Source organism: Listeria floridensis FSL S10-1187, from assembly GCF_000525875.1.
Classification (GTDB): domain Bacteria; phylum Bacillota; class Bacilli; order Lactobacillales; family Listeriaceae; genus Listeria; species Listeria floridensis.
In genome coordinates, this window is record NZ_AODF01000014.1 from 1 (window position 1) to 57,671 (window position 57,671).

Here is a 57,671-nt window from a genome sequence, read left to right on the forward strand (position 1 = left end):
GCCGATTAAATTTCCCATTAATACCACGGGGTTTTTAAAGAGAACAAATGGCATAATTGGGTCTTTTGCACGTTTTTCAGCAAAGTAAAATAGAATGAACAACAAAATTGCAATTCCGAATAAGCCGAGTACGAGCGGTTCTGTCCAGTTGAGTGTTTCACCAGCACGCTGTAAACCGAATAGTAAGGCAAGTAAAGCAACGGTGAATAAGCTTGCACCTAAATAGTCAATCGGCAGTTTTTGTCTTGCAACGTCCTCTTTTAAATACATCCAAATTAAAATGATCGTTAGGATACCAACTGGGACGTTGATAAAGAAGATCCAATGCCAGCTCAGCTGGTCAACGAGGAAGCCGCCAAGAAGCGGTCCGAATACACCCGCGATTCCCCAAGCTGATCCCATGAATCCAAGTACGCGTGCGCGTTTTTCAAATGGGTAGATGTCAGCGATGATGGTCATCGTCGAAGGTAAAATCCCGCCGGCGCCAATGCCTTGTATGGCGCGGAAAAGAATCAGTTGTTCCATATTTTGAGCGAATCCTGAAAGTATGGAACCGAGAATGAAAATAAGCGTAGCCATTACAAAAATGATTTTTCGTCCGTAAACATCCGATAATTTACCGTAAATCGGCACGGTAACGGCAGAAGTAAGTAGATAAACTGAGAAAATCCAATTCATCAGTTCAATTCCGTTTAATTGACTCACGATCGTCGGAATGGCGGTGCTGACAATAGTTCCTTCAATCGCTGCCATAAAAGTCGCCACGAAAACGGCAAGGGTGACGGCTTTTACTTTTGTTTCTTCCAAAATGTTTACCTCCCTTTGTATCTCAAGAGATTATAGCATAAAATTGTGAACTTTTGCAGGCTAATTCAAATTTTGTGTCTTTTTTAATCTTTTTGTCTATAATAAAAGAATAAAGGAGGCTACACGATGACTTATGAACCGAATACTGCTAAAACAATGCAACTGATTAAAGAACTGACTGAAGTTCCAAGTCCAACTGGAAATACTGCGGTGATTATCGCTAAAATTGGTACTTTTCTTGATAAAATCGGTGTGAGCTACACTAAAAATCATAAAGGCGGCTTAATTGCGACTCTCCCTGGGAAAAAGCATGATAAGCAGCGCATGCTTACGGCGCACGTGGATACACTTGGGGCGATGGTAAAGGAAATTAAAGCGGATGGGAGATTACTTCTCTCTTTGATCGGCGGATTCCGTTTTAATGCGATTGAAGGGGAATACTGCACGATTGAAACAAGTTCCGGCAAGACTTTTTCCGGCACAATTTTGATGCACCAAACGTCGGTGCATGTATACAAGGATGCTGCTACGGCTGAGCGCAATGAGCGTAACATGGAAGTGCGTGTTGATGCGAAAGTGCGAACTGCGGAGGATGTGAAAAAGCTAGGGATTCGCGTTGGCGATTTTGTTTCGTTTGATCCGCGCACCGAAATTATAGCTGACGAATTTATCAAGTCGCGCCACTTGGATGATAAGGCAAGTGTTGGGATGCTACTTCGGCTTTTAGTGCATATCCAAAAGGAAAAGCTTGAACTGCCATATGTGACGCACTTTTTAATTTCTAATAATGAAGAAATCGGTTATGGTGGGAATTCAAATATTCCAAAAGAAACCGTGGAATACTTAGCGGTTGATATGGGGGCACTTGGCGATGGGCAGGAATCTGATGAATACACGGTTTCGATCTGTGCAAAAGACGGTTCTGGTCCGTATCATTATGGGCTAAGAAAACATTTGGTGCAGCTAGCTGAGCAAAACGGAATAGATTACAAGGTGGATATTTATCCGTATTACAGTTCGGATGCAAGTGCAGCAATTCGTGCGGGTAATGATATTATCCACGGTCTTCTTGGTGCAGGAATTGATTCCAGTCATGCTTACGAACGAACACATCGCGATTCGCTTTATCATACGGAAAAACTGCTTTATCATTATCTCTTCTCGGAAATGGTGGAATAAAATCTGGAGGTGAAGGAAATGAATGTACATGATTTTACGGAAACTGCAATGAATGGTGCCTTGATTCCGCTTAGCAGTTATCAAGGCAAGGTGGTTTTGATTGTCAATACGGCGAGTAAATGTGGCCTTACACCGCAACTAGAAGGACTTGAAAAGCTTTATGAAACATATCAGAAAGATGGATTTGAGATTCTTGGTTTTCCTTGCAATCAATTTTTAAGGCAGGACCCAGGTAGCAATGAGGAAATCATGGAATTTTGTCAGCTTAACTACGGGGTTACTTTCCAAATGTTCGAAAAGATTAAGGTGAAGGGGAAAGATGCTGATCCACTTTATAAGTATTTGGTGGATGAAACGGGCGGAAAGAAAATCGAATGGAATTTCGCCAAGTTTTTAATTGGACCGGACGGCGAAATTATTGAACGTTTTTCTTCGAAGACAAAACCGGAAGCGATTGAAGAAAATATCAAGGCTGCGCTTGGGGTTTAACGGAAATACGGCTGATTTACTTAGCCGTATTTTTTTGCGGGTAGGTATGATATACTAATGAAATGTGAAGAAACCCGAGGAGGAATTGGAAAGATGAGTCAGGATTTGCAAAAAGAAGTGGCGACGCGAAAGACGTTTGCAATCATTTCCCACCCGGATGCTGGGAAAACGACAATGACGGAGCAGCTTCTGCTTTTTGGCGGAGCAATTCGTCAAGCAGGGACCGTAAAGGGAAAGAAAACTGGAAAGTACGCCACGAGTGACTGGATGGAAATTGAGAAACAGCGCGGGATTTCAGTGACGAGTTCGGTGATGCAATTTGATTATGACGGTTTTCGGATTAATATTTTGGATACACCGGGGCACTCGGATTTCAGTGAAGATACGTATAGGACGCTTATGGCAGTGGATGCTGCTGTGATGGTCATTGATTCGGCGAAGGGGATTGAAGCGCAAACGATTAAACTGTTTAAAGTTTGTCGGATGCGTGGTATTCCGATTTTTACGTTTATGAATAAAATGGATCGTGAGGGTAAGATGCCACTTGAACTGCTTTCAGAACTGGAAGAAGTGCTTGGGATCGAATCGTATCCGATGAACTGGCCGATCGGGATGGGAAAAGAGCTTGCGGGTCTTTATGACCGTTATCATCACGTTGTTGAGCGTCACCGAGTAACAGATGGAGAAGATGTTTTCCTACCGCTTGGCGAAGACGGCGACTTGAAGGAGGCACATCCGATTCAAAATTCGAGCTACTATACGCAAGCCCTTGAAGAAATCATGCTACTTGATGAAGCGGGCAATGAATTTAGCCGTGAACGGGTTGCTTCGGGCGATTTAACACCTGTCTTTTTTGGAAGTGCACTAACCAATTTTGGCGTTGAAACTTTCCTGAAAACGTTTGTCGAATTTGCACCGGCTCCTTCAGCTCATGAAACGAGCGACGGCGAACTGCTACCAGAAAATCCTAATTTCAGCGGCTTTATCTTCAAGATTCAAGCCAATATGAATCCAGCTCATCGTGACCGAATTGCGTTTGTTCGGATTTGTTCTGGCGAATTTGAACGTGGTATCGGTGTGACGCTGACGCGAACGGGTAAGCAAATGAAACTGGCAAACTCCACGCAGTTTATGGCAGACGATCGTGAAAATGTGACACGTGCGGTTGCAGGAGATATTATCGGGCTGTATGATACAGGGAATTATCAAATTGGTGACACGATTTCGAGCGGCAGCAAGACGTTGGCGTTTCCGAAACTACCTCAATTTACACCCGAGCTTTTTATGAAAGTATCCGCGAAGAATGTTATGAAGCAAAAGCATTTCCATAAAGGTGTGGAGCAGCTTGTGCAAGAAGGCGCGATTCAGCTCTTTAAAACATGGCGGATGGAAGATTATATTATCGGTGCGGTTGGACAGTTGCAATTTGAAGTGTTTGAGCATCGGATGCGAAATGAATATAATTCGGAAATTATCATGGAGCCAATTGGCAAGAAAATTGCACGGTGGATTCGCGAGGAAGATGTAGACGAAAAACTATCGACAGCACGAAGCATGCTCGTGAAGGATCGTTTCGATCAACCGCTGTTCTTGTTTGAAAATGAATTTGCGATTAACTGGTTCCGTGATAAAAATCCAGATATTGGACTTACAGCTTTATTATAAATGTAAAACCGCGCTTTGAACGGAAGCGCGGTTTTTTTATGCTATACTTGAAGAAGTAAATATGAAACGACAAGGAGTGTAGCCGTTTATGATCAAGGATGCAACCTATTGGGTAGAACAGTTTAAAAATAAAACCGTAAGTTTACCGGAATATTATATGGAATTAGACCGACACGTACAGAAATTGAATCCAGAACTGAATGCACTTGTAGAATGGGATTTTGACGCAGCATTAAAAGCAGCTGAACAACATACAATTCTTGATTCAGAACCGTTTTCGGGTCTGCCAATTCCGCTCAAAATGCTCGGTCAGGAAAAGGCGGGCTGGAAGAAAACATTTGGCTCAAGGCTTTTTAGAGAGTTGCGGGCATCACGGACATCAAACTTTACGGCAAAACTTGAACGTGCGGGCTTTATTCCGGTTGGTCAAACGAATGCACCGGAATTTGGGTTTAAAAATATCACCGATCCAGTGTTGTACGGGCCGGCAAGAAATCCTTGGAATTTAGCGCATACTCCCGGCGGCTCAAGCGGAGGAGCGGCAGCAGCTGTCGCGAGCGGTTTGTTTCCAATTGCTGGAGCAAGCGACGGCGGCGGTTCGATTCGTATCCCAGCAGCTTTCAGCGGATTAATTGGGTTGAAGCCGACGCGGGGTGCGATGCCAACCGGACCAAACGGCTATCGCGGCTGGCAAGGGGCGGCAATTGATTTTGCGCTTACGATTTCAATGCGCGATACAGAAAAATTATTTTATGCAATACGCGGCAACGATTTAGCATCCCCGTATCATCCGCCTCGCGCTGAATGGGAAAGTCATGATGTGAAACGTTCGTTGCGGATTGCTTATTTGACGGATTCACCGATTCAATCTATTGTCTCGAAGGAAGCGAAGCAAGCAGTGATGAATGCTGTTACGGAACTTGAGCAGATGGGACATAATGTTCATTTAGTTAGCTATCCTTTTAATGGTCTTGAACTGATTAAGAGCTATTATTTGATGAATGGAGCAGAAACAGCAGCAATGTTTGAAGGCATAAAGCAAGAGTTGAAACGGGATTTGACGCACGAGGATATGGAACCGATGACATGGGGGCTTTATCAATATGGAGAACAAATTTCTGTAAAAAAAATATATTTCTGCGCTTAATTATTGGGACAATGTAGCTGCACAAATGGAAAAGCTGTTTGAAGAATATGATTTATTTTTAACACCAACAGTAGCTCATCCAGCACCGCGGGTTGATCAGAAGCTGCAAAGTGATCTAATTTATACGCGACTACGAGTTGCTGCGGAGCTTTCTGAGTTGGAACTAGCAGACTTGATTTACGAAATGTTTGAGAAGAGCTTTGTAATGACTCCCTATACTCAGCTCGCGAATTTAACGGGACAGCCAGCTATTCTGCTTCCAACTTATGTGACAACTGAAGGTCTCCCGCTTGGCATTCAGTTTATGGCTTCGAAAGGACGAGAAGACTTACTGTTCGAAATTGGAAAGCAGTTTGAAAAAAAAGAGCTATTTCAATTACCAACGCCGTTTAGATGAGTAAATTTTAAAGAGCCTATTCTGATATTTTTTTTACTTTTTTAAGCAAAACAGGGGGAAATAGTTAGACAAGTGTGTTAAGCTTAAATAGTAAGCGCTATCTTAGATTGAGGAGGAAATGATATGACAAAAGATTTTGAAGGGAAAACAATTTTAATTACTGGGGCAGGTTCTGGTCTTGGTCAAGCAACCGCAATTGAACTTGGGAAGCAAGGGGCTTCGCTTAGTTTAGTTGATTTAAACGAGGCTGCTCTTTTAGAAACTGCTGAACAAATTCGCAAGGAGAATCCTGAAGCGGATATACTTACTCTTGCAGCAGATGTTTCAAAAGCAGAACAAGTCGAAAATTATGTAACGAAAACAGTAGAAAAATTCAACCAAATTGATGGTTTCTTTAATAATGCAGGAATGGAAGGCAAACAAGATTTGACACAAGATTACGGTATCGACGAATTTAAGAAAGTAATCGATGTCAATCTTGACGGTGTATTCTATGGTCTTAAATATGTGCTTAAAGTCATGCGTGAACAAGGCTTTGGGCAAGTTGTAAATACGGCTTCTGTTGGTGGAACGCGAGGCGTCGGCAATCAGTCCGGCTATGCAGCAAGTAAGCACGGTGTAATCGGCCTAACGCGTAATTCCGGTGTAGAATATGGTCAGTTCGGTATCAGTATCAACGCAATCGCACCTGGTGCGATTATGACACCGATGGTTGAAAATTCACTTCGTCAAATGGGGGGCGAAAACTGGGAAGCTGCTGGAAAAGAATTTGTCAGTGTGAATCCGATGAAACGTTTCGGTCGTCCGCAAGAAGTGGCTTATCTTGTATCGTTCTTATTATCAGATAAGGCAACCTTTATCAATGGGGCAGTTGTTCCAATTGACGGTGGACAATCTTTCAAATATTAAAGATTGACTTCGTTAAAGTAGCATGCTATGATTATTTTTATAAAAATGAATATCTTTTTGACAGATGTCAAAGGGGAGTAGCACTGGCTTAATTGCCGGGATAAAATCGTCATTACATGGAGCTTTGAATCCATCGGTTTTATTAACATGTCACAATGTCAGCGAGACCTTTGCCCGATACCGGGTAAGGTCTCGCTTTTTTTATTCTTACTCGCACTGCTCAAAAGGTAAAATTGAAGGAGGAATTTTTATTGGATACGGCAATGCTTTTAGAATATGGCTGGGTGCTACTCGTTCTTATTGGTCTCGAGGGAATACTTGCCGCTGATAACGCTGTTGTTATGGCGGTGATGGTAAAACATTTACCGGAAAAGCAGCAAAAGAAAGCTTTGTTTTACGGACTGCTTGGGGCATTTGTGTTCCGTTTCGCAGCGCTCTTTTTAATCTCGTTTCTGGCAAATGTTTGGCAAGTTCAAGCTCTTGGAGCGCTTTACCTGCTTTATATTGCTATCAGTCACATTGTTAAACATGCTAAAGGATCAGATAAGACGGATGAAGAAAAGAAAAAAAGCGGTGCTGGTTTTTGGATGACCGTTTTAAAAGTAGAAATCGCGGACATCGCTTTTGCGATTGATTCGATGCTTGCGGCCGTTGCTCTCGCTATTACGTTGCCAAAAACGGGGTGGGGTCATATTGGTGGAATTGATACCGGTCAGTTCATCGTGATGTTCCTTGGAGGCTTAGTCGGACTAATCATTATTCGCTTTGCAGCCACACAATTTGTCAAGTTGCTGAAAAATTATCCATCACTTGAAACTGCGGCATTCTTAATTGTCGGTTGGGTCGGAGTAAAACTTGTCGTCTACACCCTTTCGCATCCAAGCCTGGCTATTATCCCGCATGCTTTCCCAGAGTCCAAAGTTTGGAAATTGACATTCTGGGGAGTGATGATCTTAATTATCCTGTGGGGATGGATTGTTTCGGTACGTCAAAAGAAAAAAGTAGAACAAACTTCATAAAAAAGCTTAACAAGTTGAGTCAAAGGGTATAAAATGAGAAGGTATGTACGAAATTGTACTGCCTTCTTAAATTTACATAGAAATGTTGGTGAAGTCAGTTGGACATCTCAATTTTAGCGGAATATGCATGGGTATTTGTCGTACTCGTTGCCCTTGAAGGTGTTCTTTCAGCCGACAATGCGGTTGTTATGGCTGTTATCGTAAAAGGCCTGCCGCATGATAAGCAGCGTAAAGCATTATTTTATGGTTTGCTTGGTGCCTTTGTTTTTCGTTTTATCGCGTTATTTTTGATTTCATTTTTAGTGAAAATCTGGGAAATCCAAGCAATCGGAGCACTTTATTTACTATATTTATCCATTAAACATATTGTGGATTTAAAACGTGGTAAAAAAGAAAATGAGCAAGATATAGAAAGTAAGACTGGAAAACCGGCTTCTTTTTGGGGAACTGTTTTTCGAGTTGAACTGACGGATATTGCATTTGCACTGGATTCGATGCTTGCTGCCGCCGCACTTGCGATGACACTTCCGGATTTTGGCAATTTTAACATCGGTGGAATGAACGGCGGACAGTTTATTGTGATGTTCCTCGGGGGACTTGCAGGTTTGATTGTCATCCGTTTTGCCGCAACACAAGTTGTTAAACTTTTAGAACGCTATCCTACTCTTGAAACAGCAGCCTTTTTTAATTGTCGGCTGGGTTGGTGTGAAACTTGCTGTCTATACATTAGCGCATCCTGCTGTCGGCATTTTAGAGGAGCATTTTCCTGAAACTATGGGATGGAAAGTTGTTTTTTGGTCGGTTATGATAATAATTGGTTTAGGTGGTTATGTCATTGCAAGAAGAAAAGAAAAGACTCAGAAGAAAGAGGCTTTATCTCGAAAACAAAACGATTCGAAATAAGATCCGTATCATTTTATCGCGAATGACGCCGGTTCAGATTATCATCGCCTATTATTTTTTTGCGGTGACTATTTCGACAATTTTATTAAGTTTACCGTTTACTCAAAAACCAGGCGTTCATGTGTCTTTCATTGATACGCTGTTTTTAGCTGCGAGTTCTGTCAGCGTAACGGGACTGGCCACTGTTGATGTGGGTCAAGCATATAGTACAGCAGGTATCTGGATTTTGATGGGCATTTTTCAACTTGGTGGTTTAGGCGTAATGATGCTCAGTACATTTTTCTATTTAATTCTGCGTCGTAAAATTGGTTTGAAACAGCGTCAGCTAATCATGACGGATACGAATCAATATTCTATGAGTGGAATGGTGCGAATGCTTCGTGAAATTTTGTTTTTAATTTTCGGAATTGAAGCTGTTGGGGCACTTGTTCTCGGGCTTTATTTTATACCGTTTTATCCAACGTTCGGCGAAGCGATGTTCCAAGGGATTTACAATTCTGTTTCACTCGTCACCAATGCCGGCGTCGATATTACCGGGAACTCGCTTATGCCATTTGCAAATGATTATTTTGTTCAGTTTATTGCGATTTTACTGATCGTTGCAGGTGGAATTGGCTTTCCTGTTTTACTGGAAACGCGCCGTTTTTTATTTGAAAAGAATTCGTTGTATCCGTTTCGTTTTTCACTGTTCGTGAAAGTGACAACCGTGACATATATTGTCTTGCTGATTGCTGGCGGACTTATCATTTGGCTGATGGAGTTCAACCATTTCTTTAAAAATGCGTCGCTTGATCAAGGATTTTTCAACTCTATGTTCCTTTCAGCCACTTCAAGAAGTGCAGGACTTCAGACGATCGACAGCGGGGCACTTACCATTCCAACTTTGCTTGTAGTTTCATTTTTAATGTTTATCGGGGCTTCGCCAAGTTCTGTCGGCGGCGGTATTCGGACAACCACATTTGCCATAGTCATTTTGTTTTTAATTTCCGTCATTCGCGGACGTAATCACATTTATGTGTTTGGACGCGAACTTTACCAAGAAGACGTACGGAAATCGCTCGCTGTTACTTTGTTTGCTGGGATCCTTTGTTTTGCTTCCATTATTATTCTGGCACAAACTGAGCAAGCGACGTTAATAGAAATCATTTTCGAAGTTTTTTCTGCCTTTGGAACATGCGGACTTTCCTTAGGCCTAACACCAAATCTTAGTGTTACTGGCAAACTGATTATCATCACGCTGATGTTTATTGGCCGAGTGGGAATCATGTATTCAATGCTCAGCTTACGGAATAAAAATGAACCCAAGAACGCTATTCGCTTACCAAAAGAAAAAATTATTACAGGATGAGAGTAGGCTAAAAAAAGAGAGGCGCCATTTGGCACCTCTCTTTTTTAGTCTTGTTTTTTTGATTTAAATGTACTTATGGTTAGTGTATGACTCATTTTTTCATAAAATAACCGCTTATCTTTTCTAAAAAGATTAATCAGCAAATGAAGACCGAAAAGGAATAAGACTGCAAGTGAAGTGACAATCAAAATCAAATTGATTTGCGTAGTGGCGGTGGCTTGAACTTGTTGATTAAGCGGAACCATAATTAGCCCGCCTGTCACATAGTAGAGCAGGGCATAACGGCCAAACAACTGTCTGAAATTGATTCGTGTATGCGTTGTATTGATAATGCGGATACGTACAAGCCATTTTCCAAGTGTGAGTCCGTTTGTGAGCGTTTGAAGTACGATAAAGTATAAAAAGACAGCGATGAAATCGAATAAAATGCGCTCATAGGATTGACTAGTATAGCCGAGAATCGCTTTACTTGGGACAATATTTATCCACAAAAGAATTCGTCCGATAGTATCGATCAAGAACCAGTCGATCAAAAATGCAAGAAAGCGCCGCAAGTAGCCGACTCGTTCACTTTTTGCTGTACTGCTTGAATCCATCGTTTCGCGTGACGGTAAGAAAAATGTGAATAGCGGAGCCAAAGCAAATCCAAGCATTCCGCCAGCCGTATTAAGCATTAAGTCATCTACATCAAACAGGCGATAAGCATGCGGATAGATACCGTAAATTCCTGTCAGCTGCGTCAGTTCGAAAAAGAGCGAAGTGAAAAAGGCAATCAGCGCAGTTTTCCAGAAAGGAAACCGGAAGTAATAACGTAAATAAACGCCAAGCGGGAGTAATAAGAAAATATTAAAAACCGGTTGAATGACAACATCTTGTGTAAGTGCTGGCAAATATGTAGCAGGTTGGCTGATTACAAGCACAGTTTGATTTATAAATTCACGAATGAATGTAAAGGGAATTAACTGCGGAGATGGAGCTACTGTTTTTGCTACTTCGTTAATTTCTGGAAGCGGTAAAACAGTCATGAAGAAAGCGGCCATTAAGTAAAAAATAAATGTAAAAATAACGAAAACACGCATAAAAGTGATACTTCCAAATTTCCGGTAAGAATAGATTGCAAATGGAATAGTTAAAAGAATAGCTAGAAAAGGGAAGGTAAATAAGGCCGCTTTGATGGGAACTAAATAACTGGACATTTGTGCAAGCTCCTCCTTATGTAAGAATTTGCTGCCAAGTTTGGCAGCAAATTTCATTTTAACGTAGATTGTTTCATTTTTCCATTGTTAATAGCTTCCATGAGACAAACGTCTTTCTTTATTGCGTAAAAAAACTGTTTTTAATTTATTTACTTTGAGTTCGACAACTGGCTGAACAGCTGTGGTTACAAATTTGCTAGATAAAACAGCAGTTAAGCCAAATGAAATTGCCAGCAGGATCAAAAAGGTTTCTAATGTATAACGGGTATCTGCCATTCCTGATTCTCGCAGAGTCTTGATAAAAAAACCATGGAGTAAATAAACATAGAGAGTATTTTTGCCCCAGCTGGTAAAAAAGAAACGCCGCTTAGGAACGAGCGTGAAGAATGCAGCAACTGCAGCAAAGCTGATTAAATAAATCAGCATTCGGATAACAAGTCCAAGTGTTTTGATATCAACGAAATCGGCATAAGGCTTTGACCCTAAAAACCAATTTTCATTAAGATCGGGGCTGATGATAATGAATGTCAAAATTAAGAGAAAGATGGCTACACCGAGCCACTTTGCTATATGTTTTTGTGCAAGTTGAAAATGTTTTTTCTCAAGGAAAAAGCCTGCAAGGAAGAAAGGGAAAAAGACAAAAGTACGTGACAAACTTAAAAATCCGTCAATACCATCGAAATAGCCTGCAACCAGACCGAATAGAAACGCAATTCCGAGTGCAAATGCTGGTTTTAAACGAGCAAAGCCGAGAAGCATTAGATTCCAGAAAAATAAACTGAGTAAAAACCAAAGCGACCATTCTGGATCAAGAAAAGTGAGCGAATAACTGCTTTCGCTTAGTAAGAAGTAGTAGAAGATAGAGTAAATTAGTTGAAAGAGGAGATAAGGCAAAATTAATTTTTTAAGTGTTTTTTTGAGATAACCTGACTTTCGAAATCCCTTTGCAAAGTAGCCTGAAATTAAAATAAATGCAGGCATATGAAAAGTATAGATAAAAATGTATAAAATATGCACGCTGTCATAATCAGCAACAAATGGCTGCATCAAATGTCCAAACACAACAAGGAAAATTAGGATAAACTTGGCATTATCGAAATAATAATCACGCGCTTTCACAGTTTTCGTTTCCGCCATTTTTTTCACCACACATTTCTAGATTTATAAAGCCGGTGCTTACTTTTTATTTTCACATAAAAAAGTAACAATAAACCGACAATCCCGTGACGAAACAATGAACAACTTGTCAAGAACGTAAAAAAAAGCACGCGCGAATTTTTCGCGCGTGCTTTTAAAACTATTATTTAGCGACAGTTTCACAAACAGCAACTTGAATTTTGCCGTCTTCTGAAAGTGTTGCAGTTAAGTTTGCTGCTTCGTTTGTATCAATCAAAACATCTGCAATTTCATCTTCAAGATGTTCTTGGATAGTTCTTCTAAGTGGGCGGGCACCGAACTCAGCATCGTAACCGAGGTCAATCAGTTTTGCTTTCACTTCATCTGAAACTTCGATATGCATACCGTTTTCTTGCAACATTTTGTTCAAATCGCCAATCATTAAATCAACAATTTGAATCAAATCAGCTTTTTCAAGGCTGTTAAATTCAATTACGTTGTCAAGCCGATTTAAAAATTCTGGTTTGAAGTAATAACCAAGCCGGCTCAAGAGATCCGAACTTTTTTCAAGTTTTTCGATATCGCTTGAAGTATTGAAACCGACTGAAGCTTCGCGAGTGCCAGTTCCAGCGTTACTTGTCATAATAATGACCGTATCTTTAAAGCTGACTGTTCGTCCTTGCGAATCCGTCAAACGTCCGTCTTCGAGAATTTGTAAGAAAATATGCTGAACATCGGGATGCGCTTTTTCCATTTCATCAAGTAAGATGATGCTATAAGGGTTGCGACGCACTTTTTCAGTGAGCTGACCAGCTTCCTCGTGACCAACATAGCCTGGAGGCGAACCGATAAGTTTTGATACACTGTGTTTTTCCATGAACTCCGACATATCGAGACGAATCATCGCATCTTCAGAGCCAAACAACTCATTTGCAAGCGTTTTTCCAAGTTCCGTTTTACCAACCCCAGTTGGACCAACAAATAAGAAGGACCCGATTGGCCGATTTTTGACTTTCAAACCAACGCGGCTGCGCCGTATCGCTTTAGCTACTTTTTTGACAGCTTCTTTTTGACCAATCACTTTCTCATTTAAGTGAGCTTCTAAATCTTTCATTTTCGATTGTTCATCTTGTTCAAGACGACCAACAGGGATACCCGTTCTTTCTTCAATTAAGACTTGGATATCCGAAGCTTGGATGACAGGGCGTTCTGAGATACCAGTTTGTGTTTTGCCTTCGTTAAGACGGGTGATTTCATCCCGAACGGTTGCTGCTTTTTCATAGTCTTCATTTGATAGGGCAACATCTTTTTCTTGTTCTAGACGCTCAAGTCGTTCAGCTACCATTTTTTCATCCATACGTTCAATCTTAAGATTGTATTTTGAACCGACTTCATCCATCAAGTCGATAGCTTTATCCGGCAAATTCCGATCTTGAATGTAACGTGAACTTAAATCAATCGCAGCTTTCAAGCTTTCTTCTGAATATACGACTTCATGGAAATCTTGATAGCGGTCTTTAAGTCCCTCAAGGATGGTCATCGTTGCTTCTTTAGAAGGTTCAGCCACTGTTACAGGTTGGAAACGCCGTTCAAGAGCAGCATCCTTTTCAATTTTCCGATACTCATTTAAAGTTGTAGCTCCGATCATTTGCAGTTCGCCTCGAGCAAGAGCAGGTTTCAAAATGTTCCCAGCGTCCATCGAACCTTCGGCAGAACCGGCACCAACAATGCTGTGCACTTCATCGATAAACAGAATCGTATTTTCACGTTCAGAAAGTTCTTGGATTAATTGCTTCATTCGTTCTTCAAACTGACCGCGGATTCCTGTTCCAGATACAAGTGACGCAACATCAAGCAAAATAACTTCTTTGTTTAACAGTTTATTTGGAACTTTTCCATCTACAATCGCAGAGGCAAGTCCTTCGACAACTGCTGTTTTACCAACCCCTGGTTCACCGATTAAAACAGGATTGTTTTTGTTTCGGCGATTTAGAATTTCAATAGTTCGTTTGATTTCTTCTTCACGACCAATAACGGGGTCTAATTTGTTAGCTTTAGCGAGGTCGGTTAAGTTTGTGCCAAATTCGTCAAGCAAACCTCCACCTTTTCCAGGTGCTTGGGTTTCGACTTGGCTTCTTCTTTCACGACTTTGATTTGCGTTTGCACCGTAGTTTTGATTCATGCCACCGTTTAACTGACGGAAAAAATCGTCAAACGGCGAGGAACCAAATCCTCCGCCTTGCAAGTTCATTTGGTTGCGGTTTTTAAGTTCAGCATAGCAGTTTTCGCAAAGCGGCATTTCTACTCGCTGACCATTTACATTCATATATAATTGAATTCGAGCTTCATTTTGTTTACAGTTTTGACATAACATATATTTATTTCCTCCTTTAAGAGTCCATTAAGTGTCGAAAGATCAATTTGACTTTGACTATCTTTGACCTTATGTTTACATTATACACTGACCTTTTCTGACTTTCAAGTCTTTTACTCATATTTTTTATTATTTACTATAAAAAAGTTAGCGACAGGCGAAAAAGGGTGATTTGATGGGATTTGAATGCTATACTTTTCTTGAAAAAGAGAAGAGGATGTGATGAGATTGGACAAATTTGTGGAGCTTGATGAGAAATTAATGAATCTTTTGGTCAAACAAGAAGACTTCTTGACTGATGCTGTTCGTCGTAGCCAAGCAGCTGGACTTCCGGCGATTGAAGTTTCACCAGCGCAAGGGCAGTTTTTATATCTACTTGCGAAACTGAGCGGGGCGCGGCGAATCCTAGAAATTGGGACATTAGCTGGATACAGCACATTGTTTTTCGCAAAGAGTCTTCCTGATGAAGGAGGCACTGTTGTTACGCTTGAATCTGACCCGGATACTGCAAGTGTGGCGGAAGAAAATTTCATGGCGAGTCCTTATCGAAATAAAATTCAATTGCTCGTTGGGCAAGCAAAGAATACCATGCGGCTCTTATAGAAGAGGGGGTTCCGCCGTTTGATCTTATCTTTATTGATGCGGACAAGGCGAATAATCCGCTTTATCTTGATTATAGTTTGCAACTCGTGCGCCCTGGCAGTTTGATTATTGCCGATAACATTATTCGTGAGGGAGAAGTGCTGAATGAAGCTTCTTCCGATGAACGAGTTCTTGGCATTCAGCACTACTTACAGAAAATTGCTTCGAATCCTAAACTTGAATCCGTTGCTATTTCGACAATTGGCATTAAAGGCATTGACGGATTCAGCCTTTCAATTGTTTTAGGGTGAACAGAAAAAAAAGCTTTTCCCCCACGGGAAAAGCTTTTTTAGTAAATTGGTAGAGCGGCAAGTAAGATGAAGACAAATAAAAAGTGTGATAAATAGAGCATTAAAAGACTTGATCGCCAAACATACAGTAAGTTCCAAAACAGTGAAGCAACAAAGATACCAATAATAAGCGCAATATTTCCGCTAAAACACATCATTAGAGTAGGCAAAATAGTTGCTACTAAAACAGCGAACCATGTGGAATAGGAATCTAGTAGGCGTTTTAATACGAAACCGCGCCAGAAAATTTCTTCACCTGGAACAATCGCTATCGCCATAAGTATCCAAATTAGCCAATTATCCGTTGCAAATTTATTGAAAGCGGAATGAACAGAGCTGTTTAATCCAAAAGGCATGAATTTGAATACAAAAGCACCTACGTAAAATACAACATAGAGAATCACTGCTGAAAACACGGCAGGAATGAGTCCTTTAAAAAGGGAATATTCTTTGTTTAAATTGACGTTGAAAATTCCAAAACTAAGTAAGAAAAGCATGGCCGCGCCATACATGTACCAAAAACTTTTGGTAAAGTTGAATGCAATAAAAATTAATCCTGCGGCTAAGATAAGCCCGAAAATTAATTTAAAATCAATCCTGCTGCTTCTAAACACTTTAACACCTCTTCAATTATTTCTACTTCTATAACTTTAATCGAAATGAGAACTTTTGGCAACAAAATCCTATTTTGTACAGTTTTTTTGAGTGGAGTTTGCTATAATAAATGAGGGAAGTTTTGCTTGGTTCAAGCAAAGGAGTGTTGATGTGTTAGAGAAAAACTATAAATTTTTACTTTGGCTTTATATTTTTTGGTTTCTTGGAAGTGTCCTGTTAATTTCTTTAGGTGTCTTGCGGAGCGATATTGCCGGAGTGAATTCAATTTTCTTGATTTTCACAGGTATCTTCGCGACTGTTTTCTTTATCATGCAATACGGAAAAGGTCTCGGCTCTGCTATCACGATTTTAATCTTTGTGGTGACGACAAGCATCGAATGGATGCAGATCAGCTTCGCGGATGAAGCCTATAGTAGCACGGGTTATGGCTTCATGATTCAAGGTGTACCCGTAACATTCGGCTTCATTTGGATCGGATTGATCGCCGGAACACACGTTATTGCTCGCGAAATTACACTTAAAGTAAATATTGACTGGCTGCGCGGCGGGATGTATGCAGTGATTGCTGCCACAATGGTGATGATCTTTGAAGTACTTGTCGAGCCAATTTCTGTTCAAGCTAAACAAATGCCGTTTCTTGGGAACGGGCTCACCATCTTGCAATTTTCAGACGTCGCCAACTGGTGGCTACTAGGCTTAATACTCCATCTGATGATTTACTTTATTTTAAGTTTGACGGACAAATGGGAGAATTTGAAGTATCCAGATTTAAAATCAGAAATCGTGATTGTCTACTGGATTATTGTTGCTTTCTTTGTATTCCTGTCCTTTTATGCGGATCTGTGGGCCTCTATCACAGTGGGAATCATAGCGAATATTATTTTTACAATCTGCTATTTCTTTAGTTTAGATACAAAGAAAGACAAAACCAGCACATAAGCGAAAAGAACGGCCCGCGCGCGGGCCGTTCTTTTCTTTAAAACCGATTAGCAGGAGTATGATGATCTTTTTTAAATACTTTTTTCGTGGCAAAGCGAGCACTTTCAATAATGTAAGGAAGTGAAGTACCCGTATGCGCTGCAGTTCCGACAACGAGTAAGTTGCGGAATTTTTTTTGAAGTTTGCTGGCAGGATTCCCTGCGCCAGATTGTCTGAGCGACTGAATCATACCGAAAATTGCACCACGATAAATATTAAAATCTTCTTCCCATTCCTTCGGGGTAATAATTTTCTCTACAATAATATGTTCTTCCAAATCAGTTAAGCCCAACTTTGTTTTTACAGCTTCGAAAACTTTCCTTTTGAACGGTTCGCTCTCTTTGTCCCAATCGATTCCACTGTCATTATTTGGGACAGGAACCATAATTCGAATTGCTGAATGACCGATTGGCGCCATTGTTGTATCCGTTACAGAGGGATTTGTAATGTGAATTGAAAAATCTTTCGAAAGCACTTTTTGATTGACGGTTTCATCTGCATGAACTTTATAATTTTCTGGGAACAAAACAGTTTGGTGCTCCATTTCAAATTGTTTGCTCAGGCCTAGATAAATCATAAAAGCGCTAGCCGAGTATTTCTTGTTTTCTATCGTTTTCTTGCGAACCGGACTATCCGATCCGAGCAAGTTTTCCATCGCATAACTAAAATCCGCATTCAGAAAATAATAATCTGCCTCTATTAGCTCCCCGTTCTCAAGCCGCATCCCTGTAATTTCACGATCATTTGTTTCAATTTTATCTACTTTTGCGCCAAGATGAATATTACCTTTATCTTCACGAATTGCGGTTGCCATTGCTTGCAGAATTTGGTTTTGACCGCCAACTGGATGATAGGACCCGTAATAGTATTCGGAAAAGGGAATGATACTATATATGCCTGGAATTTCCCAAGGAGACATTCCCATATATTTCATTTGAAAAGTAAAGGCAAGGCGTAAATCCTTATCTGTGAAATACTTTGAAGTTTCGTCAATTAAATTTTTACCGATTGAAAGGCTTGGGATAGCACGCAACATGGTTGGTCGCAGAAAATCAATCCAATTATCAAAACTGTATTCTAGAAGTGGTGTCAGGTAGAGAATTTTTTTGGCATTGTGACTCATAAAGCGAAAAAAATTAGCCTCGTTCCCAGGAAAAGCACGATTCAGCTCTGCAATTGTTTTGGTTTGGTTCCCAGATGGTGCAAAGGTTTTTCCAGAAGCAAAGTAAAGTTTGTATAGCGGTTCAATCGGAAGAAGTGTTAAATAATCGTATAGTTTACGATTGCATTCCATAAATAGTGAGGTGAGCATATGTGGCATAGTGAGAGAAGAAGGTCCGATATCAAAGCGGTAATCACCTAAGGTTAATGTGCTGCTTCGACCGCCTAAAAATGTGTTCTTTTCATAAATATCAACATGATAGCCTTCTGCTATGAGTCGCATTGCCGAAGCAAGTCCACCCGGTCCGGCACCAATAATAGCTACTTTTTTTTTGAGACATCTTTGTTCACCTCGTTAGCTGTTTAATCCATTAAAAAAGCGCGAAGTTAACTTAAGAGGCTAATTTGCGCTTTTCTTTCTATTATATCAGTCATTTTGAGCAGAATGAATGATTTTGTAATTTTTGTGGTTTACCACAGTTTTTTCTTCTATTCCAAGTTCATTAAAATTCTCCATGAAGGTTAGATCAACAATTACAGAGTTTTCATTTATTTTTTCAACGATTCCTGTCAAACCATCTTTGAATTCAACAATATCGCCAACCTGCGCTTTTGCCATATTTATCACTCCCACCATAGTTGATGTATCACACAAAATTGATGCAGTACTAAATTAAGTCTGCACTAATTTCACAAGAATTGCAACTAATAAGGTTAAGGTGCGAATGGATTTGTTAACCCTTACATTCCTATCTAGAAGAATAATAGTGGGAATATGTGAAAATCGGGACAGAAAACAGCCCGAAAACAGCACGTTATTGCGTTTTCGAAACAATTCGGCTAAAATGGAGGGGTAACGATTTTTTAAGCCAAAAAACACGTTTTTTAGTTGTAACACGGGCAAAAACATGGTAGTCTTTTAAGTTGAGGGATAGCCTTTTTTGCTGATATCTCTTTTTGGTGAAAAAGGTCACAATAAATTTCTTTAATAAAGGAGAATGTAATTATGGAACAAGCAAGTTTTGTAGTCATTGATGAAACAGGAATTCACGCACGTCCAGCGACTTTACTCGTACAGGCGGCAAGCAAATACAGCTCTGATGTTCAAATCGAATACACAGGAAAAAAAGTAAACCTTAAATCAATCATGGGCGTTATGTCGCTTGGAATTGGTAAAGGTGCTGACATCACTATCCATGCTGAAGGCAGCGACGAAAAAGAAGTAATTGAAGGTTTGACTGAGGTACTTAAGAAAGAAGGCTTGGCTGAATAATGGTAAAAGAGTTGAAAGGGATCGCAGCATCTGATGGGATTGCCATTGCGAAAGCTTATCTGCTCGTAGAACCGGATTTGTCTTTTGAAAAATCGGTTGTAGCCGATGCAGAAAGCGAAGTTAAACGTTTTCAAGATGCGCTTGAAGTTTCGCAGTCAGAACTCGGGAAAATTCGCGAACAGGCTGCAAAAAGTTTGGGTGAAGATAAAGCTCAAATTTTTGATGCACATTTGCTGGTTTTAAATGACCCTGAACTAATCAATCCAATTAAAGAAAGTATTACAAGTTCGAAAGTGAATGCTGAGTCCGCTCTTCAAGAAACTACAGATACTTTTATCGGTATGTTTGAGGCGATGGATAATGAGTATATGCGTGAACGTGCGGCAGATATTCGTGATGTGCGTAAACGTGTTCTTTCTCATTTACTCGGTGTAACTATTCCAAACCCGGCACTAATTGATGAGGAAGTCGTGGTTGTTGCGAAGGATTTAACTCCATCTGATACAGCTCAACTTAATCGTCAATTTGTAAAAGGTTTCGTAACAGATATCGGAGGACGTACTTCTCACTCCGCTATCATGGCGCGTTCGCTTGAAATTCCAGCTGTTGTTGGAACAAAAGAAGTAACGGCTGACACGAAAAAAGATGAAATGGTGATCATCGACGGACTTGAAGGTAATGTGATCATTGCCCCAACTGATGAAGAGATTGCCCACTACAAAAAAATCCAATCTGATTTTGAACTTCAAAAAGCAGAATGGGAAAAACTTAAAAATGAAAAAACGATTTCTAAAGATGGTGTCCAAGTTGAACTTGCAGCAAACATTGGTACCCCTAATGATTTAGAAGGCGTTATTTCAAACGGCGGGGAAGCCGTTGGATTGTACCGTACAGAGTTCTTGTACATGGGACGCGATAATTTCCCGACGGAAGAAGAGCAATATGAAGCATATAAAGCTGTTCTAGAAGGAATGGAAGGGAAATCTGTTGTAGTTCGTACGCTTGATATTGGCGGCGATAAAACACTTCCGTATTTAGATCTTCCTGAAGAAATGAATCCTTTCCTTGGATTCCGTGCGATTCGACTTTGCTTTGCTAATGAAGACTTGTTCCGCACACAACTTCGCGCGCTTTTACGTGCGAGCGTTCACGGAAAACTTAAAATCATGTTCCCAATGATTGCAACTGTTGCTGAGTTCCGCCAAGCGAAAGCAATTTTGGAGGATGAAAAACAAAAACTTGTTGCTGCTGGAACTGATGTGAATCAAAATATCGAACTTGGAATTATGATTGAAATTCCGGCTGCGGCTGTTCTTGCTGATCAGTTTGCTAAGGAAGTTGATTTCTTCTCGATCGGTACAAATGACTTGATTCAATATACGATGGCTGCTGACCGTATGAATGAACGTGTTTCTTACCTTTACCAACCATATAACCCATCGATCTTGCGTCTGATTAAAAACGTAATCGATGCTTCTCACAAAGAAGGAAAATGGACTGGTATGTGCGGTGAGATGGCTGGAGACCAAACAGCAATTCCATTACTTCTTGGTATGGGACTTGATGAGTTCTCGATGAGTGCATCGAGTATTTTGAAATCCCGCTCACTTATCAAACGTTTGGATCAAACGAAGATGGTTGAACTAGCTGATACAGCACTTAACATGGCGACGGCTGAAGAAGTTGTCGAACTTGTAAATAAATATACGGCTGAATAAGCGGTGGAAACGACTGGGGTAACCCAGTCGTTTTTTTTATAGTCGAAATGAGAAAAACATGATATAGTTAAAAGAAGCGATGATTGAGCTTTGGAAAAGGAAGATGAGCTTAGGATTCGATACATACACGAAAAGGGAGCGTTAATAATGAAACAACAAGTAAGTAACAAAATGAAAAATCTGTTTTTTATACTTTTTTATTTTTTTTGGCAGCGTTTTCTCTGCAAAGTCAGTCAGCAGAAGCGGCATCGAAAGCGATTCATGTTGGCGTATTAGCAGCAAGTGAAGTAAGTGAGGATGAAATCACTTTACATGCACAGACGAATTTGCCGCATAAGATGAAATTTTTTGCGATTGTTACTGGACCGGAAAATTATGAGAAAGAAGTCAAGTTGAAAGTAAAAAAAAGATGGCAAATTAAAAAAAAGCCATTGATGGTTTACCGAATGGAACTTATCAAATTAAATACCAATCTTATCAGCCAAAAAAGCAAACGGATAAACTTAAAAAAATAATTGGTAAAAAAGGTGGAAATTTAAAAGGAGACACGGTAACAAAGAAGAAAGTTATCAAGTTTACAGAGACTGTCAAGGTTGATAATTCTTCGATCAAAAGTGAAGCGGAAAAAGCAGCTCTTGCTAAAATTGAGGAAGACAAACAGCAGGCAGCACTAGAAAAGGAACGGGCAGATGAAGCAAAAAGAAAGCAAGTTGAGCAAGACAAAAAGGCTAAACAAGACGAACAAGCCTTACAGGAGAAGCAAAAAAAAGCAGCGTGAAGCTTCTGGGGGAACTGAGGGAAGTAGCGGGTCTGATGGAGGCTCGAAGCGACAAGCACCATCTGCAGATGAGTCAACTCGAGTTCTTGTCACTGCAACGGGATTGAAATATCATAAACGGAAGTGCGGTAACGGAACTTATACAGAGGCAACTTTGGCCGAGGCAAAAAGCCGTGGGCTGACTCCTTGCTCGAAATGCTATTAGGAGATCGATTTGTTAGGGAGACTTGGCTGGAGGAACGGTTTGTTAGGTTATTCGTTTTTTTTAGCTCAATGCTTTAAAACATGTAATAGTGTAAGTGTAAATTTCGAATTAACTGATAGATGTTTTTTGCGAAAACAACAAATTTTAAAAACAAAAAAGGGAGAGATTTGAATGAAACGATTAATGGTGATTTTTAGCTTCTTTGTTGTTATGACTTCAGGGCTTGCTGCGTGCGGTTCTGAAGCAGTTTCTGATAAGTCTAATCAAGATGTACAGACGGAAGAGAAAATCAAGAAGGTTAGTCTTGAACTGGAGAAAACGGAATTTGAGTCAAATGATACGGGACATTTTGAGATTTCTGGAAAGACTGAATCTGATGCAACGCTATATTTGGATGGCGAAAAATCAGGGACGGCAGATCAAGATGGGAATTTTACGATCAGCGGAGAATTGAAGGCTGAAACAACTTACACGGCTGAGGTTAAATCAGTTAAGAGTGGTTTTGAAGAACAAAAAGTGGATGTTTCACTTGCTCCAAGTCAAGCATACTTAGCATTGAAAGAAGCGGAACGTAAAAAAGAAGAAGAAGCTAAAATTGCACTCGAAGAAAAGCAAGCTGAGCAAACTGAGGCTGATCAATTATTTCAAAAAGCAGAAGCAAGTCTGAACAGCACGGATTTAGCAAATGCTGAAAATTACATAGCGACAAGTAAACATTTATCAAAAACAAGTTATACCACACGAATTAGTGATATCAATACAAAAATCACTGCTAAGCGTCAGGCAGCAGAAAGAGAAAAAGCAAAGCTAGCAAAGGCTGAGACAGAGAAGAAGCAAGCAGAATTGCGGAAGCAACAGGAAGCAGCGCGAGATAAATCAAGTGGCGGCAATGCGAATGGAAATGGAGCCGTTCAAGGTGGAGGTAGTTCAGGTCAAGCACCATCGGCAGATGAGTCAACTCCGGTACTTGTCACTGCAACGGGATCAAAATATCATAAACGGAAATGTGGTAACGGAACTTATACACAAGCAACTTTGGCTGAGGCAAAAAGCCGTGGTCTCTCAGCGTGCTCGAAGTGTTATCGCTAATCAATTTGTTAGGTGAGCCGCGGCGGAAAGAAGCGGCTCATTTTTTCGTTTCTTCTTGAAAGTTAGGGTTTAAAGTCCGTATAATAGAGAAGGAAATTGAAAAAGGGGTTGAAAACATGTTCTTTGCTTACGCAGCAATGTTTTTTTTTAGTGATTTTTTTTAGGGCTTTATATTTGGGATAAGCGAAGGATTAGTAATGGGGTATTCCTGACAATTGGACTGTTCTTTGCCATTTTATTTATTCTATACTGGGCGTTTGCAGCGACAAGTACAAGCAGATCAGATCTCATGCATGTGCTGGTTGCTGGGATTTTGATTTTACTTGTATTGCTAATTCCATTCTTTTTCTTTGGTCTGATTATCGGCTTGATTATGAATGGGCGAACGATGATAAAAAAGGAAGGAAGAAGAATTGCTAATCTTCTTCCGATGTTTGCAGGGCTTGGTTTTTTACTGTTATTCATCGCCGGAATCGCGCAAGGTTTGACCATTAACAGTCCGTTGTTATGGGTTGTGTACTTCTTTATTTTAACGGTCATTGCTTATTTTACGTTTTTCTTTATAACTTTCCTTGTTTCAACATTTATTTATCAGTATAATTTTCCGCGCTTCAATCAGGATTTTATCATCGTACTCGGCAGCGGTTTGATTGGGGAGCGTGTACCGCCGCTTCTTGCAAGTAGATTAGATAAGGCGACTTCTTTTTTTTGGCAGCAAGCAGATAAAAAAGGAAAACATGCTACGATTATTGTTTCGGGCGGGCAAGGAGCTGACGAGTTGACTTCGGAAGCAAATGCGATGCGAAAGTATTTGATTGAAAAAGGTATTCCTGAAAACTATATTATTATGGAGGATCAGTCGGTTAATACACTTCAAAATATGCAGTTTTCTAAGGCGAAAATGGATGCTATTATGGAGCGGTATAACAGTATTTTTACGACAAATAATTTTCATTTGTTTCGAGCTAGTTTATATGCGCGTAAGGCTGGGCTAAAAAGCCAGGGGATAGGTTCGAAAACAGCATTTTATTATATGCCAAGTGCTTTATTCCGTGAATTTATTGCCATTGTGATGATGCACAAAAAGGTGCATTTGATTATCATTGGATTTTTTATTTTTTTATCTTTGCAGTTTTGGCATTTTCATTATTCTTATAGAGGGGGAAATAAAAAATGAAAAAAATTGGTTTTGTAGGAACTGGAGTAATGGGATCAAGCATGGTTCGAAATTTGATGGAGTCTGGCTTTGATTTGCATGTGTATTCGCGGACGAAGAAAAAAGCGGATAAGCTGGTTCATGCTGGAGCGGTGTGGCATGATAATCCGGCTGAACTTGCAGGGCATGTTGATGTTTTGATCACAATGGTCGGTTATCCGACGGATGTTGAGGAACTCTACTTATCAGAAGGTGGCTTTCTTGAAACCATGCAGCCGGGTGCGATTGCGATTGATATGACAACATCTTCGCCGGAACTTGCAAAAGAGATTTATCAGGACGGGAAAGCGGCGGGGATTGATGTCCTTGATGCCCCTGTTTCCGGCGGAGATATCGGCGCTAAAAACGGAACACTTTCGATCATGGTTGGTGGAGAAGTTGAGGTGTTTGAAAAAGCTAAGCCAATTTTTGAAATTTTAGGGGGAAATATTGTGCGGCAAGGGCCGGCTGGTTCGGGTCAGCATACGAAGATGGTCAATCAGATTGCTATAGCATCTAATATGATCGGTGTGACAGAAGCGATCGTCTATGCCGAGCAAGCTGGACTTGATCCTGAACTTGTTCTAGCGTCCATTGCTTCTGGGGCTGCGGGAAGCTGGTCGCTGTCAAATTTGATTCCTCGTGTTTTAAAGGATGACTTTGCACCAGGGTTTTTCATCAAACATTTTATTAAAGACATGCGGATCGCGCTTGATGAGGCCAATAAAATGAAACTAGAGCTGCCGGGGCTCGAACTTGCTGAAAAAATGTATCAAACTTTGGCTGAGAATGGACTTAGCGAGGCTGGTACTCAAGCTTTGATAAAGTATTATCGTTAAGATAAAAACCTCTCTTTTCTAACGAAAGAGAGGTTTTTGTTAATATTATTAAGTTTTGTATTCTTTGTGTGATTTTGTTTTATTTCTGGTGATAAAGGGAAAGAGACTAGAGAAATCATAGAAGGAAGGTTTTAGCATGGAACAACAAGAACGAGTACAAATTTTAAAGGACATTATTAACATCGACTCGACTAATGGGAATGAAGAAGCGGTAGCGAGTTATCTTTCTGATCTGTTTGCAAGACACGGAATTGATTCAAAGAAAGTGCAGTTTGCTGAAAAGCGGGCCAACTTAGTAAGTGAAATTGGTGAATCTGGAAAACGAGTGTTAGGATTTTCGGGGCATATGGATGTTGTAGATGCCGGTGATCTATCGAAATGGAGTTTTCCACCGTTTGAAGCTACTGAAAAAGATGGAAAGCTTTACGGCAGAGGTTCAACAGATATGAAATCCGGTCTTGCGGCAATGGTTATTGCGATGATTGAATTAAAAGACGAGAAAAAAGCGTTACCAGGCAAAGTGAAATTGCTTGCAACGGTAGGGGAAGAAGTTGGAGAGTTGGGTGCTGAGCAGTTGACTTCAAATGGTTATGCAGATGACCTTGATGCGCTTGTCATTGGTGAGCCGAGCGGTCCGCAAATTTGCTTTGCGCACAAAGGCTCGATGAATTATACAGTTACTTCAATTGGTAAAAATGCACATAGCTCGATGCCTCAACTAGGAGTTAATGCGATTGACAATTTGATGCTGTTTTACAATGAAGTGGAGAAATTTGTAGCGTCTGTCAATGAAACTAGCAAATTGCTTGGCGACTTTACGCATAATGCGACAGTTGTAACTGGAGGGAATCAAGTCAATAGCATTCCTGAATTTGCGAAATTACAAGGAAATATTCGAACGATTCCTGAAGTGGATAATGCTGAAATTCAAAGTGTCTTTAAGAAGATTGTTGATCGGCTGAATGAACAAGCAGATGTCAAACTAAATCTAGTTTGGGATTATAATAAGCTTCCGGTTTTCAGCGATAAAGATTCTAGCATTGCGAAACTGGCTCAACAAGGTTATAAAAATAAAATGGGTGAATCTATTCCGTTAGTGGCTTCTCCTGGTACAACGGATGCAGCAGAATTTATTAAAGCGAAAAAAGAGTTTCCGGTAATTATTTTTGGTCCGGGAAATGCCCAATTGGCGCACCAAGTAGACGAGTGTGTTGACGTGAAAAACTACTTGGATATGATTGATATTTATAAAGAAATGGTTATCAATTATTTTAATCAGTAAATAAAAAATCGATTCAAGCCACGGCTTGAATCGTTTTTTTTACGCTTTCATGAATGCTTTCATACGCTCCATCGCTTCGACAAGGATATCAAATGATGCTGCGTAGGATAATCGAAAATAACGATCTCCTTTTTCTGAAAAGGCTTCTCCAGGAACCACCGCGACTCGAGCTTGTTCGGCAAGGCGGACAGCCCAATCGAAGGCCGTTTCTGTGATGGAATCCGGCAGTTTGACAAAGAAATAAAATGCGCCATCCGGTGGAATAATCTCAAACCCCATTTTTTGAAGGCGCTGCTGAACAAAGCCGGCACGGGTCTTGTATTCTGTACGCATCGGCAAACAGTCGTCTTTTCCATTCGTAACAGCTTCAAGCGCAGCCTTCTGACTGATTGAACTAGCACACGTTACGCTGTACTGGTGGACTTTGAGCATTTCGCGAATCAATGGTTTTTCAGCCATCAAAAAACCAATGCGCCAGCCGATCATGGCATGAGACTTTGATAGACCATTAATGACAATGGTTTGCTCCGGCAAGAAACGTCGCATCGAACAGTGGAGCGCTTCATAATTTAATTCGCTATATATCTCATCTGCTATAACATAAATGCCTGTATCTTTTAAAACATCGGCTAAACCACTCAATTCAGCTTCGTTAAGAGTGACACCGGTTGGGTTGGATGGATAAGGCAGGATAACAGCCTTCGTTTTAGGCGATAAGGCGCCTTGAAGTTGTTCAGGGGTAACTTTGAAGTTGCTGTCTGTTGTATCAATTTTAACAGGGATAGCCCCAAGAAGGCGTATTAGCGGCTCGTATCCTGGATATACCGGATCAGGCAAAATAACTTCATCGCCAGCTGAAAGAAGTGTTTCGAGTGCAACAGCGATGGCTTCTGTAGCTCCAACGGTTGTAATGATTTCATCAGCCGTGATATTTAGCTGGTATTTTTGATTGAAATAATCAGAGGCTGCTGTTAGAAGCTCAGGCATTCCTGCATTGTTTGTATAGTTGGTAAAATCATCTTTGATCGCTTGTATAGCTGCTTGTTTGACATGTTCGGGTGTCGGGAAGTCAGGCTCGCCAAGTGTCAATTTGATGATCCCGTCAATTCCGGAAACACGGGTATTAAAGCGGCGGATTCCGCTTACTTGTATGTCACTTAGTTCGGGTCGGATTGGTTTTGGCATCACATTCACCTTTTTCTTTTTGATCTGTGTTTTATCATATCATAAATCAGCGGAAATAGGGACTGGTGCTTTCAAATGGCTTTGGCCGATTTTCTTCTTCAGGCTGTATGCCCGTATAATTTTCGAGGATGGATCTAGCATATTTGAAGTTCATGACAGGTTTTTTAGTCGGAGAAAGTTTTTGTTGTTTGCCTAGATGAGTCAGTTTTTTTTAAATCTTCTCGGTCTGGTGGAAGGTGGAAAAAAAATGATGCACATTCGATCAAGACAAGTGAATGCTGTCGGCAATTTTTAGGGTTATGAGAAAATTGTAACCCAATTTTATTGGCGCGTTTTTCATGAATTAATTTATCGAGTGCAGCACGTTTCAATTGGTATAAGTATTTTGGCCGTGTAGCGGTTTTGCTATGGCGATTGATGATGAAAACTGCTTCTGCTATAGTTTCTGTCGATTGTTTCATCGGGATAGGCTCCTTTTTCATAAAATCTGATTATTAATTATGTATACATTTATTTCTTATTATAACTGATTCCGAATAGAAAACCAGCAATAACCGATCGGTAAGCTTAAATTGTAGATAGGAGAAAGAAGTCTTTATATAATGATGAAAAGAATAAAGGGAGGAATGCTGATGGACTTTGACGTTTTTTTTGAGTATGCTATCGAAACCGGCACGTCGCGCTTTGCTTGCGGAGAAGATTGATTCTTATCAAAAGCTCGCAGCATGTACGGAAGGTGAAATTGCAGCCTTACACGGAATTGGCCCAAAGTCATATCCGGTGATGCGCAAGGCTCTTAAAGAAGCAGGACTCGCTTTCAGGGAGGCGGAAGCAAGAAATGAAAAGAAAATAAATTAGTACAGGAAGAAATCAACAGCAAGAAGTAGCATTTTCTGCTCTAGTAAAATCCCCTTTTCCCTGTCCTATAGCAGTAAAGGTCTTGTGAAAAGCTGTTTTTCAAGTTTTTTTTGCCTGTCAAGTTAGGTTTTTTTTATAGTATGATAGGTAAGATGAGGAATTCGAAGGAAAATGGAGGAAATGAAAGACATGAGCGATTTATTCAGTTCGATTAAACAGCAAATTACAGGGAAAAACGTTAAAATTGTTTTACCAGAAGGAAGCGACGAGCGGATTGTCGGTGCAGCGGCAAAATTAAAAGCAGAAGGAATCGTTGAACCGATTTTGCTAGGCACAAAAGAAGAGACAGAAGCAGCTGCAAAAAAAGCCGGAGTTTCACTTGAAGGCATTGAAGTCAAAAATCCGGAAGGTGATGCTGATTTTGCCGAACTCGTAGCGGCTTTTGTTGAACGAAGAAAAGGAAAAGCGACGCAAGCAGATGCAGAAAAAATGTTACTTGATCCAAATTATTTTGGAACAATGCTCGTTTTCACAGGAAAAGCAGATGGCCTTGTAAGTGGGGCAATCCATTCAACAGGAGACACTGTTCGTCCCGCACTGCAAATCATTAAAACGAAACCAGGAATTTCTAAAGTAGCAGGTGCAATGATCATGGTACGCGATACGGAACGTTATCTTTTCAGTGATGTTGCAATTAATATCGCACCGACTGCAGCTGATTTAGCTGAAAATGCAGTTGTAAGTGCTGAAACAGCAACAATCTTTGATATTGAGCCCCGTGTTGCAATGCTAAGTTTCTCGACAAAAGGTTCTGCAAAATCGGAAGAAACCGAGAAAGTAGCTGAGGCTACGAAACTGGCGAAGGAAAAGGCACCTGAGCTTACACTGGATGGCGAGTTTCAGTTTGATGCCGCTTTTGTCCCAAGTGTTGCTGCACAAAAAGCTCCTGATTCGGTCTTAAAAGGTGATGCGAATGTCTTTATTTTCCCAAGTCTTGAAGCGGGTAATATTGGCTATAAAATTGCGCAACGGTTAGGGAATTTTGAAGCAGTGGGACCGATTTTACAGGGTTTAAATGCACCAGTCAATGATTTGTCGCGTGGATGTAATACCCAAGATGTCTATAATTTATCATTGATTACGGCTGCTCAAGCAGTGAGTAAATAAAATAAGAAGAACCTGCAATTGTTAATGTTGCCCCGGTTAATGTCTAGTTTGCCGGAAGGAAACATCTTTAAGATTTGCGGGTTCTTTTTTATGTCTAAAACTCTGTTTCAGCGGGTAGAGATAGAAATAAGGAAGGTGAAACCAATGAAACGATATTTATTCCCTATTTTAGCATTTATTCCAGCTCCGTTTCTTTATTTTTACTTAGAATATGCCTTTGCCACTTCTGCTACATACCCGTGGTTTCTGGTGCCGCTTTCGGTGCTGTATTTTGCACTAACAGGGTATTTTAGCAAAGAATATCGTGTGACGAGTCTTCTGCTTTGGAATCTTGGAAGTTTAGGCTTATCTTTTTTATTCGCTCACTTTTTCCTCGTAAATGATTCAGAATATTATCAGCCGTTTGGCGAACATTTCATGATTGTTTATACATGGCTACTGATGATTGTTGCTGAGCTTTTTGTGCGCCACGTTGTTAAATATTATAATGAAAATGTTCGAGTGAAAAAATAAGCCGCCCTTTAAAGGACGGCTTATTTTTCTGCTAAATATTGAATGTTTTCAGGCAGAGATTGAATTTTTTTGTAGGTAGATACTAAATGATTGGTGCTGACTACAATTTTAAAATGATTATTGCGTGCTAACTTTTTATCTGAGTAAAAGGAGAGCCTTTTTGCTTTTCCTTTTGTATCATAGACAGTTTCCGTATATTTATATCCTTTAAACTGATTTTTAGTGACAGGTTTACCATCAGATTTCATTTTTACGAAATAAGGGCTTGCTGTCTGATCGTCTGGAATGACATATTCGAAAATTAATACAGTCGATAAAAGCAAAGTTGCGACAATTCCGAGTAATGCGGTTTTTTTCTTCATGATACTCTCCCCATATCTACGAGTTTGATTTGTTACATTTAGTTTACAACAATTGAAGAATAGATTCCCTTTCGTAAACTAACAAAACAGAAAGCAAAGCTTACAATTTTGTCATATTAAAAGCAAAAAAAGCTTGCCTTTTCTGGGAAAAGTATGGTTAAATAGAGAAGCTAATAACCGTTAGGTAAATGAGGAGATGTGTAACAATGAAAAATTTCGATCAAACATTAGAACAAGGTTCTGTCGGAAAAGTATTTGTGAAGTACCTTATTCCATCGCTGGTTGGCATGCTCCTCATGTCTGTTAATATTGTCATTGACGGTATTTTTGTAGGGCATCGACTTGGAGGAGTAGCACTTGCTGGAATCAACATTGCCGTTCCTGTATTCTCCATTTTCACAGCAATTTCGCTTTGGATTGGCATCGGCGGAGCTTCGCAATACTCATTTGCACTTGGTGAGAAAGATATTAAAAAGGCGCAGGTGATTTTTACCCGTTCCATTATTATGGTGCTTTTGATTACGATTTTACTTGCGATTCTTGCTTTTATTTTTAGAATTCCACTTGCTTACTTGCTTGGTGCAAACGATGAAACGATTAGTTACGTAATGGAATATATGAATGTTTTGCTACTGTTTGGTTTTGTATTAACACTTGAAAATATTTTGAGTATTTTTGTTCGTAACGACGGAGATCCGAATTTGGCTATGGTTGCTTTGATTGTGACAGCGGTTGTCAATGTTATTTTGAACTACAGCTTTTTGTTCATTTTTAACCTAGGCGTGCGCGGATCGGCTCTTGCAACAGTATCAGCAATGGCAGTCGGTGTAATTATTTTAAGTACTCACTTTTTCAAAAAAAACAGCCGATTGAAGTTGACCGGATTTAGTTTAACCTTTGACTCAATTAAAAAGACTTTTTCGATTGGACTCCCGAGCTTCTTATCTGAACTGGGAATGTCAGTTTTTACGATGGGCTACAACATCGCGATTGCAGCTGTTGCAGGAACAGCTGGTGTTGCTGCTTTTTCCGTACTCAATTACTCGCACAGTGTGATCTTGATGATGTTTCTTGGTATGGGTTCGGCCATACAACCGCTTATCAGTTACTATCGCGGTGCAAAACTTGTAAAGCGTGAAAAACAAACGGTTCGACTTGCGGCTTTTGTAGCAGTTGGAACGGGCGTGTTATTTTTTATCATCGGCTTGTTGTTTGCGGATCAAATTGTGCGGATGTTCGGCAATTTTGATACAGATATTCATGACCTTGCAGTACTCGGTGTACGAATCTTTTTCTCAGCTTATTTGTTCATGGGATTCAATTTTGTGATGATGACTTATTTTCAAACTACCAATCGGATTGGAATGGCTACGTGGATTACAGTGGCGAGAGAGATGATCTTCATGGTCATTTTCTTACTAATTCTACCGCCGTTTTTCGGAGCATCGGGCGTATTCAGCGCTATCCCAATTTCAGAATTAATCGTCGCAACAAGTATCATGCTTTATGCACATCGTAAACACATTTTTAAACTTCCTGCTTAAGTGAAAGCAGGAAGTTAATGTAATAAAATACACAATCTATGAATGATGGGTTTTCGCTTGAAAAATCTATTGTTTTATGTATATAAGAAATGAGATTGTGAAAATTAAAGTTTGAAATCGTTTGACAATTTTAGTAAGATCAAGCAGTTCATTTTGAAAACCTTGCGGCAGCAAGACTTGAATCAAATATGGTCAGATGTTGTTAGCAGAATCACAAAAAGTGGTTCTGCTTTTTTTTTATGACTGTTTTTCCTTGATAATACTAGAATGTATTCGCTTTCAAAATGAACAGTCGAGTACTATATCTTGAATTCACAATTAAAAAGTTATACTATATATAGTGTTAACACCAAATATTGCATCGCTATTATTTAACTTTTTTACAGAAGATTTTTTCTACTAAAAAAGTTAATTTTTATGAACAAACATAAAAGAGGGATATGCGATCGAGCTGGTTGAAACTAGTTGCAGAATTATTGAGAAATGGGGAGTGCAAATGACGACTTATATTGTAAAAGACGGCGGAAATCGAAAATTGCCTTTCGATCCAGAACGTTTAAATCGTTACCTAGATAAAATTCATGAGGAATTTCCGAAACTAGATGTTGAAGATTATAAACGGAAAATTTTTCAGTTCGTTGAGAAAAAAGAAGAATATGCAGCGGATGATCTTGTCGATTATTTAATTCGCGAGGCAGAAGCGAGAACGGACATTCATCTGCCTGAATGGGAACACTTCGCAGCACGACTCTATTTAAATAAATTATATAAAAAAGCTAGTAAAAACCGTTTCTATAATGATGATGATAAATATGGTTCTTATATTGGACTTCAAGAAAGTTTGGGAGAACGCGGGATTTATTCCGGCAACATCTTGAAAAACTATTCAAAAGAAGACTTGATCGAAGCAGGAAAATTGATTGATCCGGAAAGAGACAAGCTGTTTACATACAATGGTCTTTACTTGCTTGCAACACGTTATTTAGCAACGGATCAAGCGCGTAATGTCTATGAGCTTCCCCAAGAACGCTGGTTGACAATCGCTCTATACTTGATGCAGGAAGAACCAAAACAAAAACGAATGGAACTTGTTAAAGAAGCTTACTGGGCACTTAGCAATCTTTATATGACCGTTGCAACTCCAACTCTTGCTAATGCTGGAAAAGTTGGCGGACAGCTTTCAAGTTGCTTTATTGATACGATTGATGACAGCTTGCAAGGGATTTACGACAGCAATACAGACGTGGCGCGTGTATCAAAACATGGCGGCGGTGTAGGTGCTTATATGGGCTATGTTCGTTCAACCGGAGCACCAATTCGCGGTGTCAAGGGCGCAAGCGGCGGTGTCATTCCTTGGATCAAACAACTGAATAATACGGCAGTCAGCGTGGATCAGCTAGGTCAACGGAAAGGAGCTATCTCCGTTTATCTAGACGTTTTCCATAAAGATATTGAAATGTTCCTTGATCTTCGCTTAAATAACGGAGATCAGCGTTTACGTGCACATGATATATTTACAGCAGTTTGTATTCCAGACTTATTCATGGAAGCTGTTGAACGCCGCGGAGACTGGTATTTATTTGATCCACATGAAGTGAAAAATAAAAAAAGGCTGGTACTTGCAAGACTTTTATGACGAAGAAAAAGGCGAAGGGTCTTTCCGTGAAAAATATGAAGAGCTTGTAGCAGATGAAACAATCAGCAAAAAAAATTGTGAAAGCAATCGACATTATGAAACGCATAATGGTCAGCCAACTTGAAACAGGTAATCCATTCATGTTCTATCGTGATGAAGTCAATCGGATGAATCCAAACAGACATGAAGGAATGATTTATTCAAGTAACCTATGCACGGAAATCATGCAAAATATGAGTCCAACTCGTGTGATTCAAGAAATCATTTCAGGCGATCAAATTGTTATTACGAAACAAGCTGGAGATTTTGTGGTTTGTAATCTGTCTTCAATTAACTTGGGTCGTGCTGTGCTGGCAGAAGAAGGCACGCTTGAGCGCTTAATCGATGTGGAAGTACGGATGCTTGATAACGTAATTGACTTGAATGAGCTTCCAGTTCCGCAAGCCACCATTACGAACAAAAAATATCGTTCTATCGGTCTCGGTACATTTGGATGGCACCATTTGCTTGCGATTAAAAATATCGCATGGGACTCAGCTGAAGCAGAGGAATTTGCGGATGAGCTTTATGAAAAGATTAACTTCTTAACCATCCAAGCAAGTGCTAAGCTTGCTAAAGAAAAAGGTGCATATAAAATCTTTAAAGGCAGTGACTGGAATACAGGCGAATACTTCTCGCGCCGCAACTATACGAGCGATAAATGGCAAGAGCTTGCTTCAGATGTAGCAGAAAACGGCATTCGCAATGCGTATCTTGTAGCGGTAGCACCGAACATGAGTACAGCTCAAATTGCCGGTTCAACTGCGTCAATTGATCCGATATATAGTGCATTCTATTATGAAGAGAAGAAAGATTACAGACGTCCAGTGATCGCTCCAGATTTAAGCTTATCGACCTATCCGTACTATGAAAAAGGTGCTTATAAACTAGATCAGTTTGCAAGTGTCAGACAGAACGGACGTCGTCAGCGCCATGTTGACCAATCGCTAAGTTTTAACTTCTATGTTCCAAGCGGTATTAAAGCAAGTAAATTACTTGAACTTCATCTTACAGCTTGGCGGGAAGGTCTAAAAACGACTTACTATGTGCGGTCAAATGATATCGACGTAGAAGAGTGCGAATGGTGCTCAAGTTGATTTAGATTGTTTAGAAGTCGGGGTAGCAAGACGAATTGTTCGGCTCCGGCTTTTACATAAAACGGAAATCTTTAAAGGAGGTCACTTGACCGATGGGAGAAAATAGCAAGGAATTAACGCGCATTAAAATTTTGGAACCGCTGAATCCCAATCATTCGACGGCAATTATTAACGGAAAAACAAGCGGAATCTTGAACTGGAATGACATTCCTTATCCGTCGTTTTACCGTGCTTATAAAGAACTTTCAACAAACTACTGGATTCCAGATGAAGTAGATATGAAAGGCGATGCTAAGCAGTATCCGCAACTTTCAGAAGAAGAACGCTATGCTTTTGATGCGATTATTGGTTTGCTTGCAACGCTTGATTCACCGCAAACCCGTTTTATTTACAATATTGCTGAATATGTGACAGATCCCGCTGTGCATGCGAATGCAGCCATTATTGGACAGCAAGAAGTGATTCATAATGAAAGTTATTCTTATGTACTGGCTTCCATTACAGACCTTAAAAATCAAAATCGGATTTTCGATTTTGCACGTACGCACGAAACGATTATCAAACGAAATGAACCGATTATGGACGCATACAATGATTTTATGGAACATAAGTCGGGTGAAACGCTTGTAAAAGCTTTAATCCAATCGTCTATTCTCGAAGGTATTAATTTCTATAGCGGCTTTGCTTATTTTTATAATCTAGTCCGTCAAAATAAAATGACAGGAACAGGCAAAATTATCAGCTTTATTAATCGCGATGAGCTTGCACACTCGAAGTTCATTTCTGAAGTGATTCGTGCGATTTTAGGCGAGAATCCAGAGCTTTTAACAGACGAACTGATTGAATATACACATGAAGCCTTTAAGCATGCTGTAGAGCTTGAAACAGAATGGTCAAGTGAAGTACTTCAAAAAATTGAAGGTATCGACGTTGATGAAATGGTTGACTATGTCAAATACCGTGCAAACAAAATGCTTGGTATGCTAGGTATGGATGAGCTTTATCCAGGGTACAGTGACAACACAATGACATGGATTAAAGCATATGCGGACAACTTCACAGAAACGAAAACTGACTTCTTTGAAATGCGCAACTCAAGCTATAAGAAGACGAACATTGATAACGGATTTGATGATCTATGAGAATCCTGCTCGCATATGATTCATTAAGCGGCAATACGAAAATGGTGGCAGATATGATTATGCAAGAACTCGAGCAGCTTGGTCATGATGTGACAGCTTTTCGTGTGACACCGGATGCGGATTACCCACTTGATGAAACATACGACCTGTACATGTTGGGGGCATGGACGGTCGACTTCGGCAGAACACCACCAGATATGAAAGACTTTATTGCCGAACTTGCAGAAAAACCCGAACACATCGCTTTGTTTGGGACTGGGGAAACACAGTGGGGTGTCGAAAACTTTTGCGGAGCTGTTGACCGGATGCAGAAGTTTTTTGGAACAGAATACCCGACACTTAAAATTGAACAAATGCCACATACCGAAAACGATGCGACTGCAATTAAACAATTTGTCCAGCAGGTTCTGGAGAAGAGGAGTGAAGCGAAATGACAAGTATTGAAATTAAATCGCTCGAAGATTTTAAAAAACATATGACAAGTAACGAACTCATTTATGTGGATTTTTGGAAGGATAATTGTCCGAACTGCAAGATGCTTGATTTATCGTTTCAAGAGTTCAATAACTCAGATCAAGCAGATAAGGTGAAAGTTTTAAAGGTAAAATTGGAAGAGATGGGCGAAAACTTCTTTTTTGATCAAGATATTCGTCAAACACCAACCCTTGTTCTTTATAAATCTGGTCAAGAAGTAACACGTTTAAACGGATTTATTCCACCTAACAAAATTGAAGAAGCCTTGGCAGAAAATGCGTAAGGTTTTACTTAAAAAGCCCTCGAACGAGGCTTTTTTGCTAGAAGGAGGAACTTTTGCATGAAAGAATTACAAAATGAAATTGCAGATTTTCTAAAGTCGCGCAACTGGCAAGATCAGTACCAATTAAAAAAAGATTTAGCGTTATCAATTTCGATTGAAGCCGCGGAACTTCTAGAGTGCTTCCAGTGGAAAGATTCTGCTGAAGCTGTCGCAACCAAGCAGGACGAGATTTTAGATGAACTTGGCGATGTGCTCATCTATTCACTTCAGCTTGCGGACAGCCTTGGCCTTGACGGGGCAGATATCGTGCGGCGGAAAATGGAAAAAAACAAACGTCGAAGTTGGGAATAACCACATAAAAAAGGAGGCATTTTGCCTCCTTTTTCGATTATCTGAATGAATAAGAGGTGTTGCGGCGGTTTTTCGCTTTCACGAGGAAAATGATACTCAAAACGATCATAATGAGCGAAATGAGGAAAACAGCAAAACCGACTAATCCAGGAATACTGAACGAAACAGCCGCACCGATAATTCCGAGAATAAGCAAAATCAGACCTGTTATTTTCATTTGAACGCTCCTTTCTGTTTGTTAATTTTATTATACGCAATTTTTGAGGAAAAGGGGGGAAATATTTTATTTTTTCTCCGTATAACAGCTTGAAAATTTATTTCCTTTTATATTTACAGGTGACAAGACAATTAAAGCTAGCTTTTTTACAGGAAAGGACGTACAATAGTAAAGAATTGAATTTGAAAAGGGGAAACGTTGAAGATGAAAGAGTATTTTATTGACCGTTCTTACAAAGCCTCAATGGGTATCGCAAATGCGGTACTCGTCACACTTGGAATGGGGCTTTTGCTACAAACCATCGGTGATTTAGCTGGACTAGAATTTCTCATGAAAATCGGAGCAATTGGAAAAAACATGTTGATACCAGGAATTGGAATCGGCATCGCGATTTGTTTGAAAGCAAACACTTTAGTTGTCATTAGCGCCGGGGCAGCGGCAATTATCGGCGGAGGGGGTATCGTAGAACTTGCTAACGGCGGCTATGCAATAGCCGGCGGTGAACCCGTAGGCGCCATCCTAGCAGTGATTGTAGCGGTTTGGACCGGAAAGCGCGTGACCGGAACAAGATTTGATATGATTTTGATCCCAGCCGTTTCACTTCTTTCCGGAGGACTATCCGGACTGCTGTTTTCAAAAATAATGACACCGACGCTTGTGGCTATCAGTCAGTTCATCACAATACTTGTATCTGGATCACCGCTTATTTCTTCGATGGTCATAGCCTTGATCTTCGGATTATTGATCTTAAGTCCAGCTTCATCTGCAGCGCTAGCGATCGCACTCCAGCTTGATCCGACTGCAAGCGCGGCCGCATTAATTGGATGTACCGTTCAATTTGCCACTTTTGCGATCTTAAGTTTTCGGGATAATAATTGGGGAGCCTTCTTTGCCCAACTTATTATTACGCCGAAACTCCAAACAGCCAACATTATTAGAAAACCAAGCTTGATGATTATCCCGCTACTTATAACACTTGTTGCAGGTCCGCTCGGGGTTCTCGTTTTACATCTAGAAGCAACCGCTGAAATTGCAGGGATGGGTCTCTGTGCATTTGTAGCACCGCTTTATATGATTGCCCATTACGGTATCGGAACTTTTCTTTCATTTGCAGCGGTAGCGATTATTTTACCGGCTGCTGTAGCATTCATTGTTCGTCCAATTTTACTTAAAAGAGAAAAACTTAAAGAAGGCGACTTGCGTATTGAATTAGAATAAAACAACCCCCTCGCATCGTTCATGCGAGGGGGTTGTTTCGATGAGTTGTCTTGCCACTCATCTGATGGCCGGTTTGCCTGATGTTTCTGAAATAAACATAACACTTTTTGAGAGAAGCAACGGTTAGGCTTGTTGTTCACTTAAAGTGAAAACCAGTCTTAACTGATTCATCAAACGAAAATCTATCGAATCAGCAGGAACCCATTCTTCTTTCCCTGACTATTTCAACCGCTATAACCTTGTGACACTTACTTCTTACTCGGTCGAATCACTTGAGAGTGAAGTCTTGCCATAAATAAATACGATACTAGGTTCGTCGGCTTCCGCGTTAAGAAAGCTTCTGACGTAACGAAAAATCCGTTTCTCAAAACTTGGATTTCAAATCAAACACTCATGAAGCGGCTAATATCAGCGCCTTCCTCCTGCAAGCTTGAAATCCATTAAACCATTCATCAGACGTTACCGGCATATGACAAAGCTGAAAATTCAGCTTGTACACACACGACTTAGAAACTGGAAGCGATGTTAAACATTGTGTGCGCAATGAATAATTATATCTTTCATTCGCATCGCCTCTCCTTCGTTTTGTTACTATACTATAACCGTTTTCACCAGTTTCAAACTCTTTTTTTAAAAATGAGACGAAAGTCTTTTTCTATTAAATAAAAGTCGGAACTTTCACTTCTTTCGTCCTAATTTTCTTTGGTAAATCAATTGACAGTTCAGCTAGGAACGTATATGATATTCATTGAGAATGATTATCAGTGAAAAGAGGTTAAGCAATGAAAAAGGGTCTTATTTTTATAGTATTTTGTATGGTATTAGTTTTAGCAGCGTGCGGAACTGATTCGAATAAAACAGCTGGCAAAAAGTCAGAAACGATTACATATAAATCTGAAGCTGGAGACATTAAAGTTCCGGCAAATCCAAAGCGAGTAGTTGTCCTTTCAACCTATGCAGGTGATGTATTAAATCTTGGCGTTAAAGTTGTTGGGGCAGATAGTTGGAGCATGAATAATGAAAATTTTGCTAAAGGACTAAAAGGAGCGAAGCAAGTTTCGGATGAGAACATTGAAGAGATTATTGCTTTAAAACCGGATTTAATCCTTGGCTTAAATACAATCAAAAATCAAGATAAATTAAAGAAAATTGCGCCGCTTGTTACCTTCACTTATGGCAAGAATAACTATCTTGATCAGCACGTCGAAATAGGGAAAGTCTTGAACAAGGAAAAAGAAGCGAAAGCTTGGGTAAAGGACTTTAAACAACGTGCTGAAAAAATAGGTGCGAAAATTAAAGCGAAAATCGGGAAAGATAAGACGATTTCAGTGGCTGAAAATTTTGATAAGCAAATTTATGTATTTGGTGATAATTGGGGACGTGGAACGGAAATTTTGTACCAAACAATGGGGCTGAAAATGCCTGAAACTGTGAAAAAAGCTTCGGCTAAATCAGGCTATTACGCGGTTTCTGTGGAGCAACTAGGCAATTATACAGGAGATTACATGGTGCTTAGCAAATATGAAGATTCGGATACTTCTTTCATGAAAACAAGCGCTTATACGAATATTCCGGCTGTGAAAAACAATCATGTGCTTGAAGTAGATGCCAATAAATTTTACTTTAATGACGCGCTTACGCTCGATTATCAACTTAAAACTTTTGAAGATTATTTTTTAGGAAACTAAAGATTGGTGTTAAACAATGACATTTAAAATTTCTATGCCGCTTCGATTTGTACTGGGTTTTCTTGTGCTTGGCCTTTCCTGCTACGCTGCACTTGCTTGTGGCGCTGTCAATTATTCATTTTCGTTTCTTTGGGAAGGCTTCACGAAAGGCTTGCATCAAACTGAAATGGCATCACTCTATGAACTTAGAATACCTCGCATTTTTGCCGCAGCGATTATCGGTGCGGCTCTAGGTGTATCTGGAACGATTATGCAAGCAGTCACGAGAAATCCACTTGCAGATCCAGGGCTTTTGGGCGTCTCGGCAGGAGCGAAACTAATGCTTTCGATAATTATCGCATTTTTGCCGGGGCTTGCTTTTCCATTCAAGATGGGAGCTGCTTTTATCGGAGCTGCACTTGGAACAATGCTCGTTCTTTTTATCAGCAGGTCGAGCAGCATTTATAAAATTGTACTAGCTGGGGCTGCAATTTCGGCCTTTCTTTTAGCGCTGTCGAACGCGATTAGTTTGCTCTCGAAGACGTCAAAAGAACTAACGATGTGGACGTCTGGCGGTTTAGCCGGTGTAACCGGCTACGAGGTTAAACTGCTTGTGCCAGTTTTAGTAGCGGGGCTTGTCATCAGTTTCTTCTTCGCCAAACAAATTGGCATTCTCACAATGAGCGATGATGTGGCAACTGGGCTCGGGGTTTCCACCCAAAAGGTTCGGTTTTTGCTTTTTATTTTAGTAGCAGTTTTGACGGGTGCTTCGGTTTCTGTGATCGGAGAAATTGCGTTTGTTGGTTTGATCGTACCACATTTCGCGCGTTTTGTTTCCGGTTCGAGCTATCGCGTGCTACTTCCAATGTCGGCACTTGTTGGAGCGATTTTTCTGATCATTTCAGATATGCTCAGCCGTGTGCTTGCTGCGCCGTTTGAGATTCCTGTAATCGCGATTCTTTCGGTTGTCGGTCTGCCATTCTTCATTTTTATCGTAAGAAGGGGGCTAAAAGCATGAAAAGATTAGCTTTTAAATGGATTTTTGGCGCGGGGCTTATTCTTTTGATGGGCTTAATTCTAGTTAATCTAACCCTTGGAACGGATGCTCTTTCTTTTTCACGTGTCTTTGCTGTTTTTTTCGGAAATGGGGAAGTACTTGAGAACTTCATTTTATTTGAACTTCGGTTACCACGGCTTTTGATTGTCTTACTTGCTGGAGTCAGCCTCGTATTGTCTGGCAGCTTGTTGCAAACTGTACTAAAAAATGACTTGGCAGACCCGGGAATTATTGGAATCAACTCTGGTGCCGGAGTAGGTATCGCACTATTCTTTTTATTTGTTCCTTTTCAAGTGGAAAGTTTTGGCGCGCTTCTTCCTCTTGCAGGTGGGATTGGCGCACTGATTACGGCGGCTTTCATTTTGCTTTTTTCAAGACGAAGTCCAGGAAGTCTGATACTGAATGGAATTGGCTTCGCCTTTGCAATGAGCGGGTTGATGGTTCTTTTAATGTCATCAGCAAATCGCGAGAAAGTTGATTTTCTTGCTAAATGGCTGTCAGGATCGATTTGGGGAATGGACTGGCTGTTCGTTTGGATTTTCATCGGCCTGCTTGTTCTTATTACGCCAATACTGTTCATTTTTAACCGGACGCTTGATTTGCTGACACTTAATGAAAATACGGCATTAAATCTTGGGGTAAGGGTAGGAATGTGGCGAGTGTTTTTCCTTGTTTTTGCGGTTCTTTTGGCTGCAGTTCCTGTGTCAATCACAGGAAGTATCACATTTCTCGGCTTAATTGGTCCGCATATTGCGAAAGCGCTTGTTGGACCACGGCATAAGCTGTTCTTGCCTGTTGCCATGATTATCGGAGCTTTTCTATTTTTGCTTGCGGATACCATCGCGATGCGGCTTAATTTGCCAGCGGGCATTTTACTTTCGCTAATTGGTAGTCCTTATTTTATTTACTTGTTGTTTAAAAAAATAAAAAACCCATGAATTAGGTTTTTAATTCTGCCTAATTCATGGGTTTTTTTAATCTTCAAGGAAGTAAGCCATGATGATATCGTCAATATACTGACCTTCAATAATGAATTCTTTTTCAAGGGTTCCTTCAGTATGGAAGCCATTTTTTTGATAGAAATGTACGGCTTTTTGATTATTGGATAAGACACGGAGCTGTAATTTTTTAATGCCGTTTTCTTGTGCAATGTTTTTCAGATGATCCATCAACGCTCGAGCAATGCCTTGTTTTTGAAAATCTGGATGGACTGCAATATCAAGTTCAAGAACGTGGGCATTTGTCGGAAGTGGAATCGGTTGTTTGTATCCTAAAATGCCGACGACTTTTCCATCTATATCCGCAACGGTCTTTGATCCAGGTGTATTTTTGACTAGGTAATCCGCTTCAGAGTCAAAGTGAATTTCTGCTGGTGTTGTACCTTTTGTCCAAACCAAATTTTCAAGTTCGAGCATAGAAGCGGCATCTTCTTTTCGCGACAGTCTAATCTCCATCTTCATTTTCTCCCCTTACTATTGGTTATTCTTTTTCGCGTAAGCAAGTGATTTTTTCCAAGTTTTAATCAAACCTTCGTTTGAGTAAAGCAAGACGTTGCTCTTATAGAGTCTAAATGTGAGTAGGAAGGCAAGAGCGACTGAAACGATCAATAGTGCAAGCGAGATCAAAATGCTCGACATCGAAACCGCCAGCATATCCATCCGTGCAAGCATCATCATCGGCGAGAAAAGCGGAATATAGGAGCCGATAACTATCAAAATATTGTCTGGAATGTTGCTAGCAACGATTGATCCCCAGTAGCCGATAATGGAAACAATTGTAAGCGGGTAGATAAACTGTGCAACGGTCTCGACATTTGGGACAAGCGACCCAATCATGGCAGAAAGAACGATGTAAAGCAAGAGCCCAAAGAAGATAAACAATAGATTTAGAATTAAATATGAAACAGGAAATACCTGCATTTGATTAAAGATTTGCTGGACTATTTCTGTTTTTTGCATGGTGATCATGGCAACAGCTCCGATCACCACATAAAATCCGATTTGCGTGAGAAGCATCAAAATGATGGCGGTTAGTTTTGCCAGTAAATGTGTGGTTGCCGACACACTCGATAAGATCACTTCCATGATCCGTGTACCTTTTTCAGTTGCAATTTCAGCGGCCACAATATTTGCATAGCTGATGACAAATATGAAAATAATGAGTGTAAGAACAAGGATTGCAGCACTCATAGCATCTTTTTGACTGTTCGTAAACTGGTCATTCGATTTCAAGTGGTTTTTGACAGGGACAGCGGATATGATGGCAGAAAGTTTCTCTTGATCAAGTCCGTATTCTGCTGCTTTTAATCCGACTTTTACTCCCGTCAGACTTTGAGTCAGTTGGGTCATGATTTCTTGACCAGCAGTTTCTCTCGTTGTATAGGTAGCTTTGTAGTCGCCATTTGTTTCAGTGATTGTTAAGAAACCGTCAATTTTTTCCTTCGATAGCGCTTTTTCGGCGGCCTTTTTGGTGGTGATTTTTTTTATCAAGCTTAAAATGTTCTTTATTTTGTTCAAGCGCTTGGCTAAATACTGGATTGTCAGACAATACAGCAATTTTGGCAGAATCATCACTTCCGAAGTATTCAATCATTTTTGGAATTGCAATTACGACAGCGCCAAGAATCAGTGGAATCAGTAGTGAAATTAAGAACGATTTGGTTTTGACATGTCGCTTATACACTTGTTTTGTGATTACCCAAAATTTACTCATTCTTTTCACCTGCTTTCGCTTTAAATATTTCTTCTAAAGTTGGAGGTTCGAGGCTAAACATCGGAACAAAGCCGTCTTTTGTGACAAATTGAAAAACTTGTTCTGCAGCATTTTCCTCGTCTAGCTCAAGCTGTCTAATATCGTTTCTTTGGTGTGTAATTTTTTTAACACCTGGAAGAGCAAGCAGTTCTTCATCTGAAAAAGGTGCTTTTAAGCGAATTCGTTTGTGACCAAATGATTCTTTAACGGAGTCTGTGTCACCGTGCAGAACGGTTTTACCTTGTTTCAGCATTAAGAGTGAATCGCATAACTCCTCAACATTTTCCATTTGATGACTTGAGAAAATAATCGCCGAACCTTGTGCTTTCATTTCAAAAACCAAACTTTTTAGAATTTCAGCATTTACCGGGTCAAGACCGCTGAATGGTTCATCAAGAATCAGCAACTGCGGTTTATGTAAAATCGTACTGATCAGCTGAATTTTCTGCTGGTTTCCTTTTGAAAGTGTTTTGACGAGATCGGTTTTCTTACCGACAACTTCAGCGCGTTCAAGCCAGTGATCAATTTCAGCCGCCGCAGTTTTACGAGGTACCCCTTTTAGCTCGGCAAAGAAGATCAATTGCTCTTCAATCGTAACATCTGGATAGAGGCCTCGTTCTTCAGGTAGATAACCAATTACATTCGGATCAATTTTGTTTGTGGGTTCCCCATTCCACGTGATTTGTCCCTTTGTAGCTTCTAAAAAATGCAGTATGAGCCGAAATGTAGTGGTTTTTCCAGCCCCGTTTTGCCCAATTAAACCGAGAATTTTGCCGTGTTCTACTTTAAACGACAAATCATCGACAGCAATTTTGGTTCCGAATGCTTTCGTTACCTGTTCTAGTTCAAGTGTCATTTAGTTTCCTCCTAAATCTCCCTAAGTTTTCAGTTCCCTTTTCATTTTATCAAAAGATCTGAAAACTAGGTATCTTTTTTATTTTTTTCCAAGTAGAGTGAAAAGATTGATTAGGAAAGTTTGCCGGAATTCGCTACAATGAAAGAAGCGAAAAACAATCACAAAAAGAAGGTTCTGGTTATGACAAACACAATGACATTTTATGCTGACCAAATTTATTTGGAACTGAAAAGAGACATCTTGAATGAAGAATTTCGCGTTGGTGAACTCATTTCGCCTGAATATGTCATTCAGCGTTTCGGAGTCTGCCGATCTTTTGCGCTCGAAGCCTTAACGCATTTAAGTGATATGGGTCTTTTAACAGATGAATTTTATGTGAGGCTGACCAATGAGAAAGAATATCTAATGATGTCACGTTTAAAAATGACATTTTTTAATTTAAGTTTTGCCGTGCATAAAGTGCAAGAAAAAAAGACACCTTATTGTTTGAATTGCTTAAAAGGTGCTTTATTCCAGATGAAGCATGCTGCCCGTGAAGTTGATGGCGTAGTTTTCAAACAATCCATCCAACGGTTTTACGGATGCATGATTGAGTTTACCGAACTCCGCACGCTAGATAAAAATATTACGTATCTTGTCGAGACGCTTGATTATCTTGAAGCGAAAAATCCAGAGTTTTTCTACGGCACAACAGCGAAACAAGTTATCTGCTACCTCGAAGATTTGGTCAACTCGCTAGAGCGGCAAGAATTTGACCGCTGTCATAAAGCTATTGAAAGCTTTTATTCACATAACTTGGAATTATTATTCCGCTAAAAAACACTCTATTCAGCTGAATAGAGTGTTTCTTTTTAATTGCCCATCGAAAAATCGGAGCTTGTCAATTCAAATTTTCCTTTTAAGCCGGAAGTGATATACACTTTTTTTTTCTTTGCTGACAAAAATAGCTTCAACACCTTGATGCGATTCGATAAATTTAAGTCCTTCTGTGATGCCTTTTGAAAATGCAGCTGAGGAAAGGCCATCGCCGGTGATTGATTTTGTGCTGATGATCGTGACGCCGGCGATGTCATTATCAAACGGGTAGCCGGTTTTAGGGTCGAACAAATGATGGTACTTTTTACCATCGACTTCGAGATAGCGTTCATAAATGCCAGAAGTTACAATTGATTTATTGCGGGCAGGAAGTTTGCCGAGAATCGTGTTGCGCGGTGAAAATGGATCTTGGATACCCACTTTCCAGTCGCCGCCTTTTGGACTGTCGCCTTCAAGCAAAATATTACCGCCAAGGTCGATAATCGCTGTTGTTACTCCATTTTCCTTGAAAACTTTTTCAACTTCATCAGCAATATAGCCTTTTGCAATGCCGCCAAGATCAAGTTCCATTCCTTTTTTCTTCAAATAAACAGTTTTTTTGTTTATCGTTCAGTTCGACATTTTGATAGCCGATGAGCGGAAGTTTTACATCAATTTCGGCTTGTGTAGGTTTGCGGGCATCTGGGAAGCCAATATGCCAAAGAGAAGTAATGGGACCGATCGTAATATCCTTTGTTCCACCAGTTTGTGCACTGAACTTGATGCCTTCTTTGATCAGATAGTAGATATCGCTGTCCACTTTGACGGGCTTAACGCCGCTTGCAGCATTAATTTTATCCACTTCAGAACTACGTTTTTCTTCATCGTTTACGTCAATTTTTTTCGCTAGTTCGCGAACGCGGTCAAATCCTTTATCGAGGATTTTTTCTTTTCCTTTATCATAAACAGAAAGAGTTACGACCGTTCCCATTAAGAATTCAGTTTTCTTGTAAGGCGTTTCTAAAATAGTCGTTTTCTTGTTTGTTTCTTTTTTTTTCTGTTTCATTGGAGCCAGCAGTGTTGCTGCAACTTGCAAGCACTAATATAAAAGCCGTCAGCACGAGTGCGAGCCATTTCTTCTTTTTCATTCCGTCACCTCGAAAATTTTTACTTCGATAATAATGTATCTTTTTACAGAAAGGAAGTCAATATGACCCACGTAATTTTTTTGATTTCAATAAAGCATAAAAGGCAAATGACAGTACAGCAGAGCCGAGTATAAAACCAGCGAAAACATCACTTGGATAGTGAACACCGAGGTAAACACGCGACAACATGATAAGTAAGATAATGAAAAGTGCAGTCAAACCGACGAACCATTTCAAACCTTTTCTTTTGATAAAGAAGAAGATGAGGACTAGGGCAAGCAGCCCGTAGAATGTTGCGGCTCCGGCAGCATGTCCGCTTGGAAAACTGTAGCCCGAAATCGAGATTAATCTATCAAGCGGCCGCGGCCGCAATTCGATATGTTTGACGATTTGAGGGAAGACAAGTTCGCCAAGGGTGAGAGTCAGGCCAGCCCAGACTGCAATTGGCCAGCCCTTTTTTTAGCAAAAGAAAAAGAAACAACGCTGCGGAAAAAAGAAATAATAGTAAAGTCCCGCCAAAATTTGTGTAAACTTTAAAAAAACTTGTGATAGGGGCCGGAAGCTGGCTGCGGATAAGCTGATTAAAAAAATGATCGAGTTTTGTTATCCAAACAGCATCTATGCTGACACTTTTCCAAAAAATAATAAAAATAACTGAAAAAAGAAGTCCTGCTCCAAGCAGTACGTTTGGATTAAAAGGTTTCTTTGTCGTCAAAATATCGCTCCTTAATAAGTAGTCAGCTGAAATGTGCTGTTTTTTATAATGTTTTTAATCGCATCATTTGTTAGTACATCTATTTCTTTTTGACGTGTATCCGCATAAGAACTAAGCTGACGCAGTTCAGCATCAGAGAAGCCGGGATGGCAAAACAATTCCGTATTCGGTTTAGTTTTTAAATTTTCCAAATGTGCCATTAAATTTTGCACTGTAATTCTATTTGGATCTGGAAAAGCATTCTCGACATTTGGTATCTGCGAATAAGCGCCGCGTAGCGGAACTCCAAATTTTGCCGCCAATTTCTTTGCAATCTTAAAAAAACGCGCATCAAAATGAACATCATGATGACTATCAAGATGTGTAAGCTTGCGGTCGGTGAGGCGAGTAAAACGTTCAATTTGCGCTGTCCACTCATGTTCCACTTCAAGGAGATCAACAGCAGCATCACGAAGGGCAAGCTGATGCAGAAAGTTACCATCTGCGCCTATCAATGTCTGAGGCTCGGTGAGCGGTTTTCCGGCTGTTAAGGTGAGATGTACGCCGATCCCAAGTTCAGGATAGTGAGTAGCTTCTAAAAGAGCATATGCCGTGTGTCGGGCGTTCATCAGAACTGTAGTTGATGTGACAATCCCATGTTGATGCGCGTAAAAAATGCCGTCTGTATTTGCTTTGGTATAACCTAAATCATCAGCGTTAATAATAAGCTGCATTTTTAATCCATCCTTTTATAGATCTAATTTTGTTTCATTATTATAGCATAGCAAAAGCTTTATCCAAATAAAAAAAGGATGAAAGAGACAACTCTTTCATCCTTTAGCTGATGAGCCGTGATGGGCTCGAACCATCGACCCTCTGATTAAAAGTCAGATGCTCTACCAACTGAGCTAACGGCTCAAAAATGGCTGGGCTAGCTGGATTCGAACCAGCGCATGACGGAATCAAAATCCGTTGCCTTACCGCTTGGCTATAGCCCAATAAAATGGTGGAGGGGAGTGGATTCGAACCACCGAACCCGAAGGAGCGGATTTACAGTCCGCCGCGTTTAGCCACTTCGCTACCCCTCCGTTATAATAAAAGTGCCGACTGCAGGAATTGAACCCGCAACCTACTGATTACGATTCAGTTGCTCTACCAGATTGAGCTAAGTCGGCATGTTATACTGAAACGCATCTCTTTTGAAATAAGACACTTTATTATAGTATAACAATTTTTAAAAGAATGCCAGCCTTTTTTTAAAAAAAAGCTAAAAAAATGAATGACCCGTACGGGATTCGAACCCGTGTTACCGCCGTGAAAGGGCGGTGTCTTAACCGCTTGACCAACGGGCCAACTTTAAAAAGTAATTTTACAGCCAAAATCTATTATATAAACAGAGTACTGATTTGTAAATACCTAAAATAAAGTTTTTTTTTTTCTGAAAACAATTTTATAAATGTTGCTAGTATTAGTTTGCAAAAAAAGGGTAAAAGAAATAATAATATGGTAAGTAAAAAGAGCAACATCAAGCTGTATTCTATTTGTAATAAAAAGCTATATATATTCGAAGCCTGCTGTGCTATAATTTGTGATATTGTATTTTGGATTGTTAAATATTTTAAAAAAGGTAGGGAATAAAATGGCATCGCCGCTAAAAAGATTACTGATTGGGCGTCCGCTTAAGAGCTCAGAAGCAGGGGAACAGAAATTAGGGAAGTTAAAGGCTTTGGCTGTGCTGTCATCTGATGCATTATCATCGATTGCTTACGGGACTGAGCAGATTTTATTAGTGCTTGTTGCTGTTAGCGCGGCAGCTATGTGGTATTCAATTCCAATTGCACTTTGTGTGTTGGTTCTTTTATTTGCATTAAATCTCTCATACAAACAAATTATCTATTCATATCCGCATGGTGGCGGAGCTTATGTGGTATCACGCGAAAACCTTGGAAAGAATGCAGGACTTGTTGCTGGCGGATCGCTACTTGTCGATTATATGCTGACTGTTGCGGTTAGTGTTTCATCTGGAACTGATGCGATCGTCTCAGCTGTCCCATCACTTTATCCGTTTGCAATTCCGATTGCAGTGATTCTTGTTATTGGTGTTACAATTATCAATTTGCGTGGAATAACTGAATCGGCTAGCATACTCGCAATCCCTGTATATCTATTCGTTTTTTCTATCGTCGTTCTTATTTTTACTGGTTTGTTTAAAGTAGTGATGGGAATTGATGCGGGGCATGAAACGGCATCTGTCGGTACTCATGTCCAAGGAGTAACTTTATTCTTGCTTTTACGTGCGTTTGCGTCTGGATCTGCATCACTGACTGGGATTGAAGCTATTTCAAATGCAGTTCCGCTCTTTAAAAAACCACAAGCTAAAAATGCGGCTAAAACATTAACGATCATGGCATCACTGCTTGGATTCTTCTTTATGGGAATTACTGTTTTGGCGTTTGTTTACGGCACTGTTCCTGAACTTAAAGTAACGGTATTATCTCAAATTGCCGAAAATGTTTTCGGTAGAAATTTCATGTTTTATTTCATTCAAGCTACGACGGCACTTATTTTAGTACTCGCAGCTAATACGGGTTTTTCGGCATTTCCGCTCCTTGCTTTTAACTTGGCAAAAGATAAGTATATGCCGCGGATGTATTTAGCGCGAGGCGACCGTCTCGGTTATTCTAATGGAATTATCACGCTAGCAGTCGGATCAATTGTGCTGATTGTCCTTTTTAAAGGGAAAACAGAACTACTTGTTCCGCTCTATTCAGTAGGGGTATTTATTCCGTTTACGCTCTCGCAAACAGGGATGATTATTAAATGGTGGAAGGAACGCTCGCCTGGTTGGCACAAAAAGCTTGCAGCTAATCTGCTCGGAGCAATCATTTCGTTTACTGTTTTGATTGTTTTATTCTTAACTCGAATTGAATCAGTCTGGCCTGTTTTTTATTTTTTATGCCGATTATGATTTTCGTATTTCATCGGACGCGAAATCATTATATGAAACTTGGACCGCAGCTTCGAGTGGATGAGTCAATGGATTTAGATGTCCCCGACTTTAAGGGGAATGTGGTCATTGTAGCTGTTTCTGATACGACAAAAGTAGTTGAAGGAGCACTTAAATATGCTAAATCAATTGGCGACACAGTTATCGCGGTTCATGTATCGGTTGATCGAGTCCAAGGGAAGGAATTTGTTGAGAGGTGGAACAGAATCCATCCTGAGGTGCGGATTGCGCACTTATACTCGACTTATCGCTCGATTTCTGAACCGCTAATGAAGTTTATTGATACAGCCAAACAAAAGGCTGACCAAGATAATTATTCAGTAACTGTGCTTATTCCGCAATTTATTCCAAAGCAAGGCTGGCAAAATCTTTTGCACAACCAAACTAGTTTGATGATCCGAACAAAGCTAATGATGAAACGCGATGTTGTAGTAGCCACTTATCCGTATCATCTAAAGGAATAGAGGTAAACCGACTTTCAAGTGGGGGAGTTCTAGAAGTATTCGGCTAATGCGGATTGCTTTTAGATTAGCAAATTTGTATGGAACTGTAAAAATCAAAAAAATGTATTTTGAATGTATAAATCATACGAAAACCCTTTTTCCTTAAGGAAAAAGGGTTTTCGTATCTTACTTAATATGGAAAAATTTAATTTCGTACTCTGTACCAATTTTTTTTTCTTTTTTTCATTAGGTGTGATAAAATTAAAACTATCTTAAGGGAAATAGGTGGATGGGCTTATGCAAACAGTAGGAATACTCGGACTTCCCTGGGTATTTGGAAATGAGCGGAAAGGAACGGGACTCGGGCCATTCGCCATTCGATACACGGGTCTAGTTGCTAGTTTAGCTTCTTATGGAGCTAAAATTCAAGATTTTCATAATATGCCCTTTTTCACAGAATTTGAAGAAGAGCTTTTTTTAACAGATGGTTTGAAAGCGATTACATCGAAAGTGTATGAAGCGTCGGATGTGATTGGAACAATGCTTGATAAAACTTCGACGTCACTTATATTAGCAGGCGATGAGTGGAATAGTTTAGCTGTCTTTAAAGCGGCGCAGAAAAATGATCCAGACAGTGTTTATATTTTGCTTGATGCGAATGCACATATAAGTTTGACGGAATTAGATTGTTCGCTCCCTCCAGGGAGAGGCTTGTTGCGGACAATTATTGGAAAGGGAGAAGCTAGAACAGTTGATCTTTTTGCTGATTGTATAGTAAAACCAAGTAATCTAAGTGTTCTTGGGACGAGAAGAGTTCCTCAATCAGATGAAGCGTGTTTAGAGCAGCTTGGCATTTGTCATTTTGATATGACAGAGATTGACAAAGTCGGATTCGGCAAGGTAACGGATCAGTTGCTTAAATGGCTTTATAGAAAACAGCGTCCGATTCATCTTTTGATTGATGTGGATGCAATCGATCCGGCTTTCGCTCCTGGAGTAGACCACATTTCTTCTGGAGGCCTTTATTATCGTGAAATGGATTACTTGATGCAAAATTTGGCGCTTGGCGCTCCGCTACGTTCGATCACAGTTCTTGGTCTTAATCCGCTACACGATGATGCGAATAAATCAGCTAAATTTATCAGCACGATTCTTGAAAGTTATTTCGTAACTTTTTTTCATAAGTCAAAATAACAAATTCTTAAAAAAGTGAGTTTCGTTTTAAGCAGTAATCAGATTGTTTTGCAAAAATTCACAACCAAAAAGAAAAGTCTAGTTTGATACTTGTTTTCATGTCCCCTGGAAGCAAAAAAATCTCGATTTGTTACTTAAACTTGACAATTTTATGAACTTTTGAAATCGGCTTGAAATCTAGTATGCAGGGGAGTATACTTGAAGTATAGCAAGGTGATTCAAGAAGAAATTTGCTAGAGTACAAAGGTAAGGGGTGCATGAAATGTCGGAAGTGGATATTAGGTATTATGTCATACCGATGATAGTCGTTTTTATACTTGGTATTGCGACTGTAAATAGTGTTGCTTTTCCTGTGCTTGACTTCTTGCTTGTATCGCTGATTGCTGTGATTTGCGGAGTTATCGTTGGATCATTGTATCAACTGTACAAAATTGTTTTGCAGTTTGTTTTAGAATATAAGGAAAAACGTTCCACAAAAAAAAGATTTAGGGACACAATATCATAAAATTTAAGCTTGTATAAAACATTCTCGTGCACGAGAATGTTTTTTTGTGATGTCTGCTTGTTCCAGTTGTAAAACATGGTACAATATTAGAGAAAAGAACTCGAGGAGGTTATAGATGGCTACGCTAGCTGATGTTGCAAAACGCGCGAATGTTTCGAAGATGACGGTTTCGCGTGTGATTAATCATCCTGGTCAAGTCTCGGACGAGCTGAAAGCACTTGTTTATGAAGCAATGAAGGCACTTGATTATGTGCCGAACTTTGCAGCACGAGCGCTGGTGCAAAATCGAACGCAGGTAATCAAATTTTTGATTTTAGAAGAGATTGATACTGTTGAACCGTATTACATGAATTTACTTACAGGAATAAGTCGTGAACTTGATAAACACTATTATTCACTGCAACTTGTGACTAAAAAATCACAAAATATCGGCTCATATGATGGGCTGATTGTAACAGGGGTTCGTGAAGAAGACTTTTCGCAAAATATTTTAAATATTGATAAGCCGGTTATTTTATATGGTGAAAATACTCGCGGCTTTGATTACATTGATGTTGATAATAAAATGGGGACAAAAATTGCAACGGAGCATGTCAAATCTCTTGGATTTACGCGGATTGTTTTTTTTGGGAATTAATTTACTGCAGGAAGAGTTCATGCGCTCTCGATTAAGGGGTTATGAAGATGTAATGGAATGTGCTGGATTAACTGCTGAGTCGTATTTTATTCAAAACAGTTCACGAGTCGCTGAAGCTAAAACGCGGGAACTGCTTAGCTATAACACAGAAAAAATTGCTTTTGTATGTGCTTCTGACCGGATTGCGCTTGGCGTAGTTCGTGCTGGACTTACTTTTGGACGAAAGTTCGGCGAGAATCTCACGGTCACAGGATTCGACGGTGTTTTTCTTGATCGTATTTCTTCGCCTCATATTACAACAGTTAAATCACCGGTTATTGAAATGGGGGAAGAGCTCGCACGGATGCTCCTGCGGAAAATCAATGCTAACGGAGAAGCGCAGGGGGAAATTTTATTCGAACCTAAACTTATCATACGTGAATCAACTGTTGGACAAGACGGAACTATCTCTAACTGAGGTAGTTCTTTTTTTGTTACCGTTAACGAGCGAAAAAGGATTGCAACCGATTACAAAAAAAATGCTAACGTGAAAGTATCACAAAACGAGGAGGATTTCACTTTGGAAAAAGCGGCAATTTATCATCAACCAGCAAGCAGTTTTGCATTCAGTTACACGGGAGATGATCTTTATATTCGGATACGCACGAAGAAAGAGGATGTAGCAAAAATAACATTGATCGCTGGTGATCCGTATCTTTTTGCGGACGGCAAGTGGCAGAGTAGGCCTTATCAAATGACAAGGACGCTCCAAACAGAAGAACACGATTATTTTGAATATCGTTTAATCCCGACACATCATCGTGTACAATATGGCTTCGTTATTGAAGGGTATGACGGGGAAGAATGTTTTTACGGCGGACGCGGTTTTTTCAGCACTGATCCGGTTAATATGGAAACGATGGACTATTATTTTAAGTTTCCATATATTCATGCTGTTGACACATTTAAGGCACCGGAATGGGTAAAGAAAACGATCTGGTATCAGATTTTTCCGGAACGATTTGCAAACGGTGATCCGGCAATTTCTCCAGAAAATGCGCTTCCGTGGGGCAGCAAAACGCCGAGCACGACAGACTTTTTTGGCGGGGACTTGAAAGGGATTATTGACCACTTAGATTATTTGAAAGATCTAGGCATAAACGGGATTTACCTGACGCCTGTTTTTGAGGCACCGACCAACCACAAGTATGATACGGTGGATTACTTGAAAATTGATCCGCATTTTGGAGATAAAAAACGTTTTAAAGAGTTGGTGGAGGAGGCTCATAAATGCGGGATTCGCGTGATGCTCGATGCGGTCTTCAATCATATTGGTGATACGAGTCCAATGTTCCAAGATGTGATTCAGAACGGGGCAGATTCCAAGTACTGTGATTGGTTCCATATTCATAGTTTTCCAGTAAGATACGGTGAAAATGGCAATATTGAAAATCAGCCGACGATTTCTTATGATACGTTTGCATTTACAACTCATATGCCGAAGCTGAATACGGCAAACCCTGAGGTGCAGCAATATTTGCTTGATATCGCAACATATTGGATTCGCGAATTTGATATTGATGGTTGGCGGCTTGATGTGGCGAATGAAGTAGATCATGCTTTTTGGAAGCTGTTCAGAAAAGCAGTACGTAAAGAAAAAGACGACCTCTATATTTTAGGTGAGATTTGGCATGATTCATGGATTTGGTTGCTCGGAGATGAGTTTGATGCGGTGATGAATTATCCGTTTACCCAGACGATTATTGAAAACTTTATTGAAAATAAGATTGATGCTCGGAAAATGATTTCAGGCATTAATGAACAAATGATGCGCTATCCGAAACAAGCTTCGGAAGTCATGTTCAATATGCTTGATAGTCATGATACGGCGCGTATTCTAACTCGTGCTGGAGGAAATAAAGCAAAAGTTAAACAAGCACTTGCTTTCATGTTCGGACATACTGGCTCGCCATGTATTTATTATGGGACTGAAATTGGTATGGACGGCGGAAATGATCCGGATTGTCGGAAATGTATGGTTTGGGATGAAGCGAATCAAGACCTCGAAATGCTTGGTTTCATGAAGCAGTTAATCGCAGTTCGAAAAGCACATCAAGCAACTCTTTCGGATGGGGATTTGGTTTGGGATGAAACTCTTCTCGATCAAGGGATTGTGATTTTTGAACGGAAAACAGATGATGAAACGCTGCGGTTTTATTTTAATCAAGCGAATAAGGATCAAAGCGTCCAAGCAGGTCATGGATTTGATCTCTTTACGGAAGTAGAAATTTCAGGGGAAGCGGTACTGCCTGCGGAAGGCTTTTTGATAGTTAAAAATTGAACCAAGCACTTTCTTTTGATTACAACCAAATCATAAAAATTCTGTTATCGGTAACAAACAAATTTAGCTTGAAAACGTTTTCTTTGGCTGTTTATAATTTAGGTGTAAGCTACGAATAACGAAAATGTGTTTTGAAATAAAAGGAGGAAAAGGGTTATGGATTTGAAAAAGAAGTTAGGTATTGCAGCGCTCGCGACAGGACTCGCACTTAGTCTTGGGGCATGTGGTGGTGGAGCATCAAGCGATAAGAAAAGTGGAGATAGTGATAAAACGATTACAATTTCGGTGGATGCTGGATATAAAAAGTTTATCAATGAGATTAAAGGCGATTTTGAAAAAGATAATAATGCAAAAGTGAAAATTGTCGAAAAGGATATGTTTGAACAATTAGAAGCTCTTCCGCTTGATGGACCGGCTGGAACAGCACCGGATGTGATGATGTCCTCTTATGACCGGATTGGTGGATTAGGACAGCAAGGCCACTTGGCAGAAGTAAAATTGGGTAATAAAGATAACTATGATGAAAAAGGACGTTAAGCAAGTTACGATAGATGGGAAGATATACGGCGCTCCGGCGATTATTGAAACGTTAGTTCTTTACTATAATAAAGATTTAATCGACAAGGCACCGACAACTTTTACTGACCTTGAAAATTTAGCAAAAGATTCTCGTTTCGCTTTCAGCTCGGAAAAAGGCAAAAACATTGGTTTCTTGGCTAAATGGACAGATTTCTACTTCTCATATGGATTACTTGCTGGATATGGCGGCTATGTCTTCGGTGATGAAGGTACAAATCCAAAAGATGTTGGATTAAATAATGCTGGGTCTGTTGAAGGGATTACTTATGCAACAAAATGGTTCCAAGATATCTGGCCAAAAGGTATGCAAGATAATAAGAGTGCAGATGACTTCATTCAAGATCAGTTTGTAAAAGGCAAAACGGCAGCGATTATCGGCGGACCTTGGTCGGCAGCGAACTACAAAGAAGCAAAACTGAACTACGGCGTAGCGAAAATTCCAACGCTTACAAATGGTAAAGAATATACACCGTTTGGTGGCGGTAAAGGATATGTTGTAAGCAACTACTCGAAGAATAAAGATTTGGCTCAAAAATTTGTCGACTATTTGACAAATGAAAAAAAATCAAACAAAATTGTATGACATGACGAATGAAGTACCAGCAAACCAAGCAGCTCGTGATAAAGCGGCAGAGAAAAATGATGAACTAACAAGTGCGGTTATCGAACAGTATAAAAATGCTGACCCAATGCCAAATATTCCAGAAATGGCAGAAGTTTGGACTGGGGCTGAAAACTTAATGTTTGATGCGGCTTCTGGTAAGAAAACTCCTAAAAAATCAGCAGATGATGCTGTTAAAGTGATTGAAGATAACATTTCACAAAAGTACACGAAATAATAACGAAATCACCATGGATTGAGGAGACTTGGCGCTCGCTTTAAAGCTCAAGCGAGCGCCTTTCTTGATTCGATCGGTTTCGATATAGAAGTGAGAGGTAACAAACATGGATCAAGAAGCAAATGCAAACAGAAGTGTCAAGAAAGCCACGCTGTTATCTATTATACCTGGACTCGGTCAGTTCTATAATAAGCAGATGTTTAAAGGTATTCTCTTTCTTATCATTTTCCTGCTATTTATAGTCGAGGTTGCGGTTTTTGGTGGGAGAGCCCTTGTGAATTTAATTACACTCGGGACAACGCCAGGTGTTGATCATTCGCTGTTCCTATTGATTGAAGGCAGTCTGCAACTGATTATTACCTGTATTTTTCTAGGGTTTTATGCGGTTAACTTATATGATGCTAATCGTGTGGCTAAGCTTTGGAAACTGGGTGAGACAGTTAATACATCAACACGTGCAATTTTGAAAAATACGGTCG

The 57,671-nt window shown here is 40.0% G+C and carries 51 protein-coding genes, 5 tRNA genes, 7 pseudogenes and 1 riboswitch (1 of these 64 running past the window's edge); of the genes and pseudogenes, 40 read left to right on the forward strand and 23 right to left on the reverse strand.

Translation table 11 applies throughout. The features are described from left to right. The coding region (locus MFLO_RS06405; protein ID WP_036097146.1) for an MFS transporter at window positions 1-807 on the reverse strand (807 nt) is incomplete at its 3' end. Window positions 808-933: 126 nt separating this feature from the next. Here MFLO_RS06405 and MFLO_RS06410 point away from each other — a divergent pair. The 9 genes and pseudogenes from MFLO_RS06410 to MFLO_RS06445 all read left to right on the forward strand — a co-directional run bounded on the left by MFLO_RS06410 (window position 934) and on the right by MFLO_RS06445 (window position 9,863). Beyond that, a complete protein-coding gene (locus MFLO_RS06410) occupies window positions 934-1,986 on the forward strand; it encodes a M42 family metallopeptidase (protein WP_036097149.1) in 1,053 nt (350 codons plus the stop codon). An 18-nt stretch (window positions 1,987-2,004) separates the two neighbouring features. Next, window positions 2,005-2,475 carry a glutathione peroxidase gene (locus MFLO_RS06415; RefSeq protein WP_036097151.1) on the forward strand — a complete coding sequence of 157 codons (471 nt, stop codon included), beginning with the start codon at window positions 2,005-2,007 and terminating at the stop codon, window positions 2,473-2,475. Between the two features lie 93 nt (window positions 2,476-2,568). Continuing rightward, on the forward strand, window positions 2,569-4,140 hold the full coding sequence (locus tag MFLO_RS06420) for a peptide chain release factor 3 (protein ID WP_036097152.1): 1,572 nt from the start codon (window positions 2,569-2,571) through the stop codon (window positions 4,138-4,140). An 88-nt stretch (window positions 4,141-4,228) separates the two neighbouring features. Then, window positions 4,229-5,287: an amidase family protein gene (locus tag MFLO_RS06425; RefSeq protein ID WP_206538317.1), complete on the forward strand. Its 1,059-nt coding sequence runs from the start codon at window positions 4,229-4,231 to the stop codon at window positions 5,285-5,287. A 25-nt stretch (window positions 5,288-5,312) separates the two neighbouring features. Continuing rightward, window positions 5,313-5,684 carry an amidase family protein gene (locus tag MFLO_RS16780; protein ID WP_206538318.1) on the forward strand — a complete coding sequence of 124 codons (372 nt, stop codon included), beginning with the start codon at window positions 5,313-5,315 and terminating at the stop codon, window positions 5,682-5,684. A gap of 123 nt (window positions 5,685-5,807) precedes the next feature. Then, window positions 5,808-6,593, forward strand: a complete 786-nt coding sequence (locus MFLO_RS06430) for an SDR family oxidoreductase (RefSeq protein WP_036097154.1) — start codon at window positions 5,808-5,810, stop codon at window positions 6,591-6,593. A gap of 60 nt (window positions 6,594-6,653) precedes the next feature. After that, window positions 6,654-6,813: riboswitch (yybP-ykoY riboswitch) on the forward strand. Between the two features lie 31 nt (window positions 6,814-6,844). Then, on the forward strand, window positions 6,845-7,612 hold the full coding sequence (locus tag MFLO_RS06435) for a TerC family protein (RefSeq protein WP_036097156.1): 768 nt from the start codon (window positions 6,845-6,847) through the stop codon (window positions 7,610-7,612). A 98-nt stretch (window positions 7,613-7,710) separates the two neighbouring features. Continuing rightward, window positions 7,711-8,515 (forward strand): annotated as a pseudogene (locus tag MFLO_RS06440) (TerC family protein). A 22-nt stretch (window positions 8,516-8,537) separates the two neighbouring features. Beyond that, window positions 8,538-9,863, forward strand: a complete 1,326-nt coding sequence (locus tag MFLO_RS06445; RefSeq protein ID WP_036097254.1) for a TrkH family potassium uptake protein — start codon at window positions 8,538-8,540, stop codon at window positions 9,861-9,863. A gap of 44 nt (window positions 9,864-9,907) precedes the next feature. Here MFLO_RS06445 and MFLO_RS06450 read toward each other — a convergent pair whose 3' ends face one another. The 3 genes from MFLO_RS06450 to MFLO_RS06460 form a co-directional block, all read right to left on the reverse strand. After that, the gene (locus MFLO_RS06450) at window positions 9,908-11,059 is read right to left on the reverse strand and encodes a VanZ family protein (protein WP_036097157.1); all 1,152 of its coding nucleotides are present in this window, start codon (window positions 11,057-11,059) and stop codon (window positions 9,908-9,910) included. An 87-nt stretch (window positions 11,060-11,146) separates the two neighbouring features. Next, window positions 11,147-12,196, reverse strand: coding sequence for an acyltransferase family protein (locus MFLO_RS06455; RefSeq protein WP_036097158.1), 1,050 nt, complete (start codon window positions 12,194-12,196; stop codon window positions 11,147-11,149). A 163-nt stretch (window positions 12,197-12,359) separates the two neighbouring features. Next, window positions 12,360-14,549: an ATP-dependent Clp protease ATP-binding subunit gene (locus MFLO_RS06460; RefSeq protein WP_036097159.1), complete on the reverse strand. Its 2,190-nt coding sequence runs from the start codon at window positions 14,547-14,549 to the stop codon at window positions 12,360-12,362. 222 nt (window positions 14,550-14,771) lie between these two features. On the opposite strand from MFLO_RS06460, the gene MFLO_RS16785 reads away from it, so the two are divergent. After that, window positions 14,772-15,152: an O-methyltransferase gene (locus tag MFLO_RS16785; protein WP_077913177.1), complete on the forward strand. Its 381-nt coding sequence runs from the start codon at window positions 14,772-14,774 to the stop codon at window positions 15,150-15,152. 32 nt (window positions 15,153-15,184) lie between these two features. After that, window positions 15,185-15,442 (forward strand): O-methyltransferase, encoded by a 258-nt coding sequence (locus MFLO_RS16790; RefSeq protein WP_277619769.1) that lies wholly within the window; start codon window positions 15,185-15,187, stop codon window positions 15,440-15,442. Between the two features lie 38 nt (window positions 15,443-15,480). Here MFLO_RS16790 and MFLO_RS06470 read toward each other — a convergent pair whose 3' ends face one another. Continuing rightward, complete coding sequence (locus tag MFLO_RS06470) at window positions 15,481-16,095, reverse strand: CPBP family intramembrane glutamic endopeptidase (RefSeq protein ID WP_036097160.1); 615 nt, start codon at window positions 16,093-16,095, stop codon at window positions 15,481-15,483. Window positions 16,096-16,246: 151 nt separating this feature from the next. Between MFLO_RS06470 and MFLO_RS06475 the strand changes: the two genes are divergently transcribed. Beyond that, complete coding sequence (locus MFLO_RS06475; RefSeq protein WP_036097162.1) at window positions 16,247-17,035, forward strand: hypothetical protein; 789 nt, start codon at window positions 16,247-16,249, stop codon at window positions 17,033-17,035. Between the two features lie 37 nt (window positions 17,036-17,072). On the opposite strand, the gene MFLO_RS06480 is transcribed toward MFLO_RS06475, so the two are convergent. Then, window positions 17,073-18,554, reverse strand: a complete 1,482-nt coding sequence (locus tag MFLO_RS06480; protein WP_036097164.1) for a phytoene desaturase family protein — start codon at window positions 18,552-18,554, stop codon at window positions 17,073-17,075. Window positions 18,555-18,662: 108 nt separating this feature from the next. After that, window positions 18,663-18,872, reverse strand: coding sequence for a YkvS family protein (locus MFLO_RS06485; RefSeq protein WP_173400576.1), 210 nt, complete (start codon window positions 18,870-18,872; stop codon window positions 18,663-18,665). Window positions 18,873-19,241: 369 nt separating this feature from the next. Between MFLO_RS06485 and MFLO_RS06490 the strand changes: the two genes are divergently transcribed. From MFLO_RS06490 to MFLO_RS06525, 7 genes are all read left to right on the forward strand, one after another. After that, window positions 19,242-19,508, forward strand: coding sequence for a phosphocarrier protein HPr (locus tag MFLO_RS06490; protein ID WP_036097168.1), 267 nt, complete (start codon window positions 19,242-19,244; stop codon window positions 19,506-19,508). Further along, window positions 19,508-21,226: a phosphoenolpyruvate--protein phosphotransferase gene (gene ptsP / locus MFLO_RS06495; protein WP_036097169.1), complete on the forward strand. Its 1,719-nt coding sequence runs from the start codon at window positions 19,508-19,510 to the stop codon at window positions 21,224-21,226. The genes MFLO_RS06490 and ptsP overlap by 1 nt, the downstream gene beginning before the upstream one ends. A gap of 206 nt (window positions 21,227-21,432) precedes the next feature. Continuing rightward, window positions 21,433-21,741 (forward strand): hypothetical protein, encoded by a 309-nt coding sequence (locus MFLO_RS06500; protein ID WP_036097170.1) that lies wholly within the window; start codon window positions 21,433-21,435, stop codon window positions 21,739-21,741. A 639-nt stretch (window positions 21,742-22,380) separates the two neighbouring features. Further along, window positions 22,381-23,298, forward strand: coding sequence for a hypothetical protein (locus MFLO_RS06510; protein WP_051993538.1), 918 nt, complete (start codon window positions 22,381-22,383; stop codon window positions 23,296-23,298). A 172-nt stretch (window positions 23,299-23,470) separates the two neighbouring features. Then, window positions 23,471-24,475 (forward strand): ElyC/SanA/YdcF family protein, encoded by a 1,005-nt coding sequence (locus MFLO_RS06515; RefSeq protein WP_051993539.1) that lies wholly within the window; start codon window positions 23,471-23,473, stop codon window positions 24,473-24,475. After that, entirely contained in the window at window positions 24,472-25,332 is an 861-nt protein-coding gene (locus MFLO_RS06520; RefSeq protein ID WP_036097171.1) for an NAD(P)-dependent oxidoreductase, read from the forward strand. Before MFLO_RS06515 ends, MFLO_RS06520 begins: the two co-directional genes overlap by 4 nt. Window positions 25,333-25,468: 136 nt before the next feature. Next, window positions 25,469-26,614 (forward strand): ArgE/DapE family deacylase, encoded by a 1,146-nt coding sequence (locus MFLO_RS06525; RefSeq protein WP_036097173.1) that lies wholly within the window; start codon window positions 25,469-25,471, stop codon window positions 26,612-26,614. A 39-nt stretch (window positions 26,615-26,653) separates the two neighbouring features. On the opposite strand, the gene MFLO_RS06530 is transcribed toward MFLO_RS06525, so the two are convergent. Together MFLO_RS06530 and MFLO_RS06535 are read right to left on the reverse strand one after the other, a co-directional pair. Further along, window positions 26,654-27,799, reverse strand: coding sequence for an aminotransferase class I/II-fold pyridoxal phosphate-dependent enzyme (locus tag MFLO_RS06530; RefSeq protein ID WP_036097174.1), 1,146 nt, complete (start codon window positions 27,797-27,799; stop codon window positions 26,654-26,656). Window positions 27,800-27,963: 164 nt separating this feature from the next. Next, window positions 27,964-28,260, reverse strand: a complete 297-nt coding sequence (locus MFLO_RS06535; protein WP_241433566.1) for a YkyB family protein — start codon at window positions 28,258-28,260, stop codon at window positions 27,964-27,966. Between the two features lie 178 nt (window positions 28,261-28,438). Here MFLO_RS06535 and MFLO_RS06540 point away from each other — a divergent pair, with 178 nt between their 5' ends. From MFLO_RS06540 to MFLO_RS06550, 3 genes are all read left to right on the forward strand, one after another. Continuing rightward, window positions 28,439-28,657 carry a helix-hairpin-helix domain-containing protein gene (locus tag MFLO_RS06540; protein ID WP_241433567.1) on the forward strand — a complete coding sequence of 73 codons (219 nt, stop codon included), beginning with the start codon at window positions 28,439-28,441 and terminating at the stop codon, window positions 28,655-28,657. 189 nt (window positions 28,658-28,846) lie between these two features. Continuing rightward, a complete protein-coding gene (gene pta / locus MFLO_RS06545; protein ID WP_036097256.1) occupies window positions 28,847-29,824 on the forward strand; it encodes a phosphate acetyltransferase in 978 nt (325 codons plus the stop codon). Window positions 29,825-29,968: 144 nt separating this feature from the next. After that, complete coding sequence (locus MFLO_RS06550; protein WP_036097179.1) at window positions 29,969-30,337, forward strand: hypothetical protein; 369 nt, start codon at window positions 29,969-29,971, stop codon at window positions 30,335-30,337. A 20-nt stretch (window positions 30,338-30,357) separates the two neighbouring features. Here MFLO_RS06550 and MFLO_RS06555 read toward each other — a convergent pair whose 3' ends face one another. Further along, window positions 30,358-30,699 (reverse strand): YxeA family protein, encoded by a 342-nt coding sequence (locus MFLO_RS06555; protein WP_036097181.1) that lies wholly within the window; start codon window positions 30,697-30,699, stop codon window positions 30,358-30,360. 206 nt (window positions 30,700-30,905) lie between these two features. On the opposite strand from MFLO_RS06555, the gene MFLO_RS06560 reads away from it, so the two are divergent. From MFLO_RS06560 to MFLO_RS06585, 6 genes and pseudogenes are all read left to right on the forward strand, one after another. Next, window positions 30,906-32,243 carry an MATE family efflux transporter gene (locus MFLO_RS06560; protein ID WP_036097183.1) on the forward strand — a complete coding sequence of 446 codons (1,338 nt, stop codon included), beginning with the start codon at window positions 30,906-30,908 and terminating at the stop codon, window positions 32,241-32,243. 496 nt (window positions 32,244-32,739) lie between these two features. Beyond that, a pseudogene (locus MFLO_RS06565) lies at window positions 32,740-35,015 on the forward strand (ribonucleoside-diphosphate reductase subunit alpha). A gap of 92 nt (window positions 35,016-35,107) precedes the next feature. Then, the gene (locus MFLO_RS06570) at window positions 35,108-36,157 is read left to right on the forward strand and encodes a ribonucleotide-diphosphate reductase subunit beta (protein ID WP_036097184.1); all 1,050 of its coding nucleotides are present in this window, start codon (window positions 35,108-35,110) and stop codon (window positions 36,155-36,157) included. Then, window positions 36,154-36,591 (forward strand): flavodoxin, encoded by a 438-nt coding sequence (locus MFLO_RS06575; RefSeq protein WP_036097185.1) that lies wholly within the window; start codon window positions 36,154-36,156, stop codon window positions 36,589-36,591. Before MFLO_RS06570 ends, MFLO_RS06575 begins: the two co-directional genes overlap by 4 nt. Then, window positions 36,588-36,914: a thioredoxin family protein gene (locus MFLO_RS06580; RefSeq protein WP_036097186.1), complete on the forward strand. Its 327-nt coding sequence runs from the start codon at window positions 36,588-36,590 to the stop codon at window positions 36,912-36,914. The genes MFLO_RS06575 and MFLO_RS06580 overlap by 4 nt, the downstream gene beginning before the upstream one ends. 57 nt (window positions 36,915-36,971) lie before the next feature. After that, a complete protein-coding gene (locus MFLO_RS06585; protein ID WP_036097187.1) occupies window positions 36,972-37,265 on the forward strand; it encodes a nucleotide pyrophosphohydrolase in 294 nt (97 codons plus the stop codon). Window positions 37,266-37,302: 37 nt separating this feature from the next. Here the strand turns inward: MFLO_RS06585 and MFLO_RS06590 are convergent, their stop codons facing one another. Continuing rightward, window positions 37,303-37,482 carry a hypothetical protein gene (locus MFLO_RS06590; protein WP_036097189.1) on the reverse strand — a complete coding sequence of 60 codons (180 nt, stop codon included), beginning with the start codon at window positions 37,480-37,482 and terminating at the stop codon, window positions 37,303-37,305. 204 nt (window positions 37,483-37,686) lie between these two features. Between MFLO_RS06590 and MFLO_RS06595 the strand changes: the two genes are divergently transcribed. From MFLO_RS06595 to MFLO_RS06610, 4 genes are all read left to right on the forward strand, one after another. Beyond that, on the forward strand, window positions 37,687-38,700 hold the full coding sequence (locus MFLO_RS06595; protein WP_036097191.1) for a PTS sugar transporter subunit IIC: 1,014 nt from the start codon (window positions 37,687-37,689) through the stop codon (window positions 38,698-38,700). A gap of 782 nt (window positions 38,701-39,482) precedes the next feature. Further along, the gene (locus MFLO_RS06600; RefSeq protein ID WP_036097192.1) at window positions 39,483-40,388 is read left to right on the forward strand and encodes an iron-hydroxamate ABC transporter substrate-binding protein; all 906 of its coding nucleotides are present in this window, start codon (window positions 39,483-39,485) and stop codon (window positions 40,386-40,388) included. Window positions 40,389-40,404: 16 nt separating this feature from the next. Then, window positions 40,405-41,385, forward strand: a complete 981-nt coding sequence (locus tag MFLO_RS06605) for a FecCD family ABC transporter permease (RefSeq protein ID WP_036097194.1) — start codon at window positions 40,405-40,407, stop codon at window positions 41,383-41,385. Continuing rightward, entirely contained in the window at window positions 41,382-42,362 is a 981-nt protein-coding gene (locus tag MFLO_RS06610) for a FecCD family ABC transporter permease (RefSeq protein ID WP_036097196.1), read from the forward strand. The genes MFLO_RS06605 and MFLO_RS06610 overlap by 4 nt, the downstream gene beginning before the upstream one ends. Before the next feature lie 36 nt (window positions 42,363-42,398). On the opposite strand, the gene MFLO_RS06615 is transcribed toward MFLO_RS06610, so the two are convergent. From MFLO_RS06615 to MFLO_RS06625, 3 genes and pseudogenes are all read right to left on the reverse strand, one after another. After that, window positions 42,399-42,878: a GNAT family N-acetyltransferase gene (locus MFLO_RS06615; RefSeq protein ID WP_036097197.1), complete on the reverse strand. Its 480-nt coding sequence runs from the start codon at window positions 42,876-42,878 to the stop codon at window positions 42,399-42,401. 18 nt (window positions 42,879-42,896) lie between these two features. Continuing rightward, window positions 42,897-44,136 (reverse strand): annotated as a pseudogene (locus tag MFLO_RS06620) (ABC transporter permease). Continuing rightward, window positions 44,129-45,031, reverse strand: coding sequence for an ABC transporter ATP-binding protein (locus tag MFLO_RS06625; protein WP_036097199.1), 903 nt, complete (start codon window positions 45,029-45,031; stop codon window positions 44,129-44,131). Before MFLO_RS06625 ends, MFLO_RS06620 begins: the two are co-directional and overlap by 8 nt. A 180-nt stretch (window positions 45,032-45,211) precedes the next feature. Here MFLO_RS06625 and MFLO_RS06630 point away from each other — a divergent pair, with 180 nt between their 5' ends. Continuing rightward, window positions 45,212-45,847: a GntR family transcriptional regulator gene (locus tag MFLO_RS06630; protein ID WP_036097200.1), complete on the forward strand. Its 636-nt coding sequence runs from the start codon at window positions 45,212-45,214 to the stop codon at window positions 45,845-45,847. A gap of 69 nt (window positions 45,848-45,916) precedes the next feature. Here the strand turns inward: MFLO_RS06630 and MFLO_RS06635 are convergent. The 9 genes and pseudogenes from MFLO_RS06635 to MFLO_RS06670 all read right to left on the reverse strand — a co-directional run bounded on the left by MFLO_RS06635 (window position 45,917) and on the right by MFLO_RS06670 (window position 49,020). Further along, window positions 45,917-46,892: pseudogene (locus tag MFLO_RS06635) on the reverse strand (FAD:protein FMN transferase). Window positions 46,893-47,031: 139 nt separating this feature from the next. After that, window positions 47,032-47,346, reverse strand: a complete 315-nt coding sequence (locus MFLO_RS14610; protein WP_051993540.1) for a phosphatase PAP2 family protein — start codon at window positions 47,344-47,346, stop codon at window positions 47,032-47,034. Beyond that, complete coding sequence (locus MFLO_RS14615) at window positions 47,327-47,689, reverse strand: hypothetical protein (protein ID WP_051993541.1); 363 nt, start codon at window positions 47,687-47,689, stop codon at window positions 47,327-47,329. The genes MFLO_RS14610 and MFLO_RS14615 overlap by 20 nt, the downstream gene beginning before the upstream one ends. A gap of 11 nt (window positions 47,690-47,700) precedes the next feature. Continuing rightward, the gene (locus MFLO_RS06645) at window positions 47,701-48,402 is read right to left on the reverse strand and encodes a ChbG/HpnK family deacetylase (protein WP_036097202.1); all 702 of its coding nucleotides are present in this window, start codon (window positions 48,400-48,402) and stop codon (window positions 47,701-47,703) included. 111 nt (window positions 48,403-48,513) lie between these two features. Beyond that, a tRNA-Lys gene (locus MFLO_RS06650) sits at window positions 48,514-48,586 on the reverse strand. Window positions 48,587-48,591: 5 nt separating this feature from the next. Then, a tRNA-Gln gene (locus MFLO_RS06655) sits at window positions 48,592-48,666 on the reverse strand. Window positions 48,667-48,672: 6 nt separating this feature from the next. Beyond that, window positions 48,673-48,756 (reverse strand) — tRNA-Tyr (locus MFLO_RS06660). Window positions 48,757-48,769: 13 nt separating this feature from the next. Then, window positions 48,770-48,843: transfer RNA gene (locus MFLO_RS06665), tRNA-Thr, on the reverse strand. 105 nt (window positions 48,844-48,948) lie between these two features. Beyond that, window positions 48,949-49,020, reverse strand: a tRNA-Glu gene (locus MFLO_RS06670). 287 nt (window positions 49,021-49,307) lie between these two features. On the opposite strand from MFLO_RS06670, the pseudogene MFLO_RS06675 reads away from it, so the two are divergent. The 7 genes and pseudogenes from MFLO_RS06675 to MFLO_RS06705 all read left to right on the forward strand — a co-directional run. Then, window positions 49,308-51,139 (forward strand): annotated as a pseudogene (locus MFLO_RS06675) (APC family permease). Window positions 51,140-51,415: 276 nt separating this feature from the next. Beyond that, the gene (locus tag MFLO_RS06680; protein ID WP_036097204.1) at window positions 51,416-52,312 is read left to right on the forward strand and encodes an arginase family protein; all 897 of its coding nucleotides are present in this window, start codon (window positions 51,416-51,418) and stop codon (window positions 52,310-52,312) included. Between the two features lie 262 nt (window positions 52,313-52,574). Continuing rightward, window positions 52,575-52,817, forward strand: a complete 243-nt coding sequence (locus MFLO_RS06685; RefSeq protein WP_241433568.1) for a hypothetical protein — start codon at window positions 52,575-52,577, stop codon at window positions 52,815-52,817. 115 nt (window positions 52,818-52,932) lie between these two features. Beyond that, a pseudogene (locus tag MFLO_RS06690) lies at window positions 52,933-53,911 on the forward strand (LacI family DNA-binding transcriptional regulator). Window positions 53,912-54,013: 102 nt separating this feature from the next. Beyond that, entirely contained in the window at window positions 54,014-55,774 is a 1,761-nt protein-coding gene (locus tag MFLO_RS06695) for a glycoside hydrolase family 13 protein (RefSeq protein ID WP_036097206.1), read from the forward strand. A 156-nt stretch (window positions 55,775-55,930) separates the two neighbouring features. Beyond that, window positions 55,931-57,192, forward strand: a pseudogene (locus MFLO_RS06700) (extracellular solute-binding protein). A 106-nt stretch (window positions 57,193-57,298) separates the two neighbouring features. Further along, on the forward strand, window positions 57,299-57,671 hold the 5' portion of the coding sequence (locus MFLO_RS06705; protein ID WP_036097208.1) for a carbohydrate ABC transporter permease. Its footprint extends 935 nt past the window's final position; 373 of the gene's 1,308 nt are visible here — the first part of the coding sequence; its start codon is at window positions 57,299-57,301; its stop codon lies beyond the right edge, outside the window.

Excerpts from the sequence above, each read along its gene's own strand:
- MFLO_RS06410 (WP_036097149.1), top strand. The coding sequence starts at position 934 with ATGACTTATGAACCGAATACTGCTAAAACAATGCAACTGATTAAAGAA.
- MFLO_RS06415 (WP_036097151.1), top strand. The coding sequence starts at position 2,005 with ATGAATGTACATGATTTTACGGAAACTGCAATGAATGGTGCCTTGATT.
- MFLO_RS06420 (WP_036097152.1), top strand. The coding sequence starts at position 2,569 with ATGAGTCAGGATTTGCAAAAAGAAGTGGCGACGCGAAAGACGTTTGCA.
- MFLO_RS06425 (WP_206538317.1), top strand. The coding sequence starts at position 4,229 with ATGATCAAGGATGCAACCTATTGGGTAGAACAGTTTAAAAATAAAACC.
- MFLO_RS16780 (WP_206538318.1), top strand. The coding sequence starts at position 5,313 with ATGGAAAAGCTGTTTGAAGAATATGATTTATTTTTAACACCAACAGTA.
- MFLO_RS06430 (WP_036097154.1), top strand. The coding sequence starts at position 5,808 with ATGACAAAAGATTTTGAAGGGAAAACAATTTTAATTACTGGGGCAGGT.
- MFLO_RS06445 (WP_036097254.1), top strand. The coding sequence starts at position 8,538 with ATGACGCCGGTTCAGATTATCATCGCCTATTATTTTTTTGCGGTGACT.
- MFLO_RS06450 (WP_036097157.1), bottom strand. The coding sequence starts at position 11,059 with ATGTCCAGTTATTTAGTTCCCATCAAAGCGGCCTTATTTACCTTCCCT.
- MFLO_RS06455 (WP_036097158.1), bottom strand. The coding sequence starts at position 12,196 with ATGGCGGAAACGAAAACTGTGAAAGCGCGTGATTATTATTTCGATAAT.
- MFLO_RS06460 (WP_036097159.1), bottom strand. The coding sequence starts at position 14,549 with ATGTTATGTCAAAACTGTAAACAAAATGAAGCTCGAATTCAATTATAT.
- MFLO_RS16785 (WP_077913177.1), top strand. The coding sequence starts at position 14,772 with ATGAGATTGGACAAATTTGTGGAGCTTGATGAGAAATTAATGAATCTT.
- MFLO_RS06485 (WP_173400576.1), bottom strand. The coding sequence starts at position 18,872 with ATGGTGGGAGTGATAAATATGGCAAAAGCGCAGGTTGGCGATATTGTT.
- MFLO_RS06490 (WP_036097168.1), top strand. The coding sequence starts at position 19,242 with ATGGAACAAGCAAGTTTTGTAGTCATTGATGAAACAGGAATTCACGCA.
- ptsP (WP_036097169.1), top strand. The coding sequence starts at position 19,508 with ATGGTAAAAGAGTTGAAAGGGATCGCAGCATCTGATGGGATTGCCATT.
- MFLO_RS06510 (WP_051993538.1), top strand. The coding sequence starts at position 22,381 with ATGAAACGATTAATGGTGATTTTTAGCTTCTTTGTTGTTATGACTTCA.
- MFLO_RS06520 (WP_036097171.1), top strand. The coding sequence starts at position 24,472 with ATGAAAAAAATTGGTTTTGTAGGAACTGGAGTAATGGGATCAAGCATG.
- MFLO_RS06525 (WP_036097173.1), top strand. The coding sequence starts at position 25,469 with ATGGAACAACAAGAACGAGTACAAATTTTAAAGGACATTATTAACATC.
- MFLO_RS06530 (WP_036097174.1), bottom strand. The coding sequence starts at position 27,799 with ATGCCAAAACCAATCCGACCCGAACTAAGTGACATACAAGTAAGCGGA.
- MFLO_RS06535 (WP_241433566.1), bottom strand. The coding sequence starts at position 28,260 with ATGAAACAATCGACAGAAACTATAGCAGAAGCAGTTTTCATCATCAAT.
- pta (WP_036097256.1), top strand. The coding sequence starts at position 28,847 with ATGAGCGATTTATTCAGTTCGATTAAACAGCAAATTACAGGGAAAAAC.
- MFLO_RS06550 (WP_036097179.1), top strand. The coding sequence starts at position 29,969 with ATGAAACGATATTTATTCCCTATTTTAGCATTTATTCCAGCTCCGTTT.
- MFLO_RS06555 (WP_036097181.1), bottom strand. The coding sequence starts at position 30,699 with ATGAAGAAAAAAACCGCATTACTCGGAATTGTCGCAACTTTGCTTTTA.
- MFLO_RS06560 (WP_036097183.1), top strand. The coding sequence starts at position 30,906 with ATGAAAAATTTCGATCAAACATTAGAACAAGGTTCTGTCGGAAAAGTA.
- MFLO_RS06570 (WP_036097184.1), top strand. The coding sequence starts at position 35,108 with ATGGGAGAAAATAGCAAGGAATTAACGCGCATTAAAATTTTGGAACCG.
- MFLO_RS06575 (WP_036097185.1), top strand. The coding sequence starts at position 36,154 with ATGAGAATCCTGCTCGCATATGATTCATTAAGCGGCAATACGAAAATG.
- MFLO_RS06580 (WP_036097186.1), top strand. The coding sequence starts at position 36,588 with ATGACAAGTATTGAAATTAAATCGCTCGAAGATTTTAAAAAACATATG.
- MFLO_RS06585 (WP_036097187.1), top strand. The coding sequence starts at position 36,972 with ATGAAAGAATTACAAAATGAAATTGCAGATTTTCTAAAGTCGCGCAAC.
- MFLO_RS06590 (WP_036097189.1), bottom strand. The coding sequence starts at position 37,482 with ATGAAAATAACAGGTCTGATTTTGCTTATTCTCGGAATTATCGGTGCG.
- MFLO_RS06595 (WP_036097191.1), top strand. The coding sequence starts at position 37,687 with ATGAAAGAGTATTTTATTGACCGTTCTTACAAAGCCTCAATGGGTATC.
- MFLO_RS06600 (WP_036097192.1), top strand. The coding sequence starts at position 39,483 with ATGAAAAAGGGTCTTATTTTTATAGTATTTTGTATGGTATTAGTTTTA.
- MFLO_RS06605 (WP_036097194.1), top strand. The coding sequence starts at position 40,405 with ATGACATTTAAAATTTCTATGCCGCTTCGATTTGTACTGGGTTTTCTT.
- MFLO_RS06610 (WP_036097196.1), top strand. The coding sequence starts at position 41,382 with ATGAAAAGATTAGCTTTTAAATGGATTTTTGGCGCGGGGCTTATTCTT.
- MFLO_RS06615 (WP_036097197.1), bottom strand. The coding sequence starts at position 42,878 with ATGGAGATTAGACTGTCGCGAAAAGAAGATGCCGCTTCTATGCTCGAA.
- MFLO_RS06625 (WP_036097199.1), bottom strand. The coding sequence starts at position 45,031 with ATGACACTTGAACTAGAACAGGTAACGAAAGCATTCGGAACCAAAATT.
- MFLO_RS06630 (WP_036097200.1), top strand. The coding sequence starts at position 45,212 with ATGACAAACACAATGACATTTTATGCTGACCAAATTTATTTGGAACTG.
- MFLO_RS06645 (WP_036097202.1), bottom strand. The coding sequence starts at position 48,402 with ATGCAGCTTATTATTAACGCTGATGATTTAGGTTATACCAAAGCAAAT.
- MFLO_RS06680 (WP_036097204.1), top strand. The coding sequence starts at position 51,416 with ATGCAAACAGTAGGAATACTCGGACTTCCCTGGGTATTTGGAAATGAG.
- MFLO_RS06685 (WP_241433568.1), top strand. The coding sequence starts at position 52,575 with ATGTCGGAAGTGGATATTAGGTATTATGTCATACCGATGATAGTCGTT.